The sequence below is a fragment of the Pseudomonas sp. WMBT8 genome (genome assembly GCF_050916005.1).
Lineage (GTDB): Bacteria > Pseudomonadota > Gammaproteobacteria > Pseudomonadales > Pseudomonadaceae > Aquipseudomonas.
This window is the reverse complement of sequence record NZ_CP188096.1, coordinates 2,835,511-2,893,181: the sequence shown is the minus strand read 5'-3', so window position 1 is coordinate 2,893,181 and position 57,671 is coordinate 2,835,511. Positions and strand designations below refer to the sequence as shown.

Here is a 57,671-nt window from a genome sequence, read left to right as displayed (position 1 = left end):
ACAACCCAAACGCCCGATCCTGCAATTTTTTATTGAAATAAATCAGCACGTTACGACATGAAATTAATTGAGTTTCCGAAAATACGCTATCGGTCGCCAGGCTGTGGTCGGCGAACGTTACGTTCTCGCGCAGGGTCTTGTCGAAGATCGCGTAATCGTAGGCTGCCGTGTAGTAGTCGGCAAACGAACGCTGCCCTCCGGCCTGCTGGTAGTTGTGGGTGTAGGCACGCACGTTTTCCAGGGAAAAGATCCCCTGCTTGGCCTTCTCCAGCGAAGTGGGGTTGATATCGGTGGCGTAAATGATAGTGCGTTCCAGCAAGCCTTCCTCGCGCAGCAGGATGGCCATCGAATACACCTCCTCCCCGGTGCTGCAGCCGGCGATCCAGATCTTGATCGACGGGTAGGTCTTGAGCAGCGGCACCACTTCCTGGCGAATCGCCAAAAAGTGCGACGGGTCGCGAAACATCTCGCTGACCGGGATGGTCAGGAACTGCAGCAACTGCATGAACGCAGTGGGGTCGTGTAGCACCCGCTCCTGCAAGGCCGAGATGGTCTTGCAGTCGAACTGGCGCAAGGCATGGGCCACACGGCGCTTGACCGAAGCCCCGGAATAGTCGCGAAAGTCATAGCTGTACTTGAGGTAGATCGCCTCGATCAGCAAGCGCAGTTCAATATCAGTACTTCGATCCACTTAGTGTATTTCCACTTAAATGCGTTCCATCTTGGGCAACCACACCCGGATCAGCGAAAACAGCCGGTCCAGGTCAATCGGCTTGGCCAGGTAGTCGTTGGAGCCCGCCGCGAGGCAGCGCTCCTGATCGTCCTTCATGGCCTTGGCCGTCACCGCGATGATCGGCAGCTTGCGCCAGCGCGGGTCCTGGCGGATCAAGGCGGTGGCCTCGTAGCCATCCATCTCCGGCATCATCACGTCCATCAATACCAGGTCGATGTCCTCGACCTCATTGAGCCTCTCGATCGCCTCACGGCCGTTGCGGCCAATGACCACAATCGCGCCCTTGTGCTCCAGGGCGCTGGTGAGGGCGAAGATATTGCGCACATCGTCGTCCACCAGCAGCACCTTGCGCCCCTCGAAGACCTTGTCGCGGCTGCGGGCGGTCTTGAGCATCTTCTGTCGTTCCTGGGACAGCTGGGATTCGACTTTGTGCAGAAAGAGTGTCACTTCATCCAGCAACCGTTCCGGCGAACGGGCGCCCTTGATGATGATCGAGCGTGAATACTTGCGCAGTTCTGCTTCTTCGTCGCGGGTCAGGTTGCGCCCGGTGTAGACAATCACCGGCGGGAACGAGCAGATATCCTCGGTGGCCATGCGCTTGAGCAACTCGTTGCCGAGCATGTCCGGCAGCTTGAGGTCGATGATCATGCAGTCGTACACCGTGCTGCGCAGCAGGTCCAAGGCCTCCTGGGCGAAGCCAACGGCGGTGATTTCAATGTCGTCATCACCGATCAGGCGCGCGATGCTGTCGCGCTGCAAATCATCGTCTTCCACCAGCAGGATGCGCTTGACCTTCTGCGTCAGCTTGGCCTCCAGGCGCGCAAATACGTCCTTGAGCTCTTCGCGGGTGGTGGGCTTGACCGCATAGCCGATGGCGCCCATGTGCATGGCGGCTTCCACGCGATCCTCCACGGAAATCACATGCACCGGGATATGCCGGGTCTCGGCGTGTTCCTTGAGGCGTTGCAGCACGGTGAGCCCGGAGTGGTCAGGCAGGCGCATGTCCAAGAGGATCGCGTCGGGCAGGTACTGTTCGGCGAGGCTATAGCCCTCGTCCGCACCATGGGCCACCAGGCAGTGGTAACCCAGCTCATGGGCCAGGTCGAAGAGGATGCGCGCAAAGTTCGGCTCATCTTCCACCACCAGGATGCAACGGGTAACGAACGGTGCCTGCTCGCGGTCGTCGGCAAAGCGCGGGATCAACGCTTCATCCGCCACCGGCAACGGTGAAACCCGTACCGGCGCCACAGGGGCCGGGGCGGCCACCATGGCCCGCGGCTGCTCGATAAGCGGCGCGTCTTCGTCGCGCTCCATGTACTGCTCTGGCAGCACCAGGGTAAAAATGCTGCCCTGGCCCGGCTCGCTGGTGACGTTGATGTAGCCGCCGAGCAAGGTCGCCAGGTCGCGGGAAATCGACAGCCCCAGGCCGGTGCCGCCATAGCGGCGGTTGGTGGTGCCGTCGGCCTGGCGGAAGGCTTCGAAGATGCTTTGCTGCTGGTCGGGCGCGATGCCAATGCCGGAATCGCGCACGGTAAAGGCAATGCCCTCCCCCGGCTGGCGGGAAATGGTCAGGCTGACCTGGCCCTTCTCGGTGAACTTGACCGCGTTGGACAGCAGGTTCTTGAGGATCTGTTCCAGGCGCTGGCGGTCGGTGAACAGCATCAGCGGCGCGCCGGCCTGCACTTCCACCTGGAAACCCAGCTTGCGGTCGCTGGCCAAAGGCTCGAACATCCCGCGCAGGCCCTCGACCAGGCGTGCCACGCTGGTGTTCTCGGGACGCATATCGAGCTTGCCGGCCTCGACCTTGGCAATGTCCAGGATGTCATTGATCAGGTTAAGCAGGTCGTTGCCCGCCGAGTAAATCGACTCGGCAAACTTGACCTGTTCGGCACTGAGGTTTTCCTCGGAGTTTTCCGCCAGCAGCTTGGCCAGGATCAGCGAACTGTTGAGCGGCGTGCGCAGTTCATGGGACATGTTGGCGAGGAACTCGGACTTGTACTTGCTGGAGCGCTGCAACTCGTCGGCGCGGTCCTCCAGCTCGACCTGCACGCGATTGAGCTCGACGTTCTTGCGGTCCATGGCGTCGCGCTGGTCGGCAAGGATCTGGGTCTGCTCGGCCAATTGCTCGTTGGTCTGCTCCAGCTCCGCCTGCTGGGTTTCCAGGTGCGCCTGGGATTCCTTGAGAATGCGCGACTGCTCTTCGAGTTCCTCGTTGGCGGTCTTGAGCTCTTCTTGCTGCACTTGCAACTCTTCGTTGAGCTGCTGGGTCTCGGCCAGCACTTCCTGCAAGCGCTGACGATAGCGCGCCGCCTCGATGGAGGTGCCGATATTGCCCGCGATCAGCTCCAGCAGCTCCACATCGCGGTCGTCCAGGGGGCGCAAGAAGCCCAGCTCGATCACCCCATTGACCCGGTCATCATCGCTGGTCGGCACCACCAGCACGCTACGCGGCGCGCCATCACCCAGGCCCGAGCTGACCTTGAAGTAATCCACCGGCACATCGTCCAGGCGAATCAAACGGTGCTGCTGTGCCGCCTGGCCGACGATCCCCTCATCGCGGTAGATCGCCTGCTCCTGCTGCTCCTGCTCCCGGGAAAAGCCATACGCGGCCACGCGCTTGAGGCCGCCATGTTCTTCGCGCACATACAGCGCAGCCACCACCGAGCCCATGTACTGGGCACAGAATTGCAAAATATTGCGCCCCAGCAGGTTCAGGGTCAGTTGGCCAAGCACCTGTTCGGCCAGCTCGGTCTGCCCGTTGCGCAGCCAGGCCTGCTGTTCCAGGCGCTTGGCGATCTTCATCTGCGAGGCCAGGTTGGCGCTGTAGCTGTCGGAAAGCACCATCAGATTCTTTCTGCCGACGTAGGCCAGGAAACCACTCAGGCCCAGCACAAACAGCAGGTAGAAGGTCACGCTCAGGACTGTGGTGCGAGTCACGTCCTCATTGCGGTCGATGCGAAACTGCTGCTCCATGGCAACCGCGGCGTCGTATTCCTTGCGAATCTCGTCGGTCAGGCGCTTACCCCTCCCGGCTTTCACCGCGCCACGGTAATCACCGTTCTGCCGTTGCAGGTCAATCATCGTCTGGGCGTAGTTGTTCCACTCCAGTTGCAGCGATTCCAGGCGCTTGAGTCGGTCCACTTGCTGGGGGTTATCCGCCACCAGCGCCTGCAAATTGCGCAGGTCGGAAATGATCCGTGGCTTGGCCACTTCGTAGGGGTCGAGAAAATGCTCATCCCCGGTAATCAGGAAACCGCGCATGCCGGTTTCCTGGTCGACGGTCAGTTTCGCGGTTTCATTGAGGTTATTGATCACCCGATCGGTGTGCTCCACCCACTGGATCACCGACAGCAGGTAGGTGATCAGGCACACGAAAAACACCGCGCTGAGCACACCCACGCCCAATGGCAAGGCCACGTTACGGCTCAGGAGTTTGCGGAAACTGTTTTCATCGACGGACGATGCGGGAGTCATGGGCGTGCCTTGGCCAAGAGCGGAAAAACCGGGAGTTTGCCCCAAAATCGTCGGTAAGGGCTACGTTTATGACGTATTTCAACGACACACTCAGGACATTGCGCCGGATTATCGGCACAATACCCACCCCGCTTGGGGAACTTGCCGGGATCGACGCAACTCACTAGAGGATGGTCTCGTTAACACCATCATCTGGGAACCCTCATTATGTCCGCTGCCTCCACCATCCTTGTCGTCGAAGACGATGCCATCGTGCGCATGTTGATCGTCGATGTGCTCGAAGAACTGGAGTTCAAGGTGCTCGAGGCTGAACACGCCGAAGCCGCCCTGGTATTCATAGAAGACAACACCCATGTGATCGACCTGATGATGACCGACTGGGGCCTGCCGGGCATGAATGGCAAGGAACTGGCGCAGCGAACACGCACATTGCGCCCAAGCCTGCCCATCCTGCTTGCCAGTGGCTATGCCGAAAACATTGAGCTGCCCGCAGGTGTGCAGATGATTGCCAAGCCATTCTCCATCGATCAACTGCGCGATAAAGTCAAAAGCATGCTGGGTTGACCCACCCCCCTGTATCCCCGCAAACAAACCGTGATTGCCCCCACACAAAGTCATTAATTCGTTCGAATGACTAGCGAGTCTGTATTTAACTGCTAGCTTCAAACGACATGTCCTACCAGGTTTTCGAATAAGGACTACCGGCAGCCCTACGAAAGCGCTATCGGGTCAGTGACCAAGGAACTGGGGAATCATCATGTTCACAGCACCGCGACTTCCAGCATGTATGTTGGCCGCTTTACTGTTGCCCGCGTGTTCTGCCCAGGCCGATAACGCCGAAACCGCCAACAAGAGCAACAACCCGCTCAACATGGCACCCGGCGCCAACTTGCAGGACTACTACACCCCCAGGCTGTACGACACCAATGCCCATACCAATGACGTGTTGCTGCGCGGCACGCTGCCCATTGCCCCCTCGGACTTTATCGGCGTGCCCCAGCTGCTGCGCGCCACCCTGCCCCTGAGTACTCGCCCCGATCCCCATAGCGGCTACAGCACCGGCATCGGTGACCTGAACCTGTTCGATATCTTCCTGCTCAAGACCGAAGGTGTGCAGTTGGGCATCGGCCCGCAGCTCACCGCGCCGACTGCCGAGCACGATGAACTGGGCACCGGCAAATGGCAGGCCGGCCTGGCAGCCGTGGCCATCGACGCCTCGCCCCGTGGCCTGCTGGGCGCGCTGGTGCAGTACCAGAGCTCGTTCGCCGGCGACCGCGACCGGGCCCACGTGGAAAGCGCGACCTTCCAGCCCTTCATCATCCATAACCTGCCCAAGGGCTGGTACCTGCGCTCCACGGGCACCTGGACCTTCGACCTGAAGAACGACACCCACTACATCCCCATCGGCTTTGGTGCGGGTAAGGCCTGGAAAGCCGGCAGCAATATTCTCAACGCCTACGTCGAGCCGCAGTGGACGGTGGCGCGCAAGGGCGATGGCCTGCCGCAGTTCACCCTGTTCGCCGGGATCAACGTGACTTTCGGGAAATAAGGACGATTTATGCAGGCCCTGATGCGCAATGCCGGCTTCACCCTCCTGGCTCTATCCGCCAGTTGTGGCGTGGGCGTGCATGCCCAGACCCTCGACACCCGCATCGGCCCGATCACCATGGAGGGCGAATTGCCCGCCCACAGTGAAATCGCCAAGCTGTACGGCGAGCTGGATTTCCAACAGGCCACCCAGAGTTTTCTCTGGGCTCTGCCGCTGGTGTCCTACGCCCAATGGCAGGACGAATTCAGTACCAAGCTCGGCGCGCGCAGTGGCGACCTGATGGTGCTCACCACCTACGAAGACAAGCTCGGGGTGATCACGGCCAATGCCACCACCCCGTATATCCTGGGGTTTGTCGACCTCAACGAGACCGGCCCGCTGGTGATCGAGTTGCCACCGGGGCCTACCGCCGGCGGCATTGGCGACTTCTGGCAGCGCGCAATCATCGATATGGGCCAGACCGGCCCGGACCAAGGCAAGGGCGGCAAGTACCTGGTGCTGCCACCGGGCCACGAACCGCCCGCCGATGCGGGCAAGTATTACCTGGCCAAGTCGCAAACGATGAACGTGCTGGTGGGCTTTCGCGTGCTCGACCCCGACCCGGCCAAGGGCAAGGCCCTGGTCGAGCAATTTCGCATGTACCCCTACGCCCAGCGCGCCAACCCTGGCAAAACGCGCTTGCTGTCACCCGCTGGCAAGCCGTGGTCCGGCACCCAGCCGCGCGGCATGGCGTACTGGGAGCGCCTGCACGGGATCATCCAGAAGGAGCCAGTCAACGAGCGCGACCGTTTCTACATGGCCATGCTCGCCAGCCTGGGCATTGAGAAAGACCGGCCGTTCAACCCCAACGAGCACCAGCGCCAGGCCCTGGAGCAAGGTGCGCAGATGGGCGAGTTGATCGCCAAGGCCAACGCCTTCGCCAAGCGCTTCCCCCAGGCCCAGTACTGGCCGGACCGCCAGTGGGATACGGTGCTGAACATCGCCGACCCCTCCCAGCGCGTGACCTTCTACGACCAATTATGGGAGCGCAGCGCCTGGTTCTATGAAGCGGTGACCAACACCAAGGGCATGGTCTCCAAGACTCCGGGCCTGGGCCAGACCTATCTCGGCGCCTACACCGACCAGAAGGGCCAATGGCTCGATGGCGCCAAGCACTACAAACTGCACGTGGGCGCCAACCCACCGGCCAAGCAGTTCTGGTCGATGACGGTGTACGACATCGACAGCCGCTGCCTGATCGACAACCCGCAACGCAAGGCCGACCTGTCTTCTCGCCAGGACCTGAAGAAAAATCCCGACGGTTCGGTGGATTTGTACTTTGGCCCCACCGCGCCAAAAGACTTCGAGAACAACTGGGTGCAAACTCTGCCGGGCAAACACTGGTTCAGCTACTTCCGCTTGTATGCCCCTACCGAGGCCTACTTCGACAAGCGCTGGAAGCTCGACGACATCACCCCTGTTCCCTGACGGTTTGAAGGAAGGACGCACCAACATGATTGGAAAACCGACGCGCCTGCTGCTGGCGAGCCTCTCGATACTGCTGAGTACCGGCGCCTGGGCGGACTTTACCGCCTCCCCCGGCGAAGCCCGGGCCATTGCCAAGGAAGCGTACCTGTATGGCTTCCCGGTAGTGGAAATGTACAAGACCCTCTACACCCAGGCGGTGGACAAGGGCGGCGCCAACTTCAAGGCGCCGTTCAACCACATCGGCAACACCGCCAAGGTTTTCACCCCCAAGGACACGGCCTTCGTCACCCCCAATTCGGACACCCCTTACTCCTTTGTCTGGCTGGACCTGCGCCGCGAGCCGATGGTGCTGACCCTGCCGAAAATCGAGGACAACCGCTATTACTCCGTGCAGTTGATCGACCTCTATACGCAGAACTTCGCCTACCTGGGCACCCGCAGCACCGGCAACAATGGCGGGCACTACATGGTCGCCGGGCCCGACTGGAAGGGCCAGCAACCGGTGGATGTGGACCGTGTGGTCTACAGCGAAAGCAATATCGCCTACGCCCTGTATCGCACCCAGTTGTTCGATGACAAGGACCTGGCCAAGGTCAAGCAGATCCAGGCCGGCTACAAGGTCCAGCCCCTGAGCGGCTACGTCAAACAGGCAGCGCCGGCCAAGGTGGCGAAGATCGAGTGGCCCAAACCGGTCGCCGAGATGAGCGACAGCCCGCAGTTGTTCCGCTACCTGAACTTCATGCTGGCCTTCGCCGCGCCCCAGGACAGTGAAAAAGAGCTGCTGGCGCGTTTTGCCAAGATCGGGATCGCCCCTGGCGCGCCGTTCAAGGTTGCCCAGTTGAGCGCCGAACAACGCAAGGCCCTGGAAGACGGGATCGCCGATGGCAAGGCCGAGTTCGCCACCTTCAAGAAAGACAAGGTCGACACCCATCAAGTGGCCAGCGGTGACCTGTTCGGCAGCCGGGACCACCTGCAAAACAATTACCTGTACCGCTACGCCGGTGCCGACATGGGGATTTTCGGCAACTCCACCGATGAGGCCGCCTACATGGGCTACTTCGTCGACAGCGAGGGCAAGCCGGCCAACGGCGCCAAGCACAGCTACACCCTGCACTTTGCCAAGGGCCAACTGCCGCCCGCCGACGCGTTCTGGTCACTGACCATGTACAACGGCAAAAACAAGCTGTTGGTGGCAAACCACAAGAAACGCTACCTGATCAACTCGCGGATGTTGCCCCAGCTCAAGCTCGATGCCGATGGCGGCCTGACGCTCAAGGTCCAGCATCACGAACCGCCCAAATCCGAACAAAGCAACTGGCTGCCAGCACCACCCGGTCCGTTCTACGCCGTACTGCGCATTTACCTGCCCAAGCCTGAGGTGGGTAACGGCCAGTGGAAACTACCGGCGCTGACCCCGGTGAAATAACCGCCCCGACACCCCTGACATCAGGCCCAGACAAGGAGTAGCGCCATGGTTTCACGCAGTCGACTGAGTGCATTCGCCGCCGCCACGCTGGCGCTGGTGCCAGGGATAAGTGTTGCGGACAACGCCAGGGATTGGCAGAACACCCCTACCGACCTGAATATGCTGTTCGGCTACTACAACCGGGTGGACACCAACACCCCCATCGACACCACGCTGCCCATCGATGGCCTGTCGCTCAACGCCGATGTGTATCTGTTGCGCTACGCGCGCTCGTTTGGCATCGACGGGCGTAACAGTGCCATCCAGTTTATCCAGCCCTATGCCGATGTTTCGGCGTCCTTCGATAACGCGCGCTTCTTCGATGGCACCAAGCACAACGGCGGCATGGGCGATGCCCAGGTGGTGTTCGCCCATAACATCTTCGGCGGCCCGGCCCTCACGGCGGCGGAGTTCGCCAGCTGGAAACCCGAGACCTTCCTGACCGGTGCCCTGTGGGTCACCGTGCCCACCGGTGACTATGACAAGGACCGCGTGATCAACATCGGCGCCAACCGCTGGGTGGTCAAGCCAGAACTGGGCTTCGGCACGCCGTTGGGCCCCACTTGGCTTGAGATCAATACCTGGGTCTCGCTGTTTGGCGACAACGACGAGTACCACGGCGACAGCAAGCTGGAGCAAAAGCCGCTGTACGCCATCGAGGGTCACTACAGCTACACCATCAATCGCGCGCTCTGGGCCTCGCTGGATGCCACCTACAGCCGGGGTGGTGAAAGCAAGATCGACGGCATCTGGCAGGACAACAAGCAGGAAAACGGCCTGTTGGGGGCAAGCCTGGGCTTTATGCTCACGCCGCAATTCGGCGGGTTGCTGGCCTATTCCGACACCATTGCCGAGCGACGCGGCTCGCCCGACGTGAACACCTGGACCTTGCGCATGCAGTACGTCTGGTAATCGCATTCGTGAGGTACGCCATGTCGCGCTTTCATCGTATGTTGCTGGGCCTGCTGCTCGTCAGCGGCGGTGCGGTGGCCGGCGAACTGGAGCCCAAGGCCCTGGCCGCCCTGGAGCAGATGGGCAGCTATCTGCGCAGCGTGCAGCAGCTACGGCTCGATACCGACAGCCGCACCGACCAGGTCCTGGAGGACGGCCAGGTCATCGAGTTCAATCACCAGACTCACCTGCAGGCCAGGCAGCCCGACAAGCTGCGGGTGCAGGTGGAACGCAATGGCGAGCGCCGCAGCCTGTTCTATAACGGCCAGCGCTTCACCCTCTACGACAGCCGCAGCGGCTACTTCACCGAGCAGGCCGCTCCCACGGATATCGCCAGCCTGCTCGCCCAATTGAGTGAACGGTACGGCATCGAACTGCCCCTGGCCGACCTGTTCCGTTGGGACGCCACTACCGCCAAGGCCGCCGGGCTGAGCGACGCACTATGGATCGACAGCCAGCCCCTCAATGGCCAGGTATGCGATCACTACGCCTACCGCCAACCGGACATCGACTGGCAACTGTGGGTGCGCCAGGGCCCGCAGCCGCTGCCGTGCCGCCTGGTGATCAGCCGCCGCGACAGCGCCGGGCAGCCGCGCCACAGCGTCGATTATCGCTGGCAGCTGGACGCCCCGAGCAACGACCGCGACTTTGAATTCACCCCGCCAGCCGGTGCCCGGGCAATCCCCCTGGCCCCCGCAGGAGCACAACCATGAAGCCCGTGGCGGGGGTGCTCACTGCCAGTTTGCTGCTGACCCTGTTCGACCCGCTGACCGCCCACGCCTGGCAGATGCGCGGCGGCGGTGGCGCACGGACCTTCGTCGTGCCCCATGGCGGTGGCGGTTTCCATCCACCGCCGCCGCACCCGATGCCGGCGCCCCGGCCCATGCCGCCTCATCCCGAGCCACACCCGCAGCCGGGGCCGCATCCGTATCCAGGGCCGCCGCCCGGCCCGCATCCGCCGCCGTATCCCGGGCCGGGACCAGGGCCTGGGCCGCATCCTTACCCGATGCCGCCACCGCCGCCACCACCGCCGCCGGATGATTGGTATCACCCCTGGGCCACGGCCGCCGTGATCGGCGCCACCACCGCGACGATCCTGGCCATCGGCACGCGGGTCAACACGGTGCCGGTCGATTGCGTGTCGGTCATCGCCAATGGCGTGGCCTACCAGCATTGCGGGCCGACCTGGTACCAACCGCAGTACGTCGGTAGTTCCGTGCAGTACATCGTGGTCGCCGCACCCTGGTGACCCAATGCTTCAAGGATGATTGTGATGACAGCGCTCAACGATCTTAACGCCCTGCAAGCCAGCATCGCCGAAAGCGTGCTGGGCCAGGACCAGGTTATCCGGCAGATCCTCCTGGGCCTGCTGGCCAACGGTCACCTGCTGCTGGAAAGCCTGCCGGGGCTGGCCAAGACCCGCACGGTCAAGGCCCTGGCCAGGCACCTCGACGCGCAGATGAGCCGGATCCAGTTCACCCCCGACCTGCTGCCTTCGGACATCACCGGCGCCGAGGTGCTGCACCAGGTGGACGGGCAGAACCAGATCCGTTTCCAGCCCGGCCCCTTGTTCGGCAACCTGATCCTGGCTGATGAAATCAACCGCGCCCCGGCCAAGGTCCAGGCCGCCCTGCTCGAAGCCATGGAAGAGCGGCAAATCACCGTGGCCGGCGCCAGCCACGCGCTGCCCGAACTGTTTATCGTGGTCGCCACCCAGAACCCCATCGAACAGGAAGGCACCTACCCACTGCCGGAAGCGCAGATGGACCGCTTCTTGCTGAAAATCCTCCTCGACTACCCCAGCGCCGACGATGAGAGCCAGGTGCTGCGCTTGCTGCGGGCCGAAGAACAGGCAGGCGACGCCCCTGTCACTCAGGGCTTCAACCTGGCACAAGAGGTGATCTTCGCCGCCCGCCGGGAAGTCAGCGCCGTGCAGGTCGCGCCGGCCATCGACCGCTACCTGATCGACCTGATCAACGCCACCCGCCATCCCGGCGACTACGACCCGGACCTGGCACGCTGGATCAGCCTCGGCGCCAGCCCCCGTGGCGGCATCGGCCTGGACCGCTGCGCACGCGCCGATGCCTGGTTGCAGGGCCAGGCATTCGTCACCCCGGCCAACGTGCAAGCGGTGGTGCATCCAGTACTGCGCCATCGCCTGCAACTGAGCTACGACGCGGTGGCCGATGGGGTCAGTGCCGATCAGGTGCTCGACCGCCTGCTGGCCAAAGTGGCGATCCCGGCATGAACGCCGACGGTCAGGTCTACGTGTCCCTCGGGCAGTTGATGGCCCTGCAGTTCCAGGCACGGGGCTTGAGTTTTGTGGCACGCCAGCCCCACGGCAGCATCCTGGCGGGCAACCATGCGTCACGCCTGCGCGGGCGCGGCCTGAACTTCGATGAACTGCGGCGCTACCAGCCCGGTGACGACCTGCGCCACCTCGACTGGCGCGCCTCGTTGCGCACCGGCAAGCCGGTGGTGCGCGCCTTTACCGAAGAGCGCGACCGCCCGGCCTTGATCGTGGTCGACCAGCGCATGTCGATGTTCTTTGGCTCGGTGCGCAGCTTCAAATCAGCCGTCGCCGCCGAACTGGCGGCGCTCGCCGCGTGGATGGTATTCAACGCAGGCGACCGGGTCGGCGGCGTGGTGTTCAACGATGAGCGCATCGACGCCGTGGCCCCGTTGCGCAGCCGCAAGCGGGTCGAGGCCCTGTGCAGCCGTATCGTGCAGCACAACCAGGCGCTCAATGCGCGCAATCCGGACCATGAGGGCGACGGGCAACTGGACAACGTCTTGCAGCATTGCCTGGCGCTGGCCGGGCATGACCATTTGATCTGCATCGTCAGCGACTTTGCCGGCGCCGGGCCGCGCACCCTGCAACTGCTGCGCCAGCTGTCGGCCCATAACGATGTGCTCGCCTTGCAGGTCTACGATCCGCTGGCCCTCAACGTGCCCAAAAGTGGCCAACTGCGCGTGACCCAGGGCCAGTTGCAGGTGGAGTTGGCCGTGCAACAACAGCAGGTGCGCCAACCCCTGGGGGATTTTCTCGGCGGCCGCCTCAAGGATGTCGCCAACCTGTTGCGGCGCAGCCAGGTGCCCGTGCTGATGTTCAGCAGCGCCCTGCCCGCCGCCGAGCAATTGCGCGACGAACTGGGCAGGCGCCGGTGAACGCCCAGGTGCCGAGCATCGAACAGCTGCAAGAGCTGGGCTTGCCCGCGCCCGTCAGCTACTGGCCGCAGACCTGGGGTTGGTGGCTGCTGCTCGGCCTGCTGATCCTCGGCCTGCTGGTGTGGGCCGCCAGGGCCTGGCTTGCGTGGCGCCGCAATGCCTATCGCCGTGAGGCCCTGGCACGCCTGGATGCGCTGGAGGATCTACGGGAACTGCCGGTGTTACTCAAGCGCGTGGCGCTGTCGATGCCCCTGGCCCCCGAAGAGCTGCAACGCGTGCCGACCTTGAGTGGCGCCGACTGGCAAGCCTTCCTGCAACGCCATGGCGCTGGGCAGGTGCCGGCAGACCTCAGCCGGCAACTGGCCGAACTGGCTTACGCGCCGCCCGAGGCGCTGGGCGCCGAACAGCGTGCACGCCTGCTGGCCCAGTGCCGAACCTGGGTGGAGGGGCATCATGTGGCAGCTTGATTACCCCTGGTTGTTGCTCCTGCTGCCAGCGCCCTGGCTGGCCTGGCGTTACCTGCCCGCCTACCACGAGGCGCGCAGCGCGGTGCGGGTGCCGTTTTTCGCCGGGATGAGCCGCGCGGTGGGGCAAGCCCCGGCAGCCAGCGGCAGCCGCAGCAATCGCGGGCAACTGCTGCTCAACCTGCTGGTCTGGGCCCTTCTGGTGCTGGCCGTGGCGCGCCCGGTCTGGGTAGAAAAACCTATCGAACGCCAACAGCCGGTGCGCGACCTGATGCTGGCCATCGATATTTCCCAGTCCATGCAGACCCAGGACTTCACCGACGCCAGCGGCCAGAAGATTGACCGCCTGGCCGCAGTCAAACAGGTGGTGCAGGGGTTTATCCAGCGGCGCAAGGATGACCGCCTGGGCCTGATCCTGTTTGGCAGCGGCGCCTACCCCCAGGCACCGCTGACCCTGGACCATGCCAGCCTGGCGCTGCTGCTCGATGACAGCGGCATCGGCATGGCCGGGCCCAACACGGCCATTGGCGATGCCATCGGCCTGAGCCTGAAGCTGCTGGACGCGGCCCACGAGCAGGAGAAAGTGCTGATCCTGCTCACCGACGGCAACGACACCAGCAGCGCAATCACCCCGGACCACGCCGCCAGCATGGCTGCGGCCAAAGGCGTGGTAATCCATACCATCGGCATTGGCGACCCCGGCGCGTCGGGCGAGGCCAAGGTCAACCTGGGCGCCTTGCAACAGATTGCCGACGCCACCGGCGGGCGCTATTTCCGTGCAGAAAACCGCGACACCCTGGACCAGATCTACAGCACCCTCGACCAGCTCACCCCCCATCAGGTCCAGACCCTCAGCCACCAACCCAAGCGCGATCTGTTCTGGCTGCCCCTGGGCGCAGCCTTGAGTGTGTTCGCCGTATACCACCTGATCGCTGCAGCATGGCCGTACCGCACCAGACGGGAGGTGCCGGATGGCGTTCAACCTCAGTGACTTGCACTTCCTGCGCCCCGCCTGGCTGCTACTGGCTTTGATCGGCGTGCTGCTGCCCCTGCTCTGGCGGCGTAACCGCGACCTGCAACGCCGCCTGCGCGGCAATATCGCCCCGCACCTGTTGCCGCACCTGTTGCTCACGCCCAGCGATCCCCATCGCCTGCGCCCGGTGCACCTGGCCAGTGCGTTGCTGGTGCTCGGCGCCCTCGCCGCTGCCGGGCCGACCTGGGAGCAGGACCGACCGGCCTTCCTGGAGAATCGCGCACCGTTGATCATTGCCCTCGACCTGTCCCCGTCCATGGACAACGTCGACGTGCCGCCCACCCGCCTGGAAGCGGCCAAACACAAGGTGCATGACCTGGTTGCGCGGCGCAAAGGCGCAAGAACCGCACTGATCGTCTACGCCGGCAGCGCGCACCTGGTGTTGCCGCCCACCGATGACCCGGCGCTGCTGGACAGCTTTATCCAGGCCCTCGCCAGCGACCTGATCACACGGCCGGGCAAGGACGTGGCTGCGGTCATCGAGCAAGCCAGGCGCCTGCTCGACGCAGAAAAATCCCCCGGCACCCTGCTGCTGCTCAGCGACGGGGCCGACGTCGCCCAACTGCCGCGGCTCAAGCCCCTGTTGGCCGACAGCCCGCTGCAAGTGTTGGTCCTGGCGGTGGGCAGCAACCCAGGCAGTTTCGACGCCCCGGCCTTGAAGCAACTGGCCGCCGCCACCGATGCGCCGCTGGGCAGCTTGACCCTCAATGACGACGACCTGGACTGGGTGGAGCTGCACGCGCAGCAGCACTTCCAGGCGGCCGATGAACAACAGCGCGCCCTGCAATGGAAAGACGAAGGCTACTGGCTGTGTTGGCCGCTGTTGCTGGTGGCACTGTTCGGCGTGCGCCGGGGCTGGAGCCTGAATTGGGCCGCCGTGGTGATGCTGGGCCTGTTCCTGCAACCCGCGCCGGCCCAGGCCAACGGGCTGGCCGATGCTTTTCTGACAGCCGATCAACAAGGGCGCTGGGCCTTCGAGCACCATCACTACCCAGCCGCCGCCCGCCTGTTTGTCGACCCCTACTGGAAAGGCATCGCGGCCTATAACGCCGCCGACTACGATCTGGCCCAGGCCACCTTCGCCCAACTCGACAGCGCGCAGGCGGCGTTCTACCTGGGCAATATCCATGTGCGCCGCTTCAAGTTCGACCAGGCCATCAGCGCCTACCAGCAAGCCTTGCAGCGCCAGCCACAGTTCCCCGAGGCCAGTGCCAACCTGGCACTGGCCATGGCCCTGAAAAAAGACACCGAAAGCGCCGCCGACAACGCTCCCGAGGTCAAGCCCGACGCGATCAAGTTCGACAAGACGCCCGGCAAGGGCCAAACCAAGGCGGTGCAGACCGAACAAGCCAGCAGTGACGCCCTGTGGTTGCAGAACCTGACCACCTCGCCGGCCAACTTCCTGCGGCGCAAATTCAGCCTGCAAGACCAGGGCGGCGCCCATGAATAAGCCCGCCCTGCTCGGCCTGCTGTTCTGCACACAGCTCATGGCCGGCGAGCCGCAACTCAAGGTGCACGTGCAACTACTGCCCGGCCCGGCAGTGATGGTGGGCGAGCAAGCGCAGTTGCAGGTGGACGTGCTGACCGACACCTGGTTCACCGCCGCCGCCAGCCTGCCCGCCCTGCAATTGCCGGGCGCCCGGGTCGAGGCACCGGGGGGCGAGGCCGAGCACCTGACCCAGGTGATCGACGGCCAGAACTTCTATGGCATGCGCTATCGCTACCGCATCACTCCCAACGTGGCACAGCAGTTCAACGTGCCGTCCCTGGCCGTCAGCGCCCAACCCGGTCAGGCCAGCGCCCCTCTGACTGCGCACAGCGCGCCACTGGCGTTCAAGGCCACGCTGCCACCCGGATTCAACCCCGGCGAGAACCTGCTGGTGGCCGAAGGGGTGCGCCTGAGCCAACACCTCAGCACCTCGGCCACACCGCTGAAGGTGGGCGACAGCCTGACCCGCACCCTCACCCTGCAAGCCGACAACACCCCGGCGCTGTCCTTGCCGGCGCCGCCTCAAGCCTCGATCGAAGGCCTGCGCGCTTACCCGCAGGCGGCGCTGATCAGCAACCTGGACGACGGGCGCGGTACTGTCAGCGGCGGCCAGCGCGTGGACCGTTGGGTATACCGGGTCGAACAGGGCGGCCATTACCAGTTACCGGCCATCAGCGTGAAATGGTGGGACAGCCGCAACCATCGCCTGCAAGTGGCGCAGTTGCCCGCCATCAGCGTCGAAGCCCTGGCTGGCAGCGACTACCGCCCGACCTTTTCGATCGCCCAGGACCTCAAGGACCTGGGCCAACACACGCGCTGGCAACTGTCGCGCCACGGCCTGGCCTGGAGCGCGGCGCTGGTGCTGCTGCTATTGGCCGGCTACCTCGGCCACTCGCTCTGGCCACGGCTGCCAGCACTGTGGCGCCGCGCCTGGGCGACATTGCGCCGGGTCTGCCGTCGACTACGCTTGCTACCACTGAACCCCCGTCGCGAAAAGGATTTCCCATGACGTCTCTGCGCCGCTCCCTGCCCCTGCTGCTGTGCCTGAGCTTTCCCGCATGGGCCAGCGACCCGCTGCCATCATGGAATGAAGGACCGAGCAAACAGCACATCATCGAATTCGTCCAGGCCGTGACCGCCGAAGGTTCGACGGACTACGTCAAGCCCGCCGAGCGCATCGCCGTGTTCGACAACGACGGTACCCTGTGGACCGAGCAGCCGGCGTACTTTCAGGTGCTGTTCGCGTTCGATGAAATCAAGCGCCTGGCGCCCCAGCACCCGGACTGGAAAACCACCCAACCGTTCAAGGCCGTGCTGGAAAACGACCACCAGGCCCTGGCCCAGAGCGGCATGGACGGCCTGCTGAAAATCATCGGTGCGACCCATACCGGGATCAGCACCGAGACCTTTATCGCCAATGCCAAGGCCTGGCTGACCCAGGCCCGCCATCCGAAAACCGGCAAGCCCTACACCGAGATGATCTACCAGCCGATGCTGGAAATGCTCGACTACCTGCGCAGCCAGCAATTTAAGACCTACATCGTGTCCGGCGGCGACACCGCCTTCATGCGCGCCTTTGCCGACGTGGTCTATGGCGTACCGCCGGAACAGGTGATCGGCAGCAGCTTCGTCACGCAGTTCCAGATCAACGACGGCAAGCCGCAGATCCTGCGTACCGCCAAGCTGGCCCATAACGACGATGGCCCGGGTAAGCCGGAAAGCATCGATGCGGTGATTGGCCGGCGACCGATCCTCGCCTTCGGCAACTCCGACGGCGACTTGCAGATGCTGCAATGGACGGCGGCAGGCGCGGGGAAACGTTTCATGGGGCTGGTGCACCACACCGACGCTGCGCGGGAGTGGGCGTATGACCGCAACTCTTCGGTGGGGCGCCTGGACAAGGCCCTGGACGAGGCCAATACAAAGGGTTGGACCGTGGTCGATATGGCCGCCGACTGGCGGCGTATCTACCCGTTCGAACCGGTTGTGCAAAAGCAGCTGCAATAAGCAAAGACGTCGCGATGGACTGTAGTAAACGTTGGTCGCAGCAGTGCGACTCAAGCCGATAAAGGAGCAGGTCTTATGACTCGCATATGCAAGTGGCTACCGAAACTGGCCCTGGTGGCGGTTTCAGTGATGGGGGTCGGGGCGACAGCCCTGGCCGCCGAAAAGCCGAATATCCTGGTGATATTCGGCGATGACATCGGGCAAACCAATATCAGCGCCTATTCCATGGGCGTCGTGGGCTACAAGACCCCGAACATCGACCGTATCGCCAAGGAAGGCATGATGTTCACCGACTATTACGCGGAGAACAGTTGCACCGCCGGGCGCTCGTCCTTTATTACCGGCCAGACGCCGTTGCGCACTGGCTTGTCCAAGGTCGGCATTCCCGGTGCACCGGTGGGCCTGCAAAAGCGCGACATCACCATCGCCCAGGCGCTCAAGTCCCAGGGCTACGCCACCGGGCAATTTGGCAAGAACCACTTGGGCGACCGCGATGAGTACCTGCCCACCAACCATGGTTTCGATGAGTTCTTCGGCAACCTGTACCACCTCAATGCCGAAGAAGAGCCGGAACGCCCTTACTGGCCCAAGGACGACGCAGCCTTCGTCAAGGCCAACACCCCACGTGGGGTGATCCACAGCTTTGCCGACGGCAAGATCGAAGACACCGGCGCCTTGACCACCAAGCGCATGGAAACCATCGACGACGAAACCACCGCCGCCGCCCAGGCGTTCATCAAGAAACAGGCCGAGGCCGACAAGCCGTTCTTTGTCTGGATGAACACCACGCGCATGCACGTATTCACCCACGTGCGCGACTCGATGAAGGGCCAGAGCGGCATGCCCGGCAACGAGTACGCCGATGGCATGCTGGAGCACGACGGTGACGTCGGCAAACTCCTGCAGACCCTCGACGACCTGAAAATCGCCGACAACACCATCGTGGTCTACACCACCGATAACGGGCCCAACCAGTTCTCCTGGCCGGACGCGGCAACCACGCCGTTTCGCAACGAGAAGAACTCCAACTGGGAAGGCGCCTACCGGGTGCCGGCGATCATTCGCTGGCCGGGCAAGATCAAGGGCGGCGAAGTCTCCAACGAAATGCTCTCGGGCATGGACTGGTTCCCGACCCTGCTCGCGGCGGCCGGCGATACCGAGGTCAAGGACAAGCTGCTCAAAGGCTGGGCCCCGGTCGCGGGCGGCGCCAACTTCAAAGTGCACCTGGACGGCTTCAACCAACTGCCCTACCTGACCGGCCAGCAACCTAAAGGCGCACGCAACGAGTTCTACTACTTCAACGACGACGGGGTGCTGGTATCGATGCGCTTCGACAACTGGAAAGTGGTGTTCTGCGAACAACGCCAGCCTGGCGGTTTCCGGGTCTGGAGCGAGCCGTTCGTGTGCCTGCGGGTGCCGAAGATCCTCAACTTGCGCATGGACCCGTACGAGCGGGCGGACGTGGTGTCTGACCAGTATTACGACTGGAGCACCAAGAACGTGTACCTGGCGGGCGTCGCGGTGACCAAATCGGCGGCCTTCCTCGAAACCTTCATCGAGTACCCACCCAGCCAGAAACCGGCGAGCTTCAGCATCGACCAGATTCGCGCGGCGGTGGATGCGAAAATTGCCGAGAAAATGAAGGCAGCGCCGGCGCAGTAAAAGGTCGGAGCGGGCTTGTGTGGGAGCGGGCTTGCCCGCGATAGCGGTGGATCAGTCACCTAATGCATTGATTGACACTGCACTATCGCGGGCAAGCCCGCTCCCACACTAAACCCGGTTTGCACCGGGCATCTTCGCCAGTTTTGAAATATTTGTTCCCTTTGAACAAGGCAATCTGCAATGTCTTCACGCACTGCCAGCCAACCCCTGGCCCGTCTCCAGACCTCCACCCTGCTGATCCCCGCCCTGCTGCTGTTCATCTCCGGCAGCGCCGCTCTGGTGTACCAGGTGCTCTGGATCAAGCAGCTGTCACTGGTGGTTGGGGTCGAGGTCTATGCCATCACCACCGGGATCAGTGCCTTCTTTGCCGGGCTGGCCCTGGGTAGCTGGCTGTTTGGCCGCTGGGCCGATCGGCTCGCACGGCCGCTGGTGCTTTACGCCGCTCTGGAAATTCTCGTCGCCGTGCTCGGAGTCAGCGCCACGCTGGCCCTGGGCATGGCCGCCAGCCCGTTTGCCTGGCTGGAACAACGCATCGGCCTGTTGGCCTGGGTCCTGCCTTTCGCCCTGGTGGGCCTGCCTGCGCTGTTGATGGGCGGCACGCTGCCGGTGCTGGTGCGCGCCCTCAACGTCGATGCCAAGGACCTTGGCCAGGCCGGTGGCCGGCTGTATGCGGCCAACACCGCCGGGGCCATCGTTGGCACCTTGCTCACGGCCTTTGTGCTGATCGCCACCTTTGGCGTGCGCGGCAGTGCCCTGGTGGCCGCCTTGCTCAACCTGCTCGCCGCCGTCGGCGCCTTGTTGTACGTGCGCCATCGCGCAACGTCGGTCAATGCCCCGTCCAAGACCCAACCGGCGCGCCTGGCGCTGGTGCTGTATGCCATCGCCGGCGGCGTGGCCCTGGGTTATGAAGTGGTCTGGTCGCAGTCCATCGTGCAATTCATGAGTACCCGCACCTATGCCTTTGCCGTGGTGCTGGCCACCTACCTGGCCGGGCTGTTTATCGGCAGCCAACTGATGGCGCGCCGGGTCGCACGCATTCGCGATCCGTGGGGCGTCTTCGGTCTGCTGATTGCCGGTGCCGGGTTGGTGGCCCTGCTGGAAATCGCCTTGCTGGGCCGTTGGCTGGTGCTCCTGCAAACCCAGGCTGAAGCGCTGGTACTGAGCTTCGGTGGCAGCGAATTGCCAGGCATGAGCGCACGCTTTGCAATGGCCGCCTTGTGCATTGTGTTTGTGCCCACCTTGTTGCTCGGCGCGGCGTTTCCCCTGGCGCTGCGCCTGAGTGTGGGCGGCGCGCAGGTAGGCCGGGACGTGGGCGCGGTGGTGGCGTTCAACACCCTGGGCGGGATTGTCGGGGTGATGCTCTGCGGCTTTGTGCTGATCCCCTGGCTCGGCCTGGTGCGCACCCTGGGCCTGCTGGCGGTGATTGCCGGCGTGGTGGGCTACATCGCGGTGCGCCGTGGCCATGGGGTTAAAAAAGGTCGCCGCCAGGCCGTGGCGGCCATCGGCCTGCTGTCATTGGCCGTGGCCCTGCTGACCCCGGTGGACCGCCTGGCCAACCTGCTGCCCGGCGCACGCAATGCCAGCCTGGCGTTTTACCAGGAAGGCCGTGGCGCCACCGTCGCGGTGGTCACCCAGGGCAAGGGCACGCGGGCCTTTCAGCGCCTGTACATCCAGGGCGTGTCCAACACCGGCGACGCCATGCCGTCCCTGCGCTATATGCGCATCCAGGCCCTGCTGCCGTTGCTGATCCATAACGCCGAGCCCCGTGCGGCGCTGGTGATCGGCTTTGGCACCGGCATCACTGCCGGCGCACTGTTGCGTTATCCGGGGCTGGAGCAACGGGTCGTCGCAGAACTGCTGCCTGCTGTGGTGCAAGCGGCGCCGCTGTTCAAGGGCAACTACAACGCTGCCAGCGATTCCGGCGTGCAGGTGCGCTTGCGCGACGGTCGCCAGGAACTGCTGCGCAGCCCCCAGGCCTATGACTTGATCACCCTGGAACCACCACCGCCCTCCGCCGCCGGCGTGGTCAACCTGTACTCGCGCGATTTCTACCAACTGGCCGCGCGGCGCCTGGAAAAACACGGCCTGCTGGCCCAGTGGCTACCGCTGCCGACGCAGAACATCGAAGACTCGCAATCATTGGTGCGCAGCTTCCTCGACGTGTTCCCCTACGCCACGCTGTGGACCAGCGAGTTCCACGAGATGCTGTTGGTGGGCTCCATGGAACCGATCGAGCTGGACGCCGCGCGTATTCGCCAGCGCTTCGAGCAAGCCCCGGTGCGCAGCGCCCTGGCCGAGGTTGGCATTGATTCGGCCGCGACCCTGCTGGCGACCTGGGTTACCGATCGCAACGGGCTGGAGCGCTTTGCCGGGCAGGCCCTGGCCGTCACCGATGACCAGCCGCGTATCGAATATGCCCCGTGGGTGCGCAGCCAGGAGATCAAGCGGGTGTTGCCGGCCTTGCTCGACTTGCGAGTGCCTGCGCCCTTGCTGAATGCCGATGGGGCATTGCTGCGCACCCTCGATGCCGAACAACAACGCCTGATGCAGTTCTACCGCGCCAGCCTGCACGCCTATGACGGTGATCGTGCGGCCTGGGGCCGGGATATCCGCCAGGTGTTGCAGGAGGATGGGGCCAATCCGTATTACCGGTGGTTTGTCGGGGATTGATGGGTGGGGGCTGGCTTGCCGCCCATGAGCATGAGTATCTACACAACTGTGTAGTGGTTCTTGGGCTTGTGCACATATCCATTGCTGCGATAACGGCCACTCATGGCCGTGTCGCGGCTACCCCGGTATCCATGCCGGGGCGCCCAAGATCAGGATCAAAAGCAGAGCTGGAGCGCGAAGCCCCATTCCCTGTAGGCGTTGGGTGGGTTACTTGGCCTTGAGCTTGAGGTAGGACTGGTGCAGATCCGCCGCCCAGCCATCCATCACCGCCTTCACATCCGCCGCTTTCATCACCTGGGTATCGTTGTCCAAAGGCTTGCCCGTGCCTTTGCGCACGACCTGGGCGATCACCCGGCCACTGTCGCCATCGAGAAACTGCGCCTCGGTGCCCAGGGTGGTTTCCTGGTCACGAATCCCGGTGCCGGTGCTCACTGCTGCTGCCACCAGGGCGACTGGAATGTACTCGTACGGCTTGAGGCTTTCGGTCTTGCGGCTGACCGCTGTGATCGCCGCCCGCACCACAATCACCCCAGGGCCCGGGGCGTTGGCCAATGGCAGGGACTTGACCAGCTCACGCTTGAGCGCCTGGTTGTAGTACTCGTTGATGCTGCGCAAGGTGTCTTCGGGGATTTGCGCGGTGGCCTGGGGCTTGGGGAAAAATTGAGTCGGCTCGATATACACCGAGGTGTAGCGGTTCAGATTGAGCTTGGGATCGACCCAGCGCATCACCTCTGCGCCCGACGGCGACTTGGCTTCGCGCAACTGGCTGTAGTCGGACAGAAATCCCGAATACTCATCCGGCTGCGGGACTTTACTTGCACACCCGGTCACCCCGAGTGAGGCAATACACAGCGTACTGATCATGAGCCCTAGCTTCATGGCGCAACTCCTTGGCGTTTATCGTCGAAACGTGAAGTAACAGGTATAGCCAACTCTGGAAAAATATCCTACTACTGGCACATAAGTGCGGCTTATTTCACACCCCTGATTTGACAGGGCCCTGACCTGCGTCAAAGCTGCACACAGCTTAAGCACGCCATAGAGCGTCAATGCATCGGACATCGGAAGTCGCATGCCCAAGGTCAACCACCGTGATTCATCCCGTCGTTATCTCTACCCACTGTTGATTGCCGTTTTGCTACTGGCGATGGCCGCGATCTGGCTGTTCCTCCAGGCCAGTACGCCCAAGCTGCCGCTGCCGGCGCCCACACCGGTGGCTGTTGTGGCTAAACCGCCGACGCCGCCTGCGCACATGGTGAACGAGCAGCAATGCCAGGGCTGCCATCAACCCCAGGCCAAGGACTGGCAAGGTTCTCACCATCAACTGGCAATGCAGCAGGCAACCCCCCAGACGGTACCGGCCGATTTCAACAATGCCTCGTTCCAGGGCGAAGGCGAAACCACTCGCTTCCTGCGCCGGGGCGATGAGTTCTGGGTCAACACCCCGGGGGTCGATGGCAAGCCTGCCGACTTCAAGGTCGCCTACACCTTCGGCATCGCCCCTTTGCAGCAATACCTGATCGAGGTCGGCGACGGACGCTTGCAGGCCTTGGGCGTGGCCTGGGATACCGAAAAAAACCGCTGGTTCCACCTCTATCCCGGCCAGGGCGTGAACTTCAAGAACCCGTTGCACTGGAGCAAGCCGAGTCAAAACGCCAACTTCATGTGCGTGGAATGCCACACCACCGGCTACCAGCGCAATTTCGATGCGCCCAACAACCGCTTCGACAGCCAGTGGAACAGCCTCGGAGTCGGCTGCCAGGCCTGCCATGGCCCGGCCTCGAACCATGTGCAATGGGCAGCGAAGAAAGGCGACCTGTTGCATGCAGGCTTTGCCGTGGACTTGAAGGACAAGGACGCCACCGTCGAGCTCGAAACCTGCGCCCGCTGCCATGCACGCCGCGCCCCACTGGGTGACGGCTATACCGTGGGCAAGCGCCTGATGGATGATTACCTGCCCAGCGTGCTGACCCGCGAGTTGTATGCCCTGGACGGCAAGATCAAGGACGAAGTGTTTGAGCATGGCTCCTTCGCCCAGAGCAAGATGGCCGACAAGGGCGTGCGCTGCACAGACTGCCATAACCCCCATAGCAACCAGTTGAAGGCCCCCGGCAACGGTGTGTGCCTGCAATGTCACAACACGGCGGGCAAGACTGCGGTTGCCTCGGTAGATGGCCGCGGGTTACAGGCCAGGAATTACGAAGCGCCGGAACACACGCGCCATGTCGCCGGGCAGCCCGGCTCGTTTTGCGTCGATTGTCATATGCCCGGCAAGTTCTACATGGGCAACGACTTTCGCCATGACCACAGCTTCAGCATCCCCAACCCCGAGCGCGCCGCCAGGCTCGGCACCCCGGACGCCTGCCTGAGCTGCCACCAGGGCAAGGCCGGCGACAAGATCAGCGCACAATTCAAACTGTGGGACCACAGCCAGACACTCCAGGCCCCACGCTACGACGAAAGCCTGGCGCTGATTCGCGGCGGCCAGCCGGGGGCGGCCCACGCGTTGTATGAGCAATTGGCGCGCAGCAACCTGCCGGCGATCCAACGCGCCACGCTGCTGGCCGAGTTGCCCAACTACCCCAGTGAGCAGGCGTTGAAGCTGGCGACCAAAGACCTGGGCCACCCTGCCCCACAGGTGCGCGAGAGTGCGCTACGGGCGGTCAGCGCCTTGCTGCCGCCTGCCGAGCGCGTGGCGCTGTATCGCCCCTTGCTCAAGGACCCGGTGCGGGCGGTGCGCATTCTCGCCGCGCGGGATCTGCTCAGCGTCGCAGCTCAAGGCCTGGGCCCGGCCTGGGAACAGGCCATCGGTGAATACGAGAACGTGCAACGGAGCCTGCAAGAGCGCGCCGAAGCCAACCTCAACCTGGCCATGCTGTACCAGGCCAGCGGGCGCGCCGGCCTGGTCGAAGCCCAACTGCGCACGGCGCTGCTGCGCGACCCGGACTTCTACCCGGCGCTGGTGACCCTCGCACAGTGGCTGGAGGCCAATGGCCGGGGCGAAGAAGCCCGCCGCCTGGTTGCCGAAAACCTCAAGCAACATCCCGAGGCCGCGCTGCTGCAACATACCCAAGGGTTGATGCTGATTCGCCAGGGCCATACGCCGTCGGCGCTGACGCACTTGCGCGAAGCCGCCCGCCTGGAACCGGGCAACGGGCAGTACAGCTTTGTGCTGGCGGTGGCGTTGCACGACGGTGGTCAGGTCGACAAGGCCTGCCAGCAGTTGGAAGCACTGCTCCAGCGCCAACCGTATAACCGTAACGCGCGGCTGTCGCTGATCCAGTACTACCTGGAGAACAATCAGGAACCCAAGGCGCAAGTGGTGATGCAGGGCTGGAAAAAACTCAATCCTGGCGACCCGGCATTGAAGTAAGCACCTGCCGCCGCCGAAACAGCGGCCGCGGCTCAATCACCGAGCGGCCATAGCTCACGCTCATGCCCGCCAGGCCCTTGAGTGCGTCGACGGCCGACTTGTCCTCGCGCACGGCGAACCCGTCGAAACCACACTGGCGCATATGGCTCAGTTGGTCGCGCAGCACATCCCCCACCGCCCGCAACTCGCCCTGCCAGCCCATGCGCGTGCGCAGCAGATAGGCCTGGCTGTAGGCCCGGCCATCGCGAAAGCTGGGGAAGTCCAGGGCAATCAGCGGCAACACCTCCAGCCACGGCTGCAGGTGTTCGACTTCATCGTCCGGGCCGAGCCACACCGCGTCCTGCGGCGGCTCTGGCGCAATACGCCGGCTCAGCCACAGGGCCAGCGGCAGGATCAACGGGCCATCGGGCAGAGGTGCGGCGGCGTCGCGCACCAGGGTCCAGGGGTCATCCTGCTTGATACGGGCCACGCCCTGTTCCAGGCTCAGCAGATTGTTCATACCGGTTGCACCACGCTGCCATACACCCGCTCCTTGAACGGCTCCAGGCCGATGCGTTGCACGGTGTCGATAAAGGGTTCGTCGCTCTCCCGGTAGCGGACGTAGGTGGCGATCAGGCGTGAGATCACATCCGGGATCTGTGCGGCGCTGAACGAAGGGCCAATCACCTTGCCCAGCGCGCTGGCCTTGCCCTGGGCGCCGCCCAGGGTGATCTGGTACCACTCGCTACCGTTTTTATCCACACCCAGGATGCCGATATTGCCGATGTGGTGATGCCCACAGGCATTGATGCAGCCGGAGATATTCAGGCTGATATCGCCCAGGTCATGCAGGTAGTCGAGGTTGTCGAAGCGCTGCTGGATCGCCTGGGCGATGGGGATCGACTTGGCGTTGGCCAGGGCACAGAAGTCGCCGCCGGGGCAGGCGATGATGTCGGTCAGCAAGCCGACATTGGCGCTGCCCAGGCCCTGCTCGCAGGCCAGGGACCACAACGCATGCAGCCACGCCTTGGGCACATCCGGCAGTACGATGTTCTGTTCATGGGCGATGCGGATTTCGCCAAAGCCGAACTGCTCGGCCCACTGCGCCACGGCGTCCATCTGCTCGGCCGTCACGTCGCCCGGCGGCGCGGCAATCCCCGGCTTGGTGGACAGCACCACACTGCTGTAGCCCGGCACTTTGTGGGGCTGCACGTTACGTGTCACCCAGCGCGCGAACGCCGGGCTGTCAGCCATGTGTGTGCCAAAGTCCAGGTCGGTGTCGGGCAGGGCCTGATAATGCGGTGGTACAAAGGCCGAGGCCACGCGCTGGTACTCATCCTCGGTCAATTGCGCCGGGCCGTCGCGCAGGTGCTGCCACTCCTCCTCCACCTCCCGGGAAAACGCCTCGATGCCCAGGGCCTTGACCAGGATCTTGATCCGCGCCTTGTACTTGTTATCGCGCCGGCCATGGCGGTTGTACACGCGCAGCACCGCCTCGACGTACGACAGCAGGTGCTGCCAGGGCAAGCCATCGCGAATCTGCAAGCCGAGGATCGGCGTGCGCCCAAGGCCGCCGCCTACCAGCACGCGCAACAGCATGTGGCCGCCGGCGTCCTGGTAAAGATAGAGGCCGATGTCATGCATCATGATCGCCGCCCGATCCTGGCGCGCCGAGCAGATGGCGATCTTGAACTTGCGCGGCAAGAACAGGAACTCGGGGTTGATGGTCGACCATTGCCGCAGAATTTCCGCGAGCGGGCGCGGGTCCAGCAACTCGTCGGCGGCCACCCCGGCAAAGGCTTCGGTGGTGATGTTGCGCACGCAATTGCCGGAGGTCTGGATCGCATGCATGTCGACTTCGGCCAGGCGCTGGAGGATGTCGGGCACCTGCTGCAACTCGATCCAGTTGAACTGCATGTTCTGGCGCGTGGTGAAGTGGCCGTAGCCGCGATCGTAATCCCGGGCAATGCTCGCCAGGGTGCGTAACTGCTGCGCACCGAGGGTGCCGTAGGGGATCGCCACCCGCAGCATATAGGCATGTTTTTGCAGGTACAGGCCGTTTTGCAGGCGCAGCGGCAGGAATTCTTCTTCGCTCAGGTCGCCAGCGACAAACCGTTCGACCTGATCACGAAACTGCGCCACACGCTCCAAGACCAGGGCCCGGTCGTACTCATCGTACCGATACATCTCGCTACCTCATCATGGCTGACCGCGCTCGACGGCAGCGGTTTCTATGGGAGCGACTATGCACTTACAGCTCAATGCGTCACAGATTCAGCTAAAAACTAAAAAACCATATCAGCCTGGCAATGCCCCATGTTTTAAGGGATATATTCTGATCCGTATTAATGTAGTTTTTCTGAGCCTGTTTTGTTTTTCATGGATTTCCTACAGTGCCCGGGACTTGAAACCGTGGAAGACTGACCATGAGCACAGCATCAACCGGGCAGGCCTATAACTATAAGGTTGTCCGTCAATTCGTCATCGCCACCGTGGTATGGGGCGTTATCGGCATGGCCATGGGCGTATGGATCGCCTCCCAACTGGTGTGGCCGGACATGAACCTGGACCTGCCCTGGACCACCTTTGGCCGCTTGCGGCCACTGCACACCAGCCTGGTGATTTTCGGCTTTGCCGGCAGCGCGCAATTTGCCGCCAGCTACTACGCGGTGCAACGTACCTGCCAGGTGCGCCTGTATAGCGACTGGCTCGCAGCCTTTACGTTCTGGGGTTGGCAGTCGGTGATTGTGATCATGCTGATCACCCTGCCCCTGGGCTACACCACCACCAAGGAATACGCCGAGATCGAATTCTCCGGCGCGGTGTGGATGACCGTGGTGTGGGTGGCCTACGCCATTGTGTTCTTCACCACCGTGGTGCAGCGCAAGACCCAGCACATCTACGTCGGCAACTGGTTCTTCGGCGCGTTTATCGTGGTGATCGCCATGCTGCATGTGGTCAACCACCTGTCGATCCCGGTGGACTGGTTCAAGTCCTACCCGGTGTATTCCGGCGCCACCGACGCCATGGTGCAGTGGTGGTACGGGCACAACGCGGTGGGGTTCTTCCTGACCACCGGGTTCCTGGGAATGATGTATTACTTCGTGCCCAAGCAGGTCGGGCGGCCGGTGTATTCCTATCGCCTGTCCATCGTGCACTTCTGGGCGCTGATCACCCTGTATATCTGGGCGGGGCCCCACCACCTGCACTACACCGCGCTGCCGGACTGGGCGCAGTCGTTGGGCATGGCCATGTCGCTGATCCTGCTGGCACCCAGCTGGGGCGGCATGATCAACGGCATGATGACCCTGTCGGGCGCCTGGCATAAATTGCGCACCGACCCGATCCTGCGCTTTCTGGTGTTGTCGTTGGCGTTCTACGGCATGTCGACCTTTGAGGGGCCGATGATGGCGATCAAGACGGTCAACGCCCTGTCCCACTACACCGACTGGACCATCGGCCACGTCCACGCGGGTGCCCTGGGCTGGGTGGCGATGATCACCTTTGGCTCGCTGTACCACATGATCCCGAAAATCTTCGGTCGCGAGCAGATGTACAGCGTGCCGCTGATCAACCTGCACTTCTGGCTGGCAACCATCGGCACGGTGCTGTACATCGCCTCGATGTGGGTCAACGGCATCACCCAGGGCCTGATGTGGCGGGCGGTCAACGACGACGGCACCCTCACCTACTCGTTCGTAGAGGCCTTGCAGGCCAGCCACCCGGGGTTTGTGGTGCGGTTTGCCGGTGGGGTGTTCTTCCTTGGCGGCATGTTGCTGATGGCCTACAACACCTGGCGCACCGTACGGGTGGCCGACCTGAAGGTGGCGCACAATGATGCGCAGATCGCCTGATGTGGGAGGTCATTTTCAACCTGGCGGCGGTGATCTGCCTGTATGGCGCCGTGGAGTACTGCCTGCGCGGGCAATCGGGGGAAACCTTGGATGACGCGAGCTTGATTCCGTTTGCCGACGACCCGGAAGTGGCGCGGCGGGTGGAGCTGGCGACAGGCAAACAGGTCAAGGCGGTGGCACCTGAGGAGGCCAAGCCGGGCTGGGGTAATGTCGAGCTCTAAAGCTCGGTGTTGGGCTTTTTGTGGGAGCGGGCTTGTGTGGGAGCGGGCTTGCCCGCGATGGCCATAGGTGTCTACACAACTCGCTCTTTTTTTGTAGTTGGGTGTGAGTACATATCCGTTGCTGCGGTCATGGCCGTGTCGCGGCTACCCCGGCATCCATGCCGGGGCGCCCACTGCGCAATACCTGCCTGCGGCCATCGTGGTTTGACGGGGCACCTAAGATCAAAAGCCAGATCAAAAGCAGAGCAACAGCAACAGCAGAACCAGAGCGCGAAGCTGCATTCCCCTGTAGGAGCTGGCTTGCCTGCGATGACGCCCGAAAGAACACATCAGAGTATCTGGTATTCATTCGTCATCGTTAACGACCATCGCAGGCAAGCCAGCTCCTACAGGGGTACGCGCACGCCTTGACGATCAGGTCGGCTGTCAGGCCGCCTCGCTTTGCTTGTGATTTTGATCTTAGGCGCCCCGTTAAACCACGCTGCCCGTCATCCGATATTGATTTGGGGGGCAGGAGCCCTTTTGGTTACTTTTGGCTGGGCCGGCACTCCGGGCTCTTTTCCAAAAGTGACCCGCCGTAAGGGCGGAACCAATAGCCGCCGTGACCGCACCAACGGATATGTACACAAACCCAGAAAAGAGTGGTCTAAATACTCATGCCGCGATGGCGGTATATCAGGTCAGGAATACTTGCCTGACACACCGCTATCGCGGGCAAGCCCGCTCCCACACAAGCCCACACAAGCCTGCCCCCACATTTGCCCGGGGATCAGCCGCGTTCGCGGGGGATCAGGCTCTGCAACTGCAAGGCCAGGAAGTTGGCATCGAAGGCAAAGGTATCCGGGTCTTTCAGGCCATTGGTTTTCTTCCACAACCAATCATTGGACCCCGGCAGCAGCACGAGGGATATGCTGCCGTAACGGGCCGCGGTCAGCCCCATGACCGACAACGAAATCAACCCACCCGCCCCCATCACATCCGGCACAAATTCCACCGGTTTGCCCGCGATATGAATGGTCAGTTTCTCGGTCTTGAAGGTCGAAGTCTCCACCGGCACGCTTGGGCCAGACGCCACATAAGCCTCACGCTGCACCTCCAGCAAACCATCACTCTTGACCGGCGCCAACCACTGCTCGATCTCGCCGTACAGCTCAGTGATTTTCTGGGTCCAGCGGGCTGACTGCACCTCGAACTGCTGGCGCTTGTGCGCTTCGCTGTCGGCGTAATGACGAAGCATCTCGCCCAATTGCTGTACATCGTCCATTGCGGTGTTCCTCGGGGGCTGCAAACAACGATCATGGCAGATGCTGCACCGGCGCGTATGACTAACGCTCGCGTGTTGGGTAAGGTGTAGCTTTCGCCCAACAGCTTGAGGAGCTTTGCATGCGCACCATCGGCCTTATCGGCGGCATGAGCTGGGAGTCCAGCGCCGAGTATTACCGGATCATCAACCAGCAGGTACGCGACCGGTTGGGGCCGCTGCGCTCGGCACAAATCCTGCTGTACAGCGTCGACTTCGGCCCGGTGGAACAAGCCCAGCACGCCGGGCGCTGGGATGACGCGGCGCTGATCCTGCAAGACGCCGCACGCCGCCTGCAGGCCGGTGGCGCGGACTGCATCGTGCTGTGTACCAACACCATGCATCTGGTGGCGCCGCAGATCGAAGCTGGCGTGTCGGTGCCGTTCCTGCACATTGCCGATGCGGCGGGCGCGGCAGCGGTCAAGGCCCAGACCCTGACCGTTGGCCTGCTGGGCACGGCGTTTACCATGGAACAGGATTTTCTCAAGGCGCGCCTGGCAGCCCAGGGCTTGCACGTGCTGGTGCCCGACGCAGCAGAACGCCACGCCGTGCACCGGATCATTTATGAAGAGTTGTGCGTCGGAGTGATCAACGAAGCCTCACGCCAGGTTTACCAGCAGGCCATCGCCAACCTCGCGGCCCGTGGCGCCCAGGCGATTATCCTGGGGTGTACCGAGATCGGCCTGCTGATCAAGCCTGAGCACAGCGAGCTGCCGCTGCTGGACACCACCTTGCTGCATGCGCAGGCTGCGGTGGCGTTTTCCCTGGGCGATCAGGCGGTCTGACGCAGGCGGGCCATGCTCAGGGCATCGACAAATACGCCGTCGCGCACGGCGTAATCGCGCAGCCGGCCTTCAGTCTCGAAACCGAACTTGCGGTACAACGCCTGGGCCGGCTCGTTGTCGACATACACCGTCAGTTCCACCCGGTGCAGGTTCATCCAGTTGTCGGCCACCTCCAGCGCCGCGCCCAGCAACTGGGTGCCCACCCCCTTGCCCTGCCAGGCCACCGCCACACCCATGCCGATGCTGCCGACATGGCTTTGCCGACTGCGCGCGTACTGCTCCAGGGTGCAACTGCCAAGCACCTCACCCGCCTGCACCGCCACCAGCCTGAGCAGTCGCTCATTGGTATCGGCCAGGCGCTTGCGCCACACCTCCAGCGACTGGAACGGCATCTGCAGCACCTGACGGCACACGGCCGGATCGTTGTAGAGCGCATGCATGCCTTGAAGATGGCTTTCGGCAAAGCGCTGGATCACGATATTGGTGTCAGGTGTAGGCATTGTGTTTCATCCTTTGAAAGACAAGTGGCCGATCAGTATAGGCGGCGATAACAAGCGCTGTCATCCGCCACTGCGCTGCGCGCCCAAGCGCCACACTCGCGCAATGTCCGCCGCCCGCTCACGCAGCAACCGCGGCGCTTCGCTGCAGGCCTGCTCCAGGCTCATCGGCCCGCCAGGCAAGGCAAACGCGGCGTCGACGCCATGGGCATACATCTGCTCGTAGCCCTCGCCCAGCGTGCCGGCGATAACGATCACCGCAACACCGTGCTGCTTGGCCACCCGCGCCACGCCAAACGGGGTTTTACCACGCAGGGTCTGGGCGTCGAAGCGGCCTTCGCCGGTGATCACCAGGTCGGCGCCGCGCATGGCGTGTTCCAGGCCTACCAAGTCGGCGACCACCTCCACGCCCGCACGAAACCTAGCGCCGAGGAAGGCCTTGGCGGCAAAGCCCAGGCCACCGGCCGCGCCGCTGCCCGGCTCGTCGCGCACGTCCCGGGGCAAGACTTCGGCGCAGTGGTCGGCGAAGTGTCCGAGGGCCTGGTCCAGCTGCTCGACCTGGTGTGGGTTGGCGCCTTTTTGCGGGCCGAAAATCGCCGAGGCACCGTGGGGGCCGCACAGGGGGTTGTTGACGTCGGCGGCGATATCGAAACGCACCTGGGCCAGGCGCGGGTCCAGCTGCTCAAGATTGATCCGTGCCAGGTGCGCCAGGGCCAGGCCGCCACGCGCCAGGCTGTGGCCTTGGGCGTCGAGCAGTTGCACGCCAAGGGCCTGCATGGCACCGGCGCCGCCGTCATTGGTGGCACTGCCGCCAATCGCCAGGATGATCCGCCGGGCCCCGGCATCCAGGGCGGCGCGGATCAGCTCACCGGTGCCAAAGGTGCTGCTGGAACAGGCATCGCGCTGCTCCCGCGGGACCAGTTGCAGGCCGCTGGCTTCGGCCATTTCGATGATTGCCGTGGCACTTTCGGCCAACCAGCCCCAGCGCGCCTCAACGGCGCCGCCCAACGGGCCTTGCACGGTGCAACTGCGCAACTGGCCATGGCAGGCCGCGAGCACCGACTCCACCGTGCCTTCACCGCCGTCCGCCATCGGGCACTGGATCAATTCGGCCTGCGGCCAAACCTCAGCCAGGCCTTCGGCAATGGCCTGGGCCACGCCTTCGGCACTCAGGCTGTCCTTGAACGAGTCGGGGGCGATGATGACTTTCATGGGCTTTCTCCGGTTTTTATGACGCCCATGCTGCCAGTTGGCACCGGCAATGACGCCTGTCCGATGCACAAGCGCGGCTGGGGTTTGTTGTTCATTTCTACAAAAGCGCCTCCTAAGGGGTTTGGGGCAGCAGTTGCACGCCCAGGTACAGCGCGAGCATGCCATCTAAGGTCAACGGGTCGACACCGCTCAATTCGGCGATGCGCTCCATGCGGTAGCGCAGGCTGTTGCGGTGAATGCCCAATGCATCGGCACAGGCCTGGCTTTGCCCGTCGTGCTCACACCAACTGCGCAGCGTCGCCTGCAGTTGGCCGTTGGCGTCCTTGGCCAGGACCTTGCGCAATGGGTTAAGCAGTTCGTCGAGGGCATCGTCGTTGCGATGGCGCCAGAGCATCACCGGCAACCGGTAGCGATTGAGGGTCAGCAGGCGCGACTGCGGCAGCACGTCACGGCCATAGGCGAGCAAGTCCGCCACCCGCCGATAACAGCGGCGCAAGCCGGCCAACCCGTCGGCCTGGCCACCGACGGCCACCCGCAAGATGTTCCAGCCCGAGGCCTCGAGTTTTTCCAGCAGGCGCGGGTTGTCCATCGGCACCGCCGCCGGGCGACACCACAGCAACGAAAACTGTGCGCTGCTGACGCACCAGCTGTCCGGATAACGCGAAGCCAGCCAGGCGGCCAGGGCTTCGGCGGTCTGGCCCGGGCCCAGCTCGAACAGATAGGGGGTTCGCGGCAACTGCGGCTTGAGCCCCAGTTGCTGGGCCTCGTCCACCAGGCGCGGCGACTCGCCGCTGTCGGCCAGCAGCAACGCCAGCAGATCATCACAGCGTTGGCGCCGCCACTGCTGCTCCGCCTGCTGATGGCGCTGGCTGACCAGCATCTCGGCAGTCATGCGCACCAGTTCGGCATAAGTGCGCAGCAACTGCGGTTCACCGCTGATGCCCAGCACCCCGATCAGGCGCTGGTCATGCAGCAGCGGCAGGTTGATCCCCGGCGCCACGCCCTTGAGGTGCTTGGCGGTCTGGCTGTCGATTTCCACCACGCGACCGTTGGCCAACACCAATTGCGCGCCTTCATGACGGGTATTGATGCGCTCCGGCTCGCCGCTGCCGAGGATCAGGCCCTGGCTGTCCATGACGTTGACGTTGTAGGGCAAAATGGCCATCGTGCGATTGACGATATCCTGCGCCAGGTCATGATCGAGTTCGAACATGGGGCTAAATTCCTTGAAAGCGCTGCATTAAGCGATTGTTCAAAGGCACAGCGCAATGGATGGATCGCTGTGCGGGGGCACAAAGACACGGCACCGTCCCGTGACCGAGACTCTTGGGGCGATCAACGTTACCCTCGCATCGCGAAAAATCATAATAAAGAGAGAACGCCATGTCACAGAGCGCCGCCGCTACCCTGGCCAACGATGACGACAAAAACGCCGTCTACAAGCGCATCACCCTGCGCCTGATCCCCTTCATTTTCATCTGCTACCTGTTCAACTACTTGGACCGCGTCAACGTCGGCTTTGCCAAGCTGCAGATGCTCGACGCCTTGAAGTTCAGCGAGACCGTGTACGGCCTCGGCGCCGGGATTTTCTTTATCGGCTACGTGCTGTGTGGCGTGCCGAGCAACCTGGCGCTGACCAAGTTCGGTCCCAGGCGCTGGATTGCGCTGATGATGATCACCTGGGGCACCCTGTCTACCTGCCTGCTGTTTGTGACCACACCGACCCACTTCTACACCTTGCGCCTGTTTACCGGTGCCGCTGAAGCGGGCTTCTTCCCGGGCGTGGTGCTGTACCTCTCGCAGTGGTTCCCGACCTTCCGCCGTGGGCGGATCATGGCGCTGTTCATGTCCGCGATCCCGGTGTCGGGCCTGCTCGGCAGCCCGTTCTCCGGCTGGATCCTCAACCACTTCGCGGCGGGCCAGGGCGGTCTCGCGGGCTGGCAGTGGATGTTCCTGCTGCAAGGTGTGCCGACGGTGATCCTCGGTGCCCTCGCCTACTTCCTGCTCAGCGACAGCTTCGCCAACGCCAAGTGGCTGACCGCCCATGAGCGCGCAGTGCTCGAGGCCGACCAGGCCACCGACCTGGCCAACAAGCCCAAGACCACCACTGATTCGCTGCTGGAAGTATTCAAGAACCCGGCGATCTGGGCGTTCGGCCTGATCTACTTCTGCATCCAGAGCGGCGTGTACGCCATCAACTTCTGGCTGCCGTCGATCATCAAGAACATGGGCTTTAGCGATAACCTGGTGATCGGCTGGCTCAGTGCGATCCCCTATTTGCTGGCGGCGGTATTCATGCTGCTGGTGGGCCGCTCTGCCGACCTGCGCAAAGAGCGCCGCTGGCACCTGGTGGTGCCGATGCTGATGGGCGCTGTCGGCCTGATCATCGCGGTGAACTTCGCCACCACCCCGGCCATTGCCATCCTTGGCCTGACCATCGCCACCATGGGCGCCCTCACCGGCCTGCCGATGTTCTGGCCGGTGCCTACCGCCATGCTCAGCGCCGGCGCGGCCGCGGGCGGCCTGGCATTGATCAACTCCATGGGCCAGATGGCGGGCTTTTTAAGCCCGTATGTGGTGGGGTTTGTGAAGGATGCGACCGGCTCCACCGACCTGGCGCTGTACCTGCTGGCGGCGGTGATCGTCGCGGGTAGTGTGCTGGCGCTGCGCATGACCCGTACCCTGAAGGCCTGACACGGCACAAAAAATGTGGGAGCGGGCTTGCCCGCGATAGCGGTGGATCAGTCAGCCTATGTATTGACTGACACGCCGCCATCGCGGGCAAGCCCGCTCCCACATTGGGTTCGGTGTTTACAGCAACCCACCGCCGTCGATATCGATCACGCTGCCAGTGATAAAGCCATTCTCCATGGCCATCAAATAACCCGCCGCCACTTCCTCCGCCTGCCCCACCCGCCCTACCGGCAACGCCCCGCCCACCTTGGCGAACATGCCCTGACGCTGTTCCTCAGGCATCCCCGCGTATGCCGGCGTGTCAATCACCCCAGGGCTGACCACGTTGACCCGCCGTGGCGCCAGTTCCTTGGCCAACTGCTTGCCCAACGCTTCGGTCGCGGCATTGATGCCAACCTTGATAAATTGCCCCGGCACCAGCTTGCGCCCCAACTGCCCCGAGGTAAGGACGATGCTGCCGCGCTCGTCGAGAAAAGGCAGCGCCTGCTGGATTGCGCGCAAGGCGCCCCAGAGCTTCACATTGAAGTTGTCCTGGGCCAGTGGCAGGTCGGTGTCCTGCAGGTGTTTGGCCTGGACCGCAGGGCCTGAGGTGAACACCAGGTGGTCAAAACGCCCCACCGCTTCGAACAGACGTTGCAGGGAGGCGCTGTCGGTGACGTCCACCGGCTCGCTGCGCACGCCGTTGTCGACCGTCGACGCCAGGCGTCGCCCGGCCAGTACCACCTGCGCGCCACGGGATGCCGCCTGTTGGGCGACTTCGGCGCCAATGCCGCTGCTACCGCCAATCACCACCACGGTTTTGCCCTTGAGGGGAGATGTCATGGGAACTGCCTCGTGCGGAAAAATGAGCGTTCATCTTCCCAGCTTGGCAATCGCGGAAAAATCCCGGTAAAACGACAGGATCTTTAAGGGATTTTTACAAATGAGCTCAATCCTCGACCTGGAAGTGTTTGTACGCACCGCCGACAGTGGCAGCCTCTCGGCGGCCGCCCGCAGCCTTAACCTGACCCCGGCCGCCGCCAGCATTGCCCTCAAACGCCTGGAAACCCGCCTGGGCATGCGCCTGCTGGCCCGCTCCACTCGCAGCATGCGCCTCACCGAAGAAGGCCGGCGCTACCTGGACAGCGTGCGGGTGGCCCTGGAAGCCCTGGCGGAAGGCGAACAGGCGATCAAGCAACACGGCCAGAGCCTCAGCGGCTTGCTGCAACTGTCCGCGCCCTCGGATTTCGGGCGCAATGTACTGCTCGGTTGGCTGGATCAGTTCAAGCGCGAGCACCCGAATATCCGCCTGCAATTGCTGCTTAACGACAGCAACGCCGACCTGTTCCGCGAAACCGTGGACATCGCCCTGCGCTTTGGCGTGCCAAGGGATTCAAGCCTGGTGGCGCTGCCGGTGGTCGCCGATCACCGCCGTATCGCCTGCGCCAGCCCCGCGTACCTGGCGCGCCACGGCACACCCCAGGTGCCGGCCGAGCTGGCGCAGCACAGCACTCTGCGCTACATGCGCCAGGGCCGGGCCAACAGCACCTGGTATTTTCGCCAGGGCACGCTGCTTGAGGAGGTCGAAGTGGGCGGCGATTACCTCAGTGATGACGGGGAAATCGTGCGGCGCTGGGCCCTGGCCGGCCACGGTATTGCCTACAAGGCGAACCTGGACGTGGCCGGCGATATCAAGGCCGGGCGCCTGGTGCCGTTGTTCGGCGAATGGCAAGGCGAACCCACGCCCTTCAACCTGATGTGCCCCCATCGCCTGCAAGTGTCGGAGCGGGTCAAAGTCCTGCATCGCTTCTTGCAGGCGCGCGCTGGCGAATTGCTCGCCGAATCAGCGCAACACAGGGCAAAAACGCTCTAGCGCGGGCCCCTCGGCACTGTTCAAAATCCAACAGCAGTTCAACACAGGTGTGGGTTTTTGGCATAAGAGACCCGCTGATTAAAACCAAATACCCCGCAAAAACCCGCTTTGGCGCTTGGCATGCTTTCTGCTCTATCCCTGCCAGAGATTGACTATACGAATAGAAACTCGCCTCCACTCGTAGCCAATCACAGGGAATGCACAATTGAAGTTGATCTCAAGGCCTCTGCCGCCACTCGCCTCCAGTTCGTTTAAAACCGTCAGCGCCCTAACCTTGATCCTCGCCGCCCAATGGGCCCACGCCGAAGATTCGCGCCTGCAGACCGTAACGGTGCAGGCCAGCAAGGTCACCGCCAGCGAAGAAGCCCAGCTTAAGCTCGACGAGGTGGCCGGCGGCGTCAGCCTGGTCAAGGCCGCTGACGTCGAACGCGGCCGCTCGGCAACACTGGAAGACACCCTCGCCTATCAGCCCGGCGTGTATGCGCAGTCGGCGGGTGGCAACGATGCAATCAAGATTTCCATCCGTGGCTCCGGGGCCAATACCTCGCCGGGGTATTTTCGCGAAGGCACCAAGTTCCTGTTCGACGGCCTGGCCCTGACCGGCTCCGGCGGCACGCCGTATGAGCTGCTGGAAACCCAGGGCCTGGACTACACCGAAGTGCTGCGCGGGGCCAATGCTTTCCAGTACGGCGCGCTGTCGTTGGGTGGCGCGATCAATATGGTGACCAACTCCGGCCTGACTGCGCCGGGCAATCACGTGCGCTTGGAGGCCGGCAGCTTTGGCTGGCGCAAGCAACAACTGAGCACCGGCGGCGTGGTGGACAACGGCGACTACTACGTCAGCCTGAGCAACTCCGAACGCGACGGTTACCAGGACTGGACCTTCACCAAGGCCAAGGGCGTGGTCACCAACTTCGGCTACCGCTTCAACCCCAAGCTGGAAACCCGCCTGTTCGTACGCTACCGCGAGGAATACCACGAAAGCTCCGGCACCCTGACCAAGGCCCAGCTCAAGCACGACTCGTCGCAAACCAACCCGGTGGCCCTGGCCAGCCGCGATGATTCGACCAAGCGTGGTTCGACCTGGGTCGGCAGCAAGACCACCTATACCTTCGACGATGACGCCACCCTGGATTTTGGCTTGGTCTATCACAACTATCCCCAGGTGCTGTACCGCAAGAGCACGGTCAACCCCAACTACTGGGACTGGCGCGACCTGAACCTGTCGCTGACCTATAACCGCAGCGACCAGATCCAGGGGCACACCAGCAACACCTCCCTGAGCCTGACCAGCACCCAGCACCTGCAGGCCGGGGTCAAGACCTACAACGGCAACCCGGCCTCCAGCACCTACGGTGCCTTGCAGAAACAGGCACGCTACACCGGCTCGTTCGACCGCGTGTTTGCCGCCGGCAATGACCTGCAACTGACCGACCGCCTGTGGCTGTCCACCGGCCTGTCGTTGAGCCAGATCAAGCGCGATATCGAGGTGCGCTACTCGGACCGCGCCAATACCTCGCCCTACCCGGACCACTACGACTACGACAGCTGGAACGTCGCGCCGCGCCTGGGCCTGCGCTACGAGATCACGCCGGACTTCCAGGTGTTCGGCAACGTCAGCCGCTCCATCGACCCGCCCAGCAGTTGGTCGTCGTCGGGCTCCGGGGTGGCCAGCAACTACGCCAAGACCCTCACCGAGCAGAAGGCCAATACCGTTGAGTTCGGCGTGCGCGGCAAAGCCGGGATTTTCGATGGCAGCCTGGCGGTGTACCGCTCGTGGATCAAGGATGAACTGCTCACCGTCGAAGTGATTCCGGCCACCCGTACCACGGCGGCGGTCAACTCCACGTCCAACGCCAGCCCGACCATCCACCAGGGCATCGAAGCCGGCCTGGATACCGCGCTGTGGCAAAGCGCGCGCGGCGAAACCGTCAGCCTGCGCCAGGCCTACACCCTCAACGACTTCTACTACCGCAACGACGCGCGCTTTGGCTCCAACGAGCTGCCGGGGCTGCCCAAGCACGTGTACCAGGCCGAGCTGCAATACCGCCATCCGGACGGGTTCTACGCCGGGGTCAATGTGCGCTCGGTATCGAGTACCGCCGTGGACTACGCCAACACCCTGTATGCGCCCTCCTACACGATTTTCGGCGCCAAGCTGGGGTATGAGGCCCCGAGCAAGAAATGGCAGGTGTACCTGGACGTGAAAAACCTCACCGACCAGAACTACGTCACCGCCATCCAGCCGATCTATGACGCCCAGGGCAAGGACGTTGCCGCGCTGTATCCGGGGGACGGCTTTGGCGCATTCACCGGCGTGGCGTTCAACTTCTAAGGTGGGAGCCTTCACGATGCCGATCAATCACTGGAGCAGGTACGCCCTGCTCCTGGGGTTGCTGCTGGTGGGCGCCTGCTCGCCGGACGCCCCACCGCCCAGCTCGGTGCAGCGGGTGGACGGCCACCTGGACGCCCAGGGCCTGCTCAGCTATGACCCCAGCGACTACCACGAAACCCGCCAGGGCACGCCGGGCGGCACCCTGCGCGTGTCGGCCGCGCTGGATACCGGCACCTTCGATGTGCATTCCAGCTACCACGGCAACGTGCAATGGCTGGCGCGCATCGTCTACGACTGCCTGCTGTACCAGGACGAAAACGGCAAGCTCTCGCCCTGGCTGGCCAAGTCCTGGGACGTCTCAGAGGATGGCAAGACCTACACCTTCCATTTGCGCGACGACGTGACCTTCAGCGACGGCGAAAAATTCAACGCCCAGGCGCTGCGGGCCAACCTGGAACATATGCGCGACCCGGCCACCAAATCACCGCTGGCGGCGGCGTACATCGCGCCCTACGTCGATGGCCGGATCATCGACGACTACACCTTTGAGGCGCACCTGCGCGAGCCTTACTCGCCGTTTTTGTATGTGCTGGCGCAGTCGTGGCTGAGCATGGTCTCGCCCAAACAGATCCGCGAAGCGCCCAAGAGCATCGCCGAGCACCCCATCGGATCTGGGCCGTTCGTGCTGCAAAGCTATACCCGCGAACAAGGCGCGACCTTTATCAAGCGCGCCGATTACCACTGGGCACCGCCGGTGACCCGGCACATCGGCCCGGCCTACCTGGACCGTATCGAGCTGAGCATCGTCCCCGAGGCCATGACCCGCTACAGCACCCTGCAATCCAAACGCTCGGACTTCACCCTGGATGCACCGGCGCAAAATACCGCGGCGATGCGTGCTTCGCAGAACCTGGTGGTGCGCAACCGGATCCGCATGGCCAGCCCTTACCGCAGCCTCACGTTCAATACCCTGCGCTTTCCATTCGACGATGTACGGGTGCGCAAGGCCATCGCCCAGGCCATCGACCGTGACGGCCTGGCCTGGATTGCCGGGTTCGGTGAGTTCTTGCCCAAGAGCGATTACCTGGCGGTGAACACGCCGTTCTATGACCCGGCCTACCGCGACGTATTGAAATACGACGTCGACGCCGCCAACCGCCAACTGGACGAAGCCGGCTGGACCCAACGCGATGCCCAGGGCTATCGGGTCAAGGACGGCCGGCGCCTGTCGGCGCACTTGCTGGGTTTTGAAAGCCCGCCGTTCCCCAGCAGCGTCGCGGTGGCGGTGCAGGCGGATGCCAAGAAAGTCGGCATGCAGTTCATCATCGAAATGATGCCCCTGGCCCAGCTCACCGACCGCCGCACGGCGGGCAACTACGACGCCATCGGCGGCGGCTATTGGCACACCAACACCCCCGACGGCCTGTACATCCTGTACCACAGCGACTCGCGCGCCTCGCCAAGCAAAAGCGGCAACAACCTCAGCAACCTCAGCGACCCGCGCCTGGACCAGTTGCTCAGCGCCGCCCGCCGCTCCCATGACCCGGTGCAACTGCAAGCCCTGTACAGCGCCGCGCAACAACGCCTGACCGAAGTGGTGCCGGCGGTGCCGGACTTCGAGAGCCAGGTGCTGATTGCCTATCGCACGGCGGTCAAGGGGCTGATTTTCGACACCGTGCACAACACCCCTTTCTTTACCAGCGTCTGGCTGGACCAGGAGGCACCATGAAACGGCTTGCCGCTCGACTACTGGCCGGTGTGGGCGTGCTGTGGGGCGCGGCCACCCTGACCTTCGTCGCCATCCATTTCAGTGCCGGCGACCCGGTGCTGGCGATTCTCGGCGGGCCGGACGCCATCCCCACCCCGCAGCAACTGGCACAGGTCCGTGAGGAATACGGCTTTGACCAACCGTTGTGGGTGCAATACGGGCGCTACGTGGGGCGGATCGCCCACGGTGATTTCGGCGAGTCGTACCGCTTGCGCATTCCCGTCACCGAGGCCATCGGCAAGCAGATTGGCGCGACGCTGCAACTGGCCCTGAGTGCCGCCCTGCTGGCTATCGGCCTGGCGCTGGCCAGCGCCGTGCTTACCGCCAAGCGCAATCCCTGGGTGCGTCGCGTGGCTTCGGCCAGCGAGCTGGTGCTGTCGTCATCGCCGTCATTCGTGCTGGGGATTTTGCTGTTGCTGGTGTTTTCGTTCCAGTGGCCGGTGTTGCCGCCAGCCGGCTCCAACGGCTGGCAAACCCTGATCCTGCCGACCCTGGCCCTGGCCCTGCCGATTGCCGGGATGCTTAGCCAGGTGCTGCGCCAGGAACTGGAAGACATCCTCGAACAACCCTTTATCGCCATGGCCCGTGCCCGCGGCCTGTCGCAGACCGCCGTGCGCCTGCGCCACGCATTGCGCCATGCGCTGGTGCCGCTGGTGACCTTGTCCGGGTTCATCTTCGCCAGCCTGCTGGGGGGTGCGGTGGTCACGGAAATGCTGTTCGCCCGCCAGGGTATCGGGCGAATGATGCTTGATGCAGCCGTGGCCAAGGATGCGCCGGTGGTGCTGGGGATCACCTTGTTGGCGGCACTGGTTTATGTGGTGGTGAACCTGTTGGTGGATGTACTCAACGGGTTGATTGATCCACGGGTTAAACCGCGATGACGGCTGATTCACACAGGCTGCTTTATGTGGGAGCGGGCTTGTGTAGGAGCGGGCTTGCCCGCGATGACGGTGTATCAGTCAACTATTTATCAACTGACCCTCCGCTATCGCGGGCAAGCCCGCTCCTACAGTGGATCACCGACAGCTTCAGATACTGTATTCAAGTAAGGAATCGAACATGAGCGACACCCCACTGCACGAACGCTTCGCCCCGGTTTTCCAGCGTATTGCCCAGGGCGCGGTGCAACGCGAACAAGAACGCACCCTGGCCTTCGACGCCGTCGATTGGCTGAAAACCGCAGGTTTCGGCGCCCTGCGCGTGCCCCGCAGCCAGGGCGGCCTGGGCGCCAGCCTGCCGGAGCTGTTCGCCCTGCTGATTGAGTTGGGCAGCGCCGACTCAAACCTGCCACAAATCGTGCGCGCGCATTTTGGCTTCGTCGAGGGCCGGCTGGTGAGCCAGGACCCCGAGTCCCAGGCGTACTGGTTCCCCAAGGTGGTCGCCGGGCAATTGTGGGGCGCAGCCATGGCCGAGCGCAGTGACACCACCACCAACTCGGTGACGCTCAAACCCACCGCCGAAGGCTGGCAACTGGACGGCCAGAAGTACTACTGCACCGGCACCTTGTATGCCGACTGGATCGCCGTGGCCGCCGCCGACGGGCCCGACTTTATCAGCGTGGTGGTGCCCACCGATGCGCCCGGCGTGACCCGCGTGGATGACTGGGACGGTTTTGGCCAGCGCCTGAGCGGTAGCGGCACCACGCGCTTTGAGCAGGTGGCGGTGCCCGAGCATCAGGTACTGCGGCGCTTCAAGCCCGGCGAGCTGCGCGCCGAATCGTATATCTCGGCGTTTTACCAGCTGTTCCACCTCGCGACCCTGGCCGGGATCGCCCGCGCCGCGTTGCGCGACGCCGTCGATTTTGTCCAGGGCCGCACCCGCGCGTTTGGCATCCCCGGGCAATCCAGCCCGCGCCTGGACCCGCTGGTGCAGCGGGTGATCGGCAAGCTGTCGAGCCTGTCCTATGCCGCCGACAGCCTGGTACAGGCCACCGCGCAGGTGCTGCAAAGCACCCATGAGGCGGTGCTCGACGGCTCCATCAGCGAGGCGCAATACGTCGATGCGGATGTGCGCACCTACCAGGCACAGCAAGTGATCCTGCCGCTGGTGCTGGAGGCCACCAGCCTGCTGTTCGAAGTCGGCGGCGCCTCGGCCACCAGCCAGGTGCGCCGCCTTGACCGGCATTGGCGCAATGCCCGCACCCTGGCCTCGCACAACCCGGCGATCTACCGCGAGCGGGCCCTGGGTGACTTCTACCTCAACGATGTCAGCCCCGCTGCCGCCTGGCGCGCCGCCCAGGAACAGGCCGTGGCCGACCACCCCGAGCATGCCAGCGCCCGCGATGAAGCCAGCGCCGTCTAACCCCAGGAACCTGCATGAAAAAGCACATGAGCATTGGCATGAACATCCTCGGTTTCGGCGCCCACGCGGCGGCCTGGCGCGTCGGCGAAGTGCCGGCCGATGCCTACCTGGATGTGGAGTACTACCGCACTATCGCGCGCATCTCGGAACGTGGCTGCCTGGATGCGATCTTCCTCGCCGACGGCCCGGCCCTGGCGGGCGATGTGGCCACGCAACCGGTAGGCCGCCTGGAACCGACCCTCCTGCTGACCGCCGTGGCCCTGGCCACGCAGCACATCGGGGTGATCGCCACCGCCTCCAGCACCTACAACGACCCCTACAACCTGGCGCGGCGCTTCGCCTCCCTGGACCATATCAGCGGCGGCCGCGCAGCCTGGAACGTGGTGACCAACGCCACTGACGCCGCCGCGCAGAATTTCGGCCTGGCCAACCAGTTGCAACACGGGGAGCGCTACGCCCGCGCCGAAGAATTCATCGACATCGCGTGCAAGCTCTGGGACAGCTGGGAAGACGACGCGATCATCGGCGATGCCGGCAACGGCCGCTACGCACATCCCGACAAGATCCACAGCCAGGACTTTGTCGGCCGGCATTTTTCCATCAAGGGCCCGCTGAACCTGCCCCGCTCGCCCCAGGGCCGGCCGGTGCTGGTGCAGGCGGGCTCATCGGAGGGTGGCAAGGCCCTGGGTTCGCGGTATGCCGATGCGATTTTCACCACCCAGACCAGCCTGGAAGATGGCCAGTACTTCTACCGCGACATGAAGCAGCGCGCGCGCCAATGGGGGCGCAACCCCGAGCACCTGAAAATCATGCCGGGCCTGTCCACGGTGATCGGCAGCAGCGAGGCTGAAGCCCATGCGCGCTTTGATCAACTCAATGCCTACCACGGCGAACATGGCCTGATTCAGCAAGTGGCCGCGCGGATCGGCATCCCCGCCGAGGAACTGCAGTTGGATGCGCCGCTGCCGTGGGCGCGGATCGGTGAAGTGGGCACCTATGAGAAAGGCTCCCAGGGGTTTCTCGAAGCCCAACTCAACCTGGCCCGCCGCGAAGGCCTGACGGTGCGCGAACTGTCGCGGCGCATCCTGGTCGGCCATCGCCTGCTGGTGGGCACCCCGGAACAGGTGGCCGACACCCTCGAACACTGGTTCCTCGCGGGCGCCGCCGATGGCTTCAACATCATGCCGGACATGTTTCCCTCGGGGGTCGAGGTGTTTGTCGATGAAGTGGTGCCGCTGCTGCGCAAGCGCGGGGTGTTCCGCCATGAGTACAGTGGCAGCACGCTGCGTGAGCACTTGGGGTTGCCGTACCCACAGAGTCAGTATGCGAGGGGCCTGGCATGAGCACCTATACCCTGCCCTGGCGCTTGCCCTTGGCGCTGCCGAGCACCTTTCGCCCCGGCCTGTCACTGGCCTGGCTGTTTGTGATTGGCTTGTTGATCGCGGCGCTCGTGCCGCATTGGCTGACCGGCGTCGACCCCCTGGCCGCCGCCGCCCGCAACGCCTACCTGCCACCCAGCGCCAGCCACTGGCTGGGCACCGATGAAAACGGGCGCGATGTGCTCGCCCGCTTGATCCACGGGGTGCGTCCTTCACTGTTGATGGGCCTGGTGTCCACGGCCATCGGCCTGGGCGCCGGGATCATCCTCGGCTTGGCGGCCGGCCTCGGCCCGCGCCTGGTGGATGGCGCGATCATGCGCCTGATCGACGTTTTGCTGGCCTTTCCCGACCTGCTGTTGGCCCTGGTGATCATCACGTTCTGGGGCCAGGGCCTGTGGATCACTCTGATTGCAGTGGGCGTGGCGAGCATCCCGCGCTTTGCGCGGATGGTGCGCGCGCAGACCCTGGTGGTGCGCGATGCACCCTACGTCGAAGCCGCCACCACCCTCGGCCGGCATCGCGCAGCCGTGGTGTTGCGGCATGTGCTACCCAATGCGATCAAGCCGATCCTGATCCTCGCCACCATTGGCATCGGCCACAACATCATCACCGGCGCGGCGCTGAGCTTCCTCGGCTTTGGCGCCTCGCCGCCCGCGCCGGAATGGGGTTCGATGCTCGCCATGGGCCGCAACTACCTGGCCAATGCCTGGTGGCTGGTCGCCTGGCCGAGTGTGGCGATCATCCTGACGGTGGTGTCGATCACCGCCCTTGGCCGGGACTGGCTGGCGCGCAGCGAGGGTAAATCCCGATGAGTACGTTAGTGGAGGTACAAGACCTGCGGGTACAGTTTGGCCACACGCCGATTATCAAGGGCATATCGTTCAGCCTGGCCGCCGGTGAATGCCTGGCGCTGGTGGGCGAGTCCGGCTCGGGCAAGACTGTCACCTCGCGCACCCTCAGCGGCCTGAGCGGCGAAGGCTCACGGGTACAGGCCGCGCGCCTGGCGTTTGCCGGCACCGACCTGCGCCAGTTGGACGACCGCGCCTGGCAAACCCTGCGCGGTGCGCAGATCGGCTTTGTGATGCAGGACGCCCTCGGCTCCCTCGACCCGCTGCGCCCGGTAGGCAAGGAAATTGCCGAACCGCTGCGCCTGCACACGCCACTGGGTCGCGATGAGCGCCAGGCACGGGTCATCGAACTGCTGCGCGCGGTCGGCGTGCCGCAGCCCGAGTTGCGCGCCTTGCAGTACCCCCATCAACTGTCGGGCGGCCTGCGCCAACGGGCGCTGATCGCTTCGGCGATTGCCGCCGGCCCGCGCCTGCTGATTGCCGATGAACCGACCACGGCGCTGGACGCCACGGTGCAGGCCCAGGTCCTGGCGCTGTTGGAGTCCCTGCGTTCCCAGGCCATGGCGATGCTGGTGGTCAGCCACGACCTGGCGGTGGTGTCGCGCCTGGCGGACCGGGTGGCGGTGATGCATCACGGGGTGATTGTCGAGCAAGGCCCGGTGGAGGCGATCCTGCATGACCCGCAGCATCCCTACACCCAGTCGCTACTGCGGGCCGGGCGAGCGGTGCATTTCCAGCGCCCGGCCCTGGCGGCGCCGAAAGTGGCCAGCGCCGAGCGCTTCGACCTGCCGTTGATCGAGGCGCGCAACCTGCAAAAAACCTTTATCGGCCCCGACGGCCAGCCCCATGTTGCAGTGCACAACGCCAGCTTCAGCCTGCGCGCCGGGGAAACCCTGGGAATTGTCGGCGAGTCCGGCAGCGGCAAGACCACCCTCACCCGCATGCTGTTGGGCCTGGAGCGCCCGGACGCCGGCGATGTGTGGCTCAACGGCCGGCCCTGGAGCGCCCTGAACGATCAACAACGGCGCCAACTGCGCCAACGCATCCAGGTGGTGTTCCAGGACCCGCAAAGCTCGTTCGACCCGCGCTACACCGTGGCCCGCGTGCTTAACGAGGCGTTGCAGGTGGCCGGCCTGCCCCGCAGGGAATGGCCGGGGCGCACCCTGGAGCTGCTGCAACTGGTGCGCCTGGACGCCAGCGTGCTCGAGCGCCGCCCCCTGGAGCTTTCCGGCGGCCAGCGCCAACGTATCGCCATTGCCCGCGCCTTGGCGCCCAACCCCCAGGTGCTGGTATGCGACGAGCCGGTGTCGGCCCTGGATGTGTCGGTGCAGGCGCAGATCCTCGCGTTGCTGGCCGACCTCAAGTCACGCCTGAAACTGGCCTGCCTGTTCATCTCCCACGACCTGGGGGTGATCAACCAGGTCAGCGAACGGGTGCTGGTGATGAAGGACGGCGAGGTGGTGGAAAGCGGCCCTGTGCGCGATGTGTTTGACCACCCGCAGCATGCCTACACCCGCGCCCTGCTCGATGCCATCCCGCAGATCGACCGGCCCGCCCCGGTGCCCGAGCACCACTTCATTACCTACGCCATTGCCATATAAGGATTGTCATGAGCTTTTTGTCCGTGCCAGAGCTGTTGCAGCGTGCCGCTGTGTTATTGCCGCAGATCGCCGAGGGCGCCGCCGAACGCGAGCGCACCCGGCAACTGCCCCATGAGCAGATCCGCCAACTGGCCGCAGCGCGCCTGCTGACCCTGCGTATTCCCCAGCGCTACGGCGGCAGCGGGTCCAGCGTGCGCGAGGTGGTGCAGTTCGTCATCGACCTGGCGGCGGTGGACTCCAATATCGCCCAGTCCCTGCGCCCCAGCTTTGCCTTTATCGAAAGCCTGCTGGTGCAGAAGTCCGAAGCCGAGCGCCAGCTGTGGTTTGCCCACTACTTGCAGGGCGAGGTGTTCGGCAATGCCGGCTGGGAAATCGGTGGCGCCAACGGCCAGGTCAGCGCGCGGATTGTGCCCCAGGGCGAGCACTTTCGCGCCAATGGCAGCAAGTACTACAGCACGGGCGCGTTGTATGCCGACTGGGTCAGTGCGGTGGCACTGGATGAAAACGAGGAGCCAGTGTCGTTCGTGGTGCCCCGTGACCGCGAAGGCCTGGAGCTGGTGGATGATTTCGACGCCATGGGCCAGCGCCTGACCGCCAGCGGCACCACGCGCCTGAACAACGTGCTGGTGCGCCGCGAGGAAATCCGCACGCGGGTGGTGGAGGAAGGCCAGCGTTCGATCATCACGCCGTTCCTGCAACTGTTCCTCGGCGCGGTGCAGGCCGGGATTGCGCGCAATGCCTTGAACGATGCGGTGGCCTTTGCAAGGGACCATGCGCGGCCGATCAAGCACAGCAGCGCCAGCCGCTCGGTGGACGACCCCTATGTGGAGTTTTCCGTGGGTGAGATCTCGGCCCGTGCGTTTGCCGCCGAAGCGGTGGTGTTGCGCGCCGCCGACACCCTCGACGCGGCCTGGGCCGAGGAGTTGAGCCATGAGGCCGTGACCCGCGCCGCTATTGATGTGGCCCAGGCCCAATACATCGCCGCCGAGTCGGCACTCAAGGCTGGCGAGCTGCTGTTCGACGTCGGCGGCGCCTCCACCACCGGGCGCAGCCATAACCTCGACCGGCACTGGCGCAATGCGCGCACCGTGGCCAACCACAATCCCCGGCACTGGAAAGCCGCGGTGGTCGGCGCCTATCGGCTCAAGGGCACCGAGCCACCGACGTCGGGCTTGTTCTAGAGCCTTGCTCTCTGGTATTGCATAGCAACTGTCTGCGCTTTTGAGGAGTTCACCATGATTTACCGCACACTGGGCCAGTCCGGGCTCAAGGTCAGCGCACTGACCCTGGGCACCATGATGTTTGGCGAACAGACCAACACCGAAGACTCGCTGCGTATCATCGACAAGGCCTGGGACCAGGGCATCAACTTCATCGATACCGCCGACGTCTACACCGGCGGGCGCTCCGAGGAAATCGTCGGTGAAGCCATCAGCCGCCATCGCGCCGACTGGGTCGTCGCCTCCAAAGTCGGCTTTGGCCCGCCGGACGGCCTGCCCAACCGCAGCGGCCTGAACCGCAAGCGCATTTTCAACGCGCTGGAAGCCAGCCTCACCCGGCTCGACACCGATTACCTGGACATCTACTACCTGCACCGCGAAGACCACGACACCCCACTGGAAGTCACCATTTCGGCGATCGGCGACCTGATCCGCCAGGGCAAGATCCGTTACTGGGGGCTGTCCAACTATCGCGGCTGGCGCATCGCCGAAGTGGTGCGCGTGGCCGAGCGCCTGGGGGTCGACCGGCCGATCATCAGCCAGCCGCTGTACAACATCGTCAACCGCCAGGCCGAGGTGGAGCAGATCACCGCCGCGGCGGCCTATGGCCTGGGCGTGGTGCCCTACAGCCCACTGGCCCGTGGCGTGCTCAGTGGCAAGTACGCACCGGATATCAGCCCCGAAGCCGGCAGCCGCGCCGCACGCCAGGACAAACGCATCCTGGAAACCGAATGGCGCGTGGAGTCACTGCGCATTGCCCAACAGATCCAGCAATACACCCAGGGCCGTGGCGTGGGGATTGTCGAGTTTGCGATTGCCTGGGTCTTGAACAACCAGGCGGTCAGCTCGGCGATTGTCGGGCCGCGCACCGAGGCGCAGTGGGATGCCTATACCGGGGCGCTCGATGTGAAAATCAGTGCGGAGGATGAGGCGTTTATTGACTCACTGGTGACGCCGGGGCATGCGTCGACACCGGGGTTCAATGATGTGGGGCACTTTGTCTCGGGGCGCATTCACCGCCCCTGACCCCCTGTGGGAGCTGGCTTGCCTGCTCCCACATCAACCCAGCGGCACATCCAGGCTGACCTTGACCCGGTCCATCACCACGATGCTGCGAAACCATTTGATATTGCGGTTTTCGTAGAACAGCGTGCGGGCCAGGGTTTCGTAGGCCTTCATGGTTTCCACCACGATCACCAGCATGAAGTCGGCATCGCCGGTGACGTAATAGCACTGCTGCACCTCGGGGATCGACATCTGCACCTTGAGCACATCGAGGTCTTCGATATGGGTGCGCTCGGCGTGCACCTCCACCAGGATCGTGATCGGCTTGCCCACTGCATCCTGATTGACCACCGCCGTATTCGCGATGATCGCCCCGCTCTGCTCCATGCGTTTGATGCGCCGCTGTACCGCTGCGGTCGACAGGTTGACCTGCTCGCCAATCACCCGCAGTGCGGTGGTGTTGTCGCGTTGCAGGTGCTTGAGAATCGCGCGGTCGAAATCATCCAGGGGCGGCTGGGGGCTGACGGGCATGCTGGCGAACCTTGGGCGTGAGAAAATTTCCCATAAGATGCCGCAAAACAGAGCAAACGTCTCACCTCAAAAGCAATATATTCCCACCTGAAATTCCCCCCTCTTTTGTTTGAATCGGTTTGGCGAGGACTGCGTGTCTAAAGGCGTTGTTTTATCGGTAGCGGCCTCGGTGTTGTTTGCCGTGATGTATTACTTCACATCACTGCTCACGCCATTGAGTGGCCTGGAGATTTTCGGTTGGCGCATGTTGCTGACCGTGCCGTGCATGACCGTGTTCATGGTGGTCAGCGGTGAGTGGCGCCAAGTGTGGGAACTGCTGCGATTGCTCGCGGGCAAGCCACGACTGATCGGTGGGATTGTGCTGTCGTCGGTGCTACTGGGCGTGCAACTGTGGCTGTTTATGTGGGCGCCGCTTAACGGCCGCAGCCTGGATGTGTCCCTGGGCTACTTCCTGCTGCCGCTGACGATGGTCCTGACCGGGCGCCTGGTGTATGGCGAAAAGCTCTCGCGGCTGCAACTGATCGCGGTGGTGTTCGCGGCGATTGGCGTGCTCAACGAGCTGTACCAGGTGGGCGGCTTCTCCTGGGCCACGCTGCTGGTGATCATCGGTTACCCCATCTACTTCGTGCTGCGCAAACGCCTGGCGACCGACCACCTGGGCGGCCTGTGGCTGGACATGGCGCTGATGCTGCCGGTGGCGCTGTGGTTTGTCCAAAGTGGCGAACAGGGCTTCGCCGTGCTGGATGCACACAAAGGGCTATATGGGTTGATCCCGATGCTCGGGCTGATCAGTGCTTCGGCGTTGGTGTGCTACATCATCGCCAGCCGCTTGTTGGCGTTCAGCCTGTTTGGCCTGCTCAGCTATGTGGAGCCGGTGCTGTTGCTGGGGGTGGCGTTGCTGCTGGGGGAAAGCATCGGGCCGGGTGAATGGCTGACCTACATCCCGATCTGGCTGGCGGTGATGGTGCTGGTGTTCGAGGGGTTCAAGCACCTGATGCGCCAGCGTAGAGCCTGACCCAATAACTGCAGGAGCGAGCTTGCTCGCGAAGGACTCAAAGACACCGCGCACCTCAGGCAGTACGCGTTATCGTTGACGTCCATCGCGAGCAAGCTCGCTCCTACAAAAAGCCATGTCAGTCGGTGGTCAACACACCACGACGGACCTGGTCACGCTCGATGGATTCGAACAGGGCCTTGAAGTTGCCTTCGCCGAAACCGTCATCACCCTTGCGCTGGATGAATTCGAAGAACACCGGGCCCATCAGGGTTTCCGAGAAGATCTGCAGCAGCAGGCGCTTGTCGCCGGCCACGGACGAGCCGTCCAGCAAGATACCCCGCGACTGCAACTGCTCCACCGGTTCGCCGTGGTTTGGCAGGCGGCCTTCGAGCATTTCGTAGTAGGTGTCTGGCGGCGCAGTCATAAAGCGCATGCCGATCTTCTTCAACGCGTCCCAGGTCTTGATCAGGTCGTCGGTGAGGAACGCCACGTGCTGGATGCCTTCGCCGTTGAACTGCATCAGGAACTCTTCGATCTGGCCTGCGCCCTTGGACGACTCCTCGTTCAACGGGATGCGGATCATGCCATCCGGGGCGCTCATGGCCTTGGAGGTCAGGCCGGTGTATTCGCCCTTGATGTCGAAGTAGCGCGCTTCACGGAAGTTGAACAGCTTCTCGTAGAAGTTGGCCCAGTAGACCATGCGCCCGCGATAGACGTTGTGGGTCAGGTGGTCGATGACCTTGAGGCCGGCGCCCACCGGGTTGCGGTCCACGCCTTCGATAAACACGAAGTCGATATCGTAGATCGAGTTGCCTTCACCGAAACGGTCGATCAGGTACAGCGGCGAGCCGCCGATGCCCTTGATGGCCGGCAGGTTCAGTTCCATCGGGCCGGTTTCGATATGGATCGGCTGGGCGCCGAGTTCCAGGGCGCGGGTGTAGGCCTGTTGCGAATCCTTGACGCGAAACGCCATGCCGCACACCGACGGACCATGCTCGGCGGCAAAGTACGAAGCGATGCTGTGGGGTTCGTTGTTGAGGATCAGGTTGATCGCGCCCTGGCGGTACAGGTGCACGTTTTTCGAGCGGTGGGTTGCCACCTTGGTGAAGCCCATGATCTCGAAGATCGGCTCCAGGGTGCCCGGGGTCGGCGATGCGAATTCGATAAATTCAAAGCCCATCAGGCCCATTGGGTTTTCGTATAGATCTGCCATGATTTGGCGCCTCATCATCTTTTTTAGAATTAAGTAAATTAATTGCCAGCAAGGATGAGGTGGGCAGGTGGCGCACAGGAAATGCCCCGCACGCTGCGGGCGAGGAAGTCACCGTAGATGAGTTGGAACCCGAGTAGCTTCATGGTTGAGTCATTCTCTTACGGGCGTCTCTGACGGACGAGGCCTGCATGGAAACAGGCGCTTATTCTTGTATGCGTAAACGGATTCTACACAGCGTAAACAGCTTTGTCCGTATTCCTTATCAAATCCTTATGCCCGTACGGGCGCAAGGGGTTTATTGCACAGTGTTCGCTACATGAGTGCGGGTGTTGCCATGGTCGTCCAGGGTGGTGAAGTGCACCAGCGCCACGCCCGACGCCTGCCCCGGCGCGCCATGCAGGGTAACGATTGCACTGGATCGGGGGGCAAGCATCGGCGGATCATCGTTGCGGTACTGGCGCCCCTCGCTCCCCAGCACAATGCTGGTCAAGCTCACATGGTAGGCACTGACGTTGTGCACATGCAGGGTGCCCGCCTTGGGCAAGCGCCACTCCAGGCCTTCGGCGGCCTCCTCCGCTCGCCCTGGCAACAGTGGCGGGCGCAGGAACAGTTTGATGCGGCTGCGCAAGGCGAACTGCACGCTGTGGGCCGCATCCGTCTGCGGCGGGATACCCAGTACGTTGAGCCAATACACCTGCTCCACGCCCCCCTGCGCCGGCTCGCCATCATAGGCCACGCGCAACGCCTGGGCCTGGCCGGCGTCCATGCGCAGGATCGGCGGGGTCACGGTGAACGGTACGTCACTGTATTCAGGGCGCACCAGGGGGTCGCCTGCGTCAATCCAGACCTGTACCAGCCGTGGGTTATCCGCCTCATTGCTCAGGTTGAGCGTGACCTGGCCCACGGCTGCGGGGTAAATCAGGCGGGTGCGGTCAAGCACGATTTCCCCATGGGCACTCCAGGCCAGCAGCCAACCCAGTACGCCCGCTGCCAGACGTGCCCTGGCCCCGCTCATCGGTAGCTCAAGGTAAAGGTGGCCAGTCCCTTGGCCGTGCCGGGATGCACGGTAGGCTCGGTTTGCAGGTACCGCGCCGTCAGCGGTATGCGAACCGTGCCATTGCCCGTACTGCCGGCCGACCATTGGTTGGGGTTGCCAATACCACTGGCGTCCGGCCCGTAGCTGACGACGGCGTTGCCGTGCAGCAGTTGCAGGGCGAGGCCACGGGCGGTGGAATCTTGCGTCAGCGTCAGGCGCTCGCCACGGTTGGCCGGTTGAGTTTGGTCGGTGAGTGTCACCCACACATCCAGCCTGCCCCCTGTGCCGCCCGCGCACTGCAACTCAATCTCGCGGCTAGCACCACCGGCGACGCTGCCCACGCCGGTGAACGCGGTGGCTGCCACGCTGCCCAGATCGATCGGCACCGAGGGTGTGGATACCGAACAGGTAGGTTTCAACGGCGGCCCCACCACCACGGTGGCGAAAGTGAACAAATGGACCGCGTGAAAATCAGGATGGACCCTGAACTCTGCAAAGGGCTGCGCGAATACCACCCCACCCTGGATCGCACCGGTGACAAAAAACACCACGCGCACGCGCACGCCCCAGGAGGCCAGGCCGGGACGTAGCGGCCCGCGCAGGATCGACACGCCTTGATTGATGCTTTTCCATTCACCGCCATCGCGGTCCTGTGCCATCAAGCCATAGCCCACACCTTGCAGGCCGGTGGTAAAGATCGGCAGCGATAACCCGGAGTGGCCAAAATACTTGCCGGTAAAGCGCATGTTCCTTGCCACGCTGATATACGACCAATGATCCACGCTCACGCCCACGCCATAGGTGCAATCCTGCGCGTCTGGGGATTGCAGCGCATAGCCCTGGGGGTCGCCCAGCACTTGGCCCACCCGGGGGTTAGCCGGCACGCTGATGGAGGCAATCGAAAGCGCCACGGGAGGCGCGGGCGTGCAACTGGCATTGGCGTGCACCTCGGCGGCGGCCAGCAGCGCGAGCAGGCCAAGAAGGCATGCCTTGGCGCTCATCGTGCGGTCACCTCGCGCCCGGCCGCCACGCCTACGCATTGCCCTTGCAACAGGTCGGCGTGGGCTTGGCGCCGCGTTGCCTGGGGTTGCAGGTGATAGTGGATGTAGCAACGGTCAGCGGCGGTCTCGCTCCACTTCACAGTGAGCGTGCCCTGCTCGGCAATGCCCCTGACAAAGGCCTTGCTGGCCTGGCCAATCACCCCAACTTCGCTGCCGTGCTCATCAAACACCTGGGCGGCGAATGGCAACGGCTTGCCGTTCTCGCGCAGGGCCTTGACCACCACTGCCCGCCCGACCACCGTGGCAAAGCTCAAGCGGGCGATGGCCCCGGCGGTGGGCACGATGCGTTGGCTGGTCTCTTGCAGTTCCACGTCATAGGCGCTGCCCTCGGGGTCGATACCCACGGTATTGGCCTGGAACGCCCGCAGCGACGGCACCACGGCGTAGCCGTTGCGGTCGACCCGCAGGTGATTGCCATTGCTCAACCGTGCACCCTGGGCAGCGGGCACATGGACCAGGGCGGCCGCCTCGCCGAGGTAGTGCGAGAACGTCAGGCCGTCTGCATGGGCCACCAGGCCGCCGTCGGCGCTCAATGAAAGCTGGCTGCTGTCGCGGTTCTGCCCATACCCCAGCCGCAGGGCGGCCGTGCTGGCGTTGTACCCGGCATAGGCATTGAAACTGCCCTGGCTCGCCCCCTCGGCCGAGGCGCGGGTGCCGGCGATGCCGTAGTTGAGCGTGGCGTCATCATCGAGCATGCCGTTGATGCCCAGTTGTTGCTGGCTGCCGCGACTGCCTCCGGTACTGCGAATCAAGGTGCTGGTCAGGCTCGGTGCGCGCGGGCTGCTGCCCAGGGGCAGGGACACTGTCAGCATCACGCGATTATCGACGTGGCCGGCGTTATCCGAACGGGCCAGCAATACCGGCGCGTGTTCGTCTTGATGATTGCTCCGGTCTGGGGCTTGGACCCGCGAACGCTGGGCGCTGAGGTTCCAGTTGAGGCGGCGCCAACTGGCGCCATAACTCAGGTGATACGCGGTTTCGCGCCCCAGGCGCGGGCCCCAGTATTGGGTCGAACTGGCATAGAACCCCAGGGTGCCCGCCCCCGCCTGCTGGCTGATGGTCAGGTCCAGGCGCGTCTTTTGCCGGGCGTAGCTGCCAATATCCTGGCCCCGGCGCCCCAGCTCCCGCACATTGACTGCGTCGGTGAGGTTCAGGTAGCCCTCGGTGGAAAAACGATAGGCGCCCAATACCAGGTGCGTACCGGTTTGCGACAGTTGCCGGTCGAAGCCCAGGCCGACGTTCTGCCCCGACAGCACCCCCTGCCCAGGGACATGCGTGCGCGAATCGGTGGCGTCCAGCGAAAATGCACCCAGGGTGGTATTCAGCGCCACACCCGCTTTGCCCTGGGCGTAACCTTCAGAAAAACTGCTGCCGCCATACAGCGTCAGGTCGTCCAGCAGACCATGCTGGAGTGTCCCTTCAAACGCCAGGGGGGCCCGGCCCTCGACGCCATTCTGGCGGACCTGGCCCAGGGTCATGCCGTACCGGCTGGCGCTGCGCCGCAGCAGGTGCGGTGCCACGGAAAACGGCACGCTGTAACTGTATTGGCGACCGTCGATTTCCTTGACGCTGACGCTCAGGTCGCCGCCACCTGTGGGGTACAGGTCGTTGATCACAAACGGACCGGGGGCCACGGTGGTTTCGTAGAGCGTATAGCCGTTCTGACTGACGGTGACGGTGGCGTTGCTGTCGGCCATTCCTCGCACCACTGGCGCATAACCCTGTTGCGAAGGCGCCAGCATTTGCTCGTCGGTGCCCAGGCTGAGGCCACGCATGCGGGTACTCTCCAGGATCTGCCCACTGCTGAAGCTGTCGCCCAGGGTCAGGCGCGATTGCCAGGCCGCGAGGCTGCGTTGCACATAGATCGCGCTGCTCTGGTAGCGCTCGGCACCGCTTCGCGAGTTCCAGGCCTGCGCGCCCTGGTGGCGCAAACGCCAACTGCCGAGGTTGAGGCCGGTGTTGAGCCCCAGGTAGGCCCGGTCTTCGCCACTGCCGGCGGTCATGGTCGAGGCGCTGAAGTTGTAGCTGAGCAAGCCGGCATTGATGCCTTCGTCCCATTGGCGGGGGTCGATGGCATCACGGGCCGTCGGGGTCAGGTAGAGCTGGGGCACGCTTAGGGCCAGCTGCAGCGCACCGCTATCGACGCTGCTGGAGGCCATGGGGATCCATTGGCCAAGATCCCCGCACAATGGGCCTGGGGAGGCGGGCTGGTTTGGCGCCACGCCCAGTCGGGTCAACAGCGGCCAGTCCAGGCACGGCACGACGTCGTCCTGCACCGCAATAAAGTCCAACGCATGGCGCCCGGCAGGCGCGCCGTTGAGCAGTACATCGACCCGGTACTTGCCGGGCGCCAGGGTGTCGTGGCGGTTGAAGCGGGAAATATCCACGCCCGCTGCAAGGCCACTGGAAAACGCCTCAAGGTCGAAGGTGACCGAAGCTGCCAGGACCTCGGGGCAGATCAAGGCCACCACCATTGC

At 63.7% G+C, this 57,671-nt stretch carries 47 protein-coding genes (2 of these 47 only partly in view); 32 read left to right on the top strand and 15 right to left on the bottom strand.

The features are described from left to right. A protein-coding gene (locus ACO77H_RS13610; RefSeq protein ID WP_170057407.1) for a CheR family methyltransferase crosses the window boundary here: on the bottom strand, positions 1–691 show its 5' portion. The gene continues 125 nt to the left of window position 1, outside the view; only the first 691 of its 816 coding nucleotides appear in the window; its start codon is at positions 689–691; its stop codon lies off the left edge, out of view. A 15-nt stretch (positions 692–706) separates the two neighbouring features. Beyond that, positions 707–4,207 (bottom strand): response regulator, encoded by a 3,501-nt coding sequence (locus ACO77H_RS13605; protein WP_432755684.1) that lies wholly within the window; start codon positions 4,205–4,207, stop codon positions 707–709. A 207-nt stretch (positions 4,208–4,414) separates the two neighbouring features. On the opposite strand from ACO77H_RS13605, the gene ACO77H_RS13600 reads away from it, so the two are divergent. The 16 genes from ACO77H_RS13600 to ACO77H_RS13525 all read left to right on the top strand — a co-directional run bounded on the left by ACO77H_RS13600 (position 4,415) and on the right by ACO77H_RS13525 (position 22,132). Next, entirely contained in the window at positions 4,415–4,771 is a 357-nt protein-coding gene (locus ACO77H_RS13600; protein ID WP_432755683.1) for a response regulator, read from the top strand. Between the two features lie 223 nt (positions 4,772–4,994). Beyond that, positions 4,995–5,756, top strand: coding sequence for a hypothetical protein (locus ACO77H_RS13595; protein WP_169952507.1), 762 nt, complete (start codon positions 4,995–4,997; stop codon positions 5,754–5,756). A 9-nt stretch (positions 5,757–5,765) separates the two neighbouring features. Beyond that, on the top strand, positions 5,766–7,223 hold the full coding sequence (locus ACO77H_RS13590) for a DUF1254 domain-containing protein (RefSeq protein WP_170041504.1): 1,458 nt from the start codon (positions 5,766–5,768) through the stop codon (positions 7,221–7,223). Between the two features lie 25 nt (positions 7,224–7,248). Continuing rightward, positions 7,249–8,649, top strand: coding sequence for a DUF1254 domain-containing protein (locus ACO77H_RS13585; RefSeq protein WP_432755682.1), 1,401 nt, complete (start codon positions 7,249–7,251; stop codon positions 8,647–8,649). Between the two features lie 45 nt (positions 8,650–8,694). Then, complete coding sequence (locus ACO77H_RS13580) at positions 8,695–9,600, top strand: transporter (RefSeq protein WP_169952514.1); 906 nt, start codon at positions 8,695–8,697, stop codon at positions 9,598–9,600. Between the two features lie 20 nt (positions 9,601–9,620). Beyond that, positions 9,621–10,352, top strand: a complete 732-nt coding sequence (locus tag ACO77H_RS13575; RefSeq protein WP_170041506.1) for a DUF2092 domain-containing protein — start codon at positions 9,621–9,623, stop codon at positions 10,350–10,352. Continuing rightward, positions 10,349–10,888: a hypothetical protein gene (locus ACO77H_RS13570; RefSeq protein ID WP_432755681.1), complete on the top strand. Its 540-nt coding sequence runs from the start codon at positions 10,349–10,351 to the stop codon at positions 10,886–10,888. The genes ACO77H_RS13575 and ACO77H_RS13570 overlap by 4 nt, the downstream gene beginning before the upstream one ends. Positions 10,889–10,912: 24 nt before the next feature. Then, positions 10,913–11,887, top strand: coding sequence for an AAA family ATPase (locus ACO77H_RS13565; protein ID WP_169952518.1), 975 nt, complete (start codon positions 10,913–10,915; stop codon positions 11,885–11,887). Continuing rightward, positions 11,884–12,807, top strand: coding sequence for a DUF58 domain-containing protein (locus tag ACO77H_RS13560; protein ID WP_432755680.1), 924 nt, complete (start codon positions 11,884–11,886; stop codon positions 12,805–12,807). The genes ACO77H_RS13565 and ACO77H_RS13560 overlap by 4 nt, the downstream gene beginning before the upstream one ends. Continuing rightward, complete coding sequence (locus tag ACO77H_RS13555) at positions 12,804–13,274, top strand: DUF4381 domain-containing protein (protein ID WP_169952520.1); 471 nt, start codon at positions 12,804–12,806, stop codon at positions 13,272–13,274. Before ACO77H_RS13560 ends, ACO77H_RS13555 begins: the two co-directional genes overlap by 4 nt. Then, complete coding sequence (locus tag ACO77H_RS13550) at positions 13,261–14,262, top strand: vWA domain-containing protein (RefSeq protein WP_169952521.1); 1,002 nt, start codon at positions 13,261–13,263, stop codon at positions 14,260–14,262. Before ACO77H_RS13555 ends, ACO77H_RS13550 begins: the two co-directional genes overlap by 14 nt. Continuing rightward, positions 14,243–15,754 carry a VWA domain-containing protein gene (locus ACO77H_RS13545; protein WP_432755679.1) on the top strand — a complete coding sequence of 504 codons (1,512 nt, stop codon included), beginning with the start codon at positions 14,243–14,245 and terminating at the stop codon, positions 15,752–15,754. Before ACO77H_RS13550 ends, ACO77H_RS13545 begins: the two co-directional genes overlap by 20 nt. Continuing rightward, a complete protein-coding gene (locus ACO77H_RS13540) occupies positions 15,747–16,802 on the top strand; it encodes a BatD family protein (RefSeq protein WP_172311163.1) in 1,056 nt (351 codons plus the stop codon). The genes ACO77H_RS13545 and ACO77H_RS13540 overlap by 8 nt, the downstream gene beginning before the upstream one ends. Continuing rightward, positions 16,799–17,800, top strand: a complete 1,002-nt coding sequence (locus tag ACO77H_RS13535) for an HAD family hydrolase (protein WP_432755678.1) — start codon at positions 16,799–16,801, stop codon at positions 17,798–17,800. The genes ACO77H_RS13540 and ACO77H_RS13535 overlap by 4 nt, the downstream gene beginning before the upstream one ends. Before the next feature lie 75 nt (positions 17,801–17,875). Next, a complete protein-coding gene (locus tag ACO77H_RS13530) occupies positions 17,876–19,462 on the top strand; it encodes an arylsulfatase (RefSeq protein ID WP_169952525.1) in 1,587 nt (528 codons plus the stop codon). A 180-nt stretch (positions 19,463–19,642) separates the two neighbouring features. Beyond that, on the top strand, positions 19,643–22,132 hold the full coding sequence (locus ACO77H_RS13525) for a fused MFS/spermidine synthase (protein WP_170041509.1): 2,490 nt from the start codon (positions 19,643–19,645) through the stop codon (positions 22,130–22,132). 207 nt (positions 22,133–22,339) lie between these two features. On the opposite strand, the gene ACO77H_RS13520 is transcribed toward ACO77H_RS13525, so the two are convergent. Beyond that, positions 22,340–23,011 (bottom strand): DUF3313 domain-containing protein, encoded by a 672-nt coding sequence (locus ACO77H_RS13520; RefSeq protein ID WP_169952527.1) that lies wholly within the window; start codon positions 23,009–23,011, stop codon positions 22,340–22,342. Between the two features lie 193 nt (positions 23,012–23,204). On the opposite strand from ACO77H_RS13520, the gene ACO77H_RS13515 reads away from it, so the two are divergent. Continuing rightward, a complete protein-coding gene (locus tag ACO77H_RS13515; protein WP_432755677.1) occupies positions 23,205–25,505 on the top strand; it encodes a cytochrome c3 family protein in 2,301 nt (766 codons plus the stop codon). On the opposite strand, the gene ACO77H_RS13510 is transcribed toward ACO77H_RS13515, so the two are convergent. Together ACO77H_RS13510 and ACO77H_RS13505 are read right to left on the bottom strand one after the other, a co-directional pair. Further along, positions 25,477–26,004, bottom strand: coding sequence for a DUF934 domain-containing protein (locus ACO77H_RS13510; RefSeq protein WP_432755676.1), 528 nt, complete (start codon positions 26,002–26,004; stop codon positions 25,477–25,479). The genes ACO77H_RS13515 and ACO77H_RS13510 overlap by 29 nt on opposite strands. Continuing rightward, positions 26,001–27,671 carry a nitrite/sulfite reductase gene (locus tag ACO77H_RS13505; RefSeq protein ID WP_169952530.1) on the bottom strand — a complete coding sequence of 557 codons (1,671 nt, stop codon included), beginning with the start codon at positions 27,669–27,671 and terminating at the stop codon, positions 26,001–26,003. Before ACO77H_RS13505 ends, ACO77H_RS13510 begins: the two co-directional genes overlap by 4 nt. A 239-nt stretch (positions 27,672–27,910) precedes the next feature. On the opposite strand from ACO77H_RS13505, the gene ccoN reads away from it, so the two are divergent. Both ccoN and ACO77H_RS13495 read left to right on the top strand, forming a co-directional pair. Continuing rightward, complete coding sequence (ccoN, locus tag ACO77H_RS13500) at positions 27,911–29,338, top strand: cytochrome-c oxidase, cbb3-type subunit I (RefSeq protein ID WP_170041513.1); 1,428 nt, start codon at positions 27,911–27,913, stop codon at positions 29,336–29,338. After that, the gene (locus ACO77H_RS13495; protein ID WP_170041514.1) at positions 29,338–29,559 is read left to right on the top strand and encodes a cbb3-type cytochrome c oxidase subunit 3; all 222 of its coding nucleotides are present in this window, start codon (positions 29,338–29,340) and stop codon (positions 29,557–29,559) included. The genes ccoN and ACO77H_RS13495 overlap by 1 nt, the downstream gene beginning before the upstream one ends. Positions 29,560–30,328: 769 nt before the next feature. On the opposite strand, the gene ACO77H_RS13490 is transcribed toward ACO77H_RS13495, so the two are convergent. Further along, on the bottom strand, positions 30,329–30,823 hold the full coding sequence (locus ACO77H_RS13490; protein WP_169955882.1) for a hypothetical protein: 495 nt from the start codon (positions 30,821–30,823) through the stop codon (positions 30,329–30,331). Positions 30,824–30,942: 119 nt separating this feature from the next. Here ACO77H_RS13490 and ACO77H_RS13485 point away from each other — a divergent pair, with 119 nt between their 5' ends. Then, complete coding sequence (locus ACO77H_RS13485; protein ID WP_432755675.1) at positions 30,943–31,644, top strand: aspartate/glutamate racemase family protein; 702 nt, start codon at positions 30,943–30,945, stop codon at positions 31,642–31,644. Here the strand turns inward: ACO77H_RS13485 and ACO77H_RS13480 are convergent. The 3 genes from ACO77H_RS13480 to ACO77H_RS13470 all read right to left on the bottom strand — a co-directional run bounded on the left by ACO77H_RS13480 (position 31,632) and on the right by ACO77H_RS13470 (position 34,566). Continuing rightward, complete coding sequence (locus tag ACO77H_RS13480) at positions 31,632–32,144, bottom strand: GNAT family N-acetyltransferase (RefSeq protein WP_170041516.1); 513 nt, start codon at positions 32,142–32,144, stop codon at positions 31,632–31,634. The two genes, ACO77H_RS13485 and ACO77H_RS13480, sit on opposite strands and share 13 nt — an antisense overlap. 60 nt (positions 32,145–32,204) lie before the next feature. Then, positions 32,205–33,353 carry a glycerate kinase gene (locus ACO77H_RS13475; protein WP_170041517.1) on the bottom strand — a complete coding sequence of 383 codons (1,149 nt, stop codon included), beginning with the start codon at positions 33,351–33,353 and terminating at the stop codon, positions 32,205–32,207. 112 nt (positions 33,354–33,465) lie between these two features. Further along, entirely contained in the window at positions 33,466–34,566 is a 1,101-nt protein-coding gene (locus tag ACO77H_RS13470; protein ID WP_169955874.1) for a sugar diacid recognition domain-containing protein, read from the bottom strand. Positions 34,567–34,736: 170 nt separating this feature from the next. On the opposite strand from ACO77H_RS13470, the gene ACO77H_RS13465 reads away from it, so the two are divergent. Continuing rightward, a complete protein-coding gene (locus ACO77H_RS13465; protein ID WP_032860575.1) occupies positions 34,737–36,047 on the top strand; it encodes an MFS transporter in 1,311 nt (436 codons plus the stop codon). Between the two features lie 117 nt (positions 36,048–36,164). On the opposite strand, the gene ACO77H_RS13460 is transcribed toward ACO77H_RS13465, so the two are convergent. Further along, positions 36,165–36,869, bottom strand: coding sequence for an SDR family oxidoreductase (locus ACO77H_RS13460; RefSeq protein WP_170041518.1), 705 nt, complete (start codon positions 36,867–36,869; stop codon positions 36,165–36,167). 100 nt (positions 36,870–36,969) lie between these two features. Here ACO77H_RS13460 and ACO77H_RS13455 point away from each other — a divergent pair, with 100 nt between their 5' ends. The 10 genes from ACO77H_RS13455 (at position 36,970) to ACO77H_RS13410 (ending at position 50,377) form a co-directional block, all read left to right on the top strand. Further along, entirely contained in the window at positions 36,970–37,899 is a 930-nt protein-coding gene (locus tag ACO77H_RS13455; protein WP_432755674.1) for a LysR family transcriptional regulator, read from the top strand. Positions 37,900–38,104: 205 nt separating this feature from the next. Beyond that, the gene (locus tag ACO77H_RS13450; RefSeq protein WP_262381006.1) at positions 38,105–40,234 is read left to right on the top strand and encodes a TonB-dependent receptor family protein; all 2,130 of its coding nucleotides are present in this window, start codon (positions 38,105–38,107) and stop codon (positions 40,232–40,234) included. 16 nt (positions 40,235–40,250) lie between these two features. Further along, the gene (locus ACO77H_RS13445; RefSeq protein WP_432755673.1) at positions 40,251–41,963 is read left to right on the top strand and encodes an ABC transporter substrate-binding protein; all 1,713 of its coding nucleotides are present in this window, start codon (positions 40,251–40,253) and stop codon (positions 41,961–41,963) included. Then, positions 41,960–42,883: an ABC transporter permease gene (locus tag ACO77H_RS13440; protein ID WP_170060411.1), complete on the top strand. Its 924-nt coding sequence runs from the start codon at positions 41,960–41,962 to the stop codon at positions 42,881–42,883. The genes ACO77H_RS13445 and ACO77H_RS13440 overlap by 4 nt, the downstream gene beginning before the upstream one ends. Positions 42,884–43,061: 178 nt before the next feature. Further along, the gene (locus ACO77H_RS13435; protein ID WP_170058072.1) at positions 43,062–44,303 is read left to right on the top strand and encodes an acyl-CoA dehydrogenase family protein; all 1,242 of its coding nucleotides are present in this window, start codon (positions 43,062–43,064) and stop codon (positions 44,301–44,303) included. Positions 44,304–44,317: 14 nt separating this feature from the next. Next, complete coding sequence (locus ACO77H_RS13430; RefSeq protein ID WP_170041522.1) at positions 44,318–45,646, top strand: LLM class flavin-dependent oxidoreductase; 1,329 nt, start codon at positions 44,318–44,320, stop codon at positions 45,644–45,646. Beyond that, positions 45,643–46,494 (top strand): ABC transporter permease, encoded by an 852-nt coding sequence (locus ACO77H_RS13425; protein WP_170041523.1) that lies wholly within the window; start codon positions 45,643–45,645, stop codon positions 46,492–46,494. Before ACO77H_RS13430 ends, ACO77H_RS13425 begins: the two co-directional genes overlap by 4 nt. Further along, positions 46,491–48,131, top strand: a complete 1,641-nt coding sequence (locus tag ACO77H_RS13420) for a dipeptide ABC transporter ATP-binding protein (protein ID WP_432755672.1) — start codon at positions 46,491–46,493, stop codon at positions 48,129–48,131. Before ACO77H_RS13425 ends, ACO77H_RS13420 begins: the two co-directional genes overlap by 4 nt. A gap of 8 nt (positions 48,132–48,139) precedes the next feature. After that, positions 48,140–49,312, top strand: coding sequence for an acyl-CoA dehydrogenase family protein (locus ACO77H_RS13415; RefSeq protein ID WP_432755671.1), 1,173 nt, complete (start codon positions 48,140–48,142; stop codon positions 49,310–49,312). Positions 49,313–49,366: 54 nt separating this feature from the next. Further along, positions 49,367–50,377, top strand: coding sequence for an aldo/keto reductase (locus ACO77H_RS13410; RefSeq protein WP_170041526.1), 1,011 nt, complete (start codon positions 49,367–49,369; stop codon positions 50,375–50,377). A gap of 33 nt (positions 50,378–50,410) precedes the next feature. Here ACO77H_RS13410 and ACO77H_RS13405 read toward each other — a convergent pair whose 3' ends face one another. Further along, a complete protein-coding gene (locus tag ACO77H_RS13405; protein ID WP_432755670.1) occupies positions 50,411–50,887 on the bottom strand; it encodes an Lrp/AsnC family transcriptional regulator in 477 nt (158 codons plus the stop codon). Between the two features lie 133 nt (positions 50,888–51,020). Between ACO77H_RS13405 and rarD the strand changes: the two genes are divergently transcribed. Further along, positions 51,021–51,902 carry an EamA family transporter RarD gene (gene rarD / locus ACO77H_RS13400; protein WP_169955848.1) on the top strand — a complete coding sequence of 294 codons (882 nt, stop codon included), beginning with the start codon at positions 51,021–51,023 and terminating at the stop codon, positions 51,900–51,902. A 118-nt stretch (positions 51,903–52,020) separates the two neighbouring features. On the opposite strand, the gene hppD is transcribed toward rarD, so the two are convergent. The 4 genes from hppD to ACO77H_RS13380 all read right to left on the bottom strand — a co-directional run. Next, positions 52,021–53,097, bottom strand: a complete 1,077-nt coding sequence (gene hppD, locus ACO77H_RS13395) for a 4-hydroxyphenylpyruvate dioxygenase (RefSeq protein WP_057440066.1) — start codon at positions 53,095–53,097, stop codon at positions 52,021–52,023. A gap of 295 nt (positions 53,098–53,392) precedes the next feature. Further along, a complete protein-coding gene (locus ACO77H_RS13390) occupies positions 53,393–54,112 on the bottom strand; it encodes a fimbrial biogenesis chaperone (RefSeq protein WP_432755669.1) in 720 nt (239 codons plus the stop codon). Beyond that, a complete protein-coding gene (locus ACO77H_RS13385) occupies positions 54,109–55,134 on the bottom strand; it encodes a fimbrial protein (RefSeq protein ID WP_170041528.1) in 1,026 nt (341 codons plus the stop codon). Before ACO77H_RS13385 ends, ACO77H_RS13390 begins: the two co-directional genes overlap by 4 nt. Then, positions 55,131–57,671: the 3' portion of a fimbria/pilus outer membrane usher protein gene (locus ACO77H_RS13380; RefSeq protein ID WP_432755668.1), read on the bottom strand. 63 nt of this gene lie beyond the right edge of the window; the window shows 2,541 of its 2,604 coding nt (coding positions 64–2,604); its start codon lies off the right edge, out of view — the gene reads right to left on this strand; its stop codon occupies positions 55,131–55,133. Before ACO77H_RS13380 ends, ACO77H_RS13385 begins: the two co-directional genes overlap by 4 nt.

Coding starts and splice junctions, on each gene's coding strand:
- ACO77H_RS13405 (WP_432755670.1), bottom strand. CDS start 50,887: ATGCCCGTCAGCCCCCAGCCGCCCCTGGATGATTTCGACCGCGCGATT.
- ACO77H_RS13470 (WP_169955874.1), bottom strand. CDS start 34,566: ATGTTCGAACTCGATCATGACCTGGCGCAGGATATCGTCAATCGCACG.
- ACO77H_RS13585 (WP_432755682.1), top strand. CDS start 7,249: ATGATTGGAAAACCGACGCGCCTGCTGCTGGCGAGCCTCTCGATACTG.
- ACO77H_RS13560 (WP_432755680.1), top strand. CDS start 11,884: ATGAACGCCGACGGTCAGGTCTACGTGTCCCTCGGGCAGTTGATGGCC.
- ACO77H_RS13570 (WP_432755681.1), top strand. CDS start 10,349: ATGAAGCCCGTGGCGGGGGTGCTCACTGCCAGTTTGCTGCTGACCCTG.
- ACO77H_RS13595 (WP_169952507.1), top strand. CDS start 4,995: ATGTTGGCCGCTTTACTGTTGCCCGCGTGTTCTGCCCAGGCCGATAAC.
- ACO77H_RS13600 (WP_432755683.1), top strand. CDS start 4,415: ATGTCCGCTGCCTCCACCATCCTTGTCGTCGAAGACGATGCCATCGTG.
- ACO77H_RS13390 (WP_432755669.1), bottom strand. CDS start 54,112: ATGAGCGGGGCCAGGGCACGTCTGGCAGCGGGCGTACTGGGTTGGCTG.
- ACO77H_RS13605 (WP_432755684.1), bottom strand. CDS start 4,207: ATGACTCCCGCATCGTCCGTCGATGAAAACAGTTTCCGCAAACTCCTG.
- ACO77H_RS13425 (WP_170041523.1), top strand. CDS start 45,643: ATGAGCACCTATACCCTGCCCTGGCGCTTGCCCTTGGCGCTGCCGAGC.
- ACO77H_RS13550 (WP_169952521.1), top strand. CDS start 13,261: ATGTGGCAGCTTGATTACCCCTGGTTGTTGCTCCTGCTGCCAGCGCCC.
- ACO77H_RS13475 (WP_170041517.1), bottom strand. CDS start 33,353: ATGAAAGTCATCATCGCCCCCGACTCGTTCAAGGACAGCCTGAGTGCC.
- ACO77H_RS13530 (WP_169952525.1), top strand. CDS start 17,876: ATGACTCGCATATGCAAGTGGCTACCGAAACTGGCCCTGGTGGCGGTT.
- ACO77H_RS13435 (WP_170058072.1), top strand. CDS start 43,062: ATGAGCGACACCCCACTGCACGAACGCTTCGCCCCGGTTTTCCAGCGT.
- ACO77H_RS13545 (WP_432755679.1), top strand. CDS start 14,243: ATGGCGTTCAACCTCAGTGACTTGCACTTCCTGCGCCCCGCCTGGCTG.
- ACO77H_RS13505 (WP_169952530.1), bottom strand. CDS start 27,671: ATGTATCGGTACGATGAGTACGACCGGGCCCTGGTCTTGGAGCGTGTG.
- ACO77H_RS13415 (WP_432755671.1), top strand. CDS start 48,140: ATGAGCTTTTTGTCCGTGCCAGAGCTGTTGCAGCGTGCCGCTGTGTTA.
- ACO77H_RS13575 (WP_170041506.1), top strand. CDS start 9,621: ATGTCGCGCTTTCATCGTATGTTGCTGGGCCTGCTGCTCGTCAGCGGC.
- ACO77H_RS13540 (WP_172311163.1), top strand. CDS start 15,747: ATGAATAAGCCCGCCCTGCTCGGCCTGCTGTTCTGCACACAGCTCATG.
- ACO77H_RS13485 (WP_432755675.1), top strand. CDS start 30,943: ATGCGCACCATCGGCCTTATCGGCGGCATGAGCTGGGAGTCCAGCGCC.
- ACO77H_RS13490 (WP_169955882.1), bottom strand. CDS start 30,823: ATGGACGATGTACAGCAATTGGGCGAGATGCTTCGTCATTACGCCGAC.
- ACO77H_RS13410 (WP_170041526.1), top strand. CDS start 49,367: ATGATTTACCGCACACTGGGCCAGTCCGGGCTCAAGGTCAGCGCACTG.
- ACO77H_RS13510 (WP_432755676.1), bottom strand. CDS start 26,004: ATGAACAATCTGCTGAGCCTGGAACAGGGCGTGGCCCGTATCAAGCAG.
- hppD (WP_057440066.1), bottom strand. CDS start 53,097: ATGGCAGATCTATACGAAAACCCAATGGGCCTGATGGGCTTTGAATTT.
- ACO77H_RS13580 (WP_169952514.1), top strand. CDS start 8,695: ATGGTTTCACGCAGTCGACTGAGTGCATTCGCCGCCGCCACGCTGGCG.
- ACO77H_RS13460 (WP_170041518.1), bottom strand. CDS start 36,869: ATGACATCTCCCCTCAAGGGCAAAACCGTGGTGGTGATTGGCGGTAGC.
- ACO77H_RS13430 (WP_170041522.1), top strand. CDS start 44,318: ATGAAAAAGCACATGAGCATTGGCATGAACATCCTCGGTTTCGGCGCC.
- ACO77H_RS13535 (WP_432755678.1), top strand. CDS start 16,799: ATGACGTCTCTGCGCCGCTCCCTGCCCCTGCTGCTGTGCCTGAGCTTT.
- ACO77H_RS13515 (WP_432755677.1), top strand. CDS start 23,205: ATGCCCAAGGTCAACCACCGTGATTCATCCCGTCGTTATCTCTACCCA.
- ACO77H_RS13565 (WP_169952518.1), top strand. CDS start 10,913: ATGACAGCGCTCAACGATCTTAACGCCCTGCAAGCCAGCATCGCCGAA.
- ACO77H_RS13420 (WP_432755672.1), top strand. CDS start 46,491: ATGAGTACGTTAGTGGAGGTACAAGACCTGCGGGTACAGTTTGGCCAC.
- ACO77H_RS13455 (WP_432755674.1), top strand. CDS start 36,970: ATGAGCTCAATCCTCGACCTGGAAGTGTTTGTACGCACCGCCGACAGT.
- ccoN (WP_170041513.1), top strand. CDS start 27,911: ATGAGCACAGCATCAACCGGGCAGGCCTATAACTATAAGGTTGTCCGT.
- ACO77H_RS13465 (WP_032860575.1), top strand. CDS start 34,737: ATGTCACAGAGCGCCGCCGCTACCCTGGCCAACGATGACGACAAAAAC.
- ACO77H_RS13525 (WP_170041509.1), top strand. CDS start 19,643: ATGTCTTCACGCACTGCCAGCCAACCCCTGGCCCGTCTCCAGACCTCC.
- ACO77H_RS13520 (WP_169952527.1), bottom strand. CDS start 23,011: ATGAAGCTAGGGCTCATGATCAGTACGCTGTGTATTGCCTCACTCGGG.
- ACO77H_RS13385 (WP_170041528.1), bottom strand. CDS start 55,134: ATGAGCGCCAAGGCATGCCTTCTTGGCCTGCTCGCGCTGCTGGCCGCC.
- ACO77H_RS13590 (WP_170041504.1), top strand. CDS start 5,766: ATGCAGGCCCTGATGCGCAATGCCGGCTTCACCCTCCTGGCTCTATCC.
- ACO77H_RS13445 (WP_432755673.1), top strand. CDS start 40,251: ATGCCGATCAATCACTGGAGCAGGTACGCCCTGCTCCTGGGGTTGCTG.
- ACO77H_RS13440 (WP_170060411.1), top strand. CDS start 41,960: ATGAAACGGCTTGCCGCTCGACTACTGGCCGGTGTGGGCGTGCTGTGG.
- ACO77H_RS13495 (WP_170041514.1), top strand. CDS start 29,338: ATGTGGGAGGTCATTTTCAACCTGGCGGCGGTGATCTGCCTGTATGGC.
- ACO77H_RS13480 (WP_170041516.1), bottom strand. CDS start 32,144: ATGCCTACACCTGACACCAATATCGTGATCCAGCGCTTTGCCGAAAGC.